A 57,671-nucleotide genomic window follows, 5' to 3' on the forward strand; every position below is an offset into this window, starting at 1 on the left:
AAGCGACCAAGGGGGCGGCCAAGGAAAAACACCTGATCTGCTGCACCTCTATAGTACGGCAGATTGGGAAACTTATAGTTAAGAGTGATAATATTTAGAATAGCACTGTATACATTTTGGATAAATTTGTGATGAAGTTCCGTGATTTCGCTTTTTGAAGAAATTCTTATTTTTATGGAGGACCCCGATTGCACAATCCATTACTTACAATAGGTATACTGGGAAGCTGCTCTGTATCAAATATAGAGTACAATCTTAATACCTATATAGGGCAAAGCTTTCAGGATTTTGAGCTTATATTCTGCTTTGACAAAAAACAATGCATACCAATTTCAAGCATCATTGATTCGCTGAATGCCCATAATTTCCAAATCGAAGGACGAGTCAAAATCCTTGAAGACAAAGATAATAGCGGATTAATCGCTAATGCATTAAAAATCATAGAGGAGGCAGACGGAGAATATATTTTTTTCATTTCGCTGAAAGATGCATTTTATGATATAGCCGTGACAGAGAGAATCGGTGCTGCGCTCGTCAATCATCCAGCTGAACTCTTGGCTTTCAGAACCCTGATAAACAGCTCCGGAGAATGGATGATTTATCCTACGGATAAAAAGAAAATGGATTGTATCAGCATATGTTATCCTAAAAATATTTTATTGCATTGGATACCCAAGCAATTGCTGAGGGAAGACAATTTCTATCTGTTTCAGCAAATGCTCCTTTCTGACATGGCTATAGCAGGATATACTATAAACTATATAGATGAAAATACAGTTACACATGTAACCGAACAGAAATATGAAGATTTAGAGGATTATTATAACGATGAGGTGAACCAGCGCCAACAGTTTTCCTGCTTTTTAATGTCTGCATTTACACCTGACATAAATGACCTTTCTAAAAGCCATATAAAAAAGATTCTTGATATAATAAAAAGTTTTGAGCTGACAAGTAAAACTTTAGTGGATGAAATCTATCAGGTAAGTCGTCTCGCAAATGAATCGTTATGGAAACTGCCAGACAGCATCCGGCAATATCTGGCAGTTCTTCAGCATCTGTATATTGGTATGGAGTCAAACCAAACAAACAGAATAAAATTAGTTCTGTTAAAGCAGAAGCTGGTTTGCATGCTTGCGCGAAAAAAACAGAAGCTGCTATTCCTGACACATGAATATTCAGTATGGCCATCATTGAAATCTGTATATGATGAAGCCAGGAAAAGCAATCTGTACGAGGTACAGCTGGTTTATGTCCCTTTTTTTCACGAATATAGCCAGCAGGATCATGAACGCGAAATAATGGCATACCGACAGGATGGATATCCAATCATTCCCTGTCAGGAATACGATATTTCCTCTGAATACCCGGATGTCGTATTTTATGTGAAGCCTTATGATTCTATTCCAGAAAAATTCCAGGTAAAAGAACTCAGAAAGATTATCAATACTATTGTCTATATTCCCTATGGAATGGAAATCGGAAATGCAAAGGAATGTCTCCGCTATCAATGTTATGGGAATATGCATTATTACGCAAACTATGTCTTGGCATATTCGCCCATTTACCTGGAAAAAATGCGGCATTACACCTATACGAGAGGACATAACTATTTGGATATCGGGCATCCAAGAATTGATCTGAAGCAGGATAAATCATTAGCAAAAAACCCCTATGTTACCTCCATCTGGAAAAAGGCGAGTGGCAGAAAAGTCGTCCTCTGGAATACCCATTTTACAATAACCAAAGGTGATAATTGGGGGAGTTTTCTAGAGTATGGCGAGGCAATATTAGATTATTTTACAAAACATTCCGAACTATTTTTGCTGTGGCGTCCACACCCATTGTTTTATCAAGCACTGGCAGAAAGCAGATTAGAATCTTTGGAAAAAACCAAGAAATGGCTGTACGACCTGTCCAATCAGGAAAATATTCTATTGGATGACAGCGTTTCCTACCTTGAGGCATTCCAGGCATCTGATGCTATGATTAGCGACTGGAGTTCCTTTGTACCTGAATATGCGATATACCAAAAGCCGCTTCTTGTTACACCAAAGAATAAAGACAGTTCGTCTATATTCAGTGAAGCTGAAAATGTCTTTTGTCTTTCGTGCTGTATAGACGATATTTATGATTTTTTGGATGCAGTGCAAGAGGGAGAAAGTGATAGGGATTATATACCAGATTACAGCAAAATACTCTTTATGCCACCGCGCAAAACAGTCGCTAAGCAATTGCTGAATATGCTCAGGCACATTTAGAAAGGATAGGCATTTTATGAGAATCAAAAACAGGAAAGTGACAATTGATTATGAGGCAACAAAGGCTTTCTTTAAAAGGCGCGCCGAAAAGTTTACAGAAGAAAATCCATATTCTGTCACAATGTATCAAGATAAAAATAAAGAGCTGGTAGCTGCAAGAAACGCAAAAGAAATAGAGAAGTTGTATCCGTATTTAAATATCAACCGCCAAAGCAAAGTATTGGATATTGCCTGCGGTATAGGCCGATGGGCGGACGCATTGCCGGAAGATATAGCAGAATATTGCGGAATCGACTTTAGCCCGGAATTGATTGAGATTGCGACCCAGAGAAATACAAAAGAAAATTTCCACTACTATATAGGGGGGGGCAGAACAGGTAACAGAGGTACTCAATCTTCATCATAAAGGTAAATACAACACTATTCTACTGGTTGGTATACTTGTCTACCTGAATGATAAAAAAGCAATGTCCTCATTGCAGCAAGTAGCTGAAGCAGGCGATACAAATGCCATACTGTGTATACGAGAGCCAATCGCCATCCAGGATAGATTGACATTAAAAGATTTCTACTCCAGTGAATTAGACGATAATTACAATGCCGTATACAGAACAAGGGATGAACTTATGGAGCTTTTCAAAGATACATTATTTTATGGAGGCTTTACAATCAAAGCAGAAAATTATCTCTTTGAGGAAAGTGCCCTGAATAACAGAAAGGAAACCGCTCAGTATTATTTTATTCTGGAGAGGAAATAGATGAGCAGATATATTTTTTTGTTTGATTTGGACTCCACGGTCACAAAAGAGGAAATCCTTCCTACAATAGCTGAATCATTGGGATTGTTTGAACAGATGCGTTCCCTGACGGAAAGTGCGATGCAAGGGGAAGTGCCCTTTAAAAAGAGCTTTCTGCAAAGAGTGGATATCCTTAAAAGCATCCCAGTAAGCGAGGTACGCCAATTGGTAGGAAACGTCAAATTGAATGAGCTTCTGTCAGAGTTCATCATTAGGAACCGCGAGAGATGCTATATTGTAACAGGTAACCTGGATGTCTGGATTGCGGATTTGATTGATAGGCTGGATATGGGACAAAATACATTTTGTTCTAAAGCCCTGGTAAAGGATGATTACATACTCGATGTATCAAGTGTCCTGAACAAAAGCGCAGTGGTCAGTCAAATGGTGCTGCCTTTCGTGGCTGTCGGTGATGGAAATAATGATGCAGAGATGATAGAATCGGCAGAAATAGGAATAGGCTATGGTGGAGTAAGGGAAGTTGCACCAGCAGTATTGAATTGTGCCAGTCATGCGATTTATGAAGAGGGAAAACTGGTAGAATTCTTAGAGAGATTGTTATAGGGGGGCATATGTCAATATCCAGAACAGTAATCATCAGTTGCGCCGGCATGGGAAACAGACTGGGCCTGGGCGCCACCAAGGCTTTGGTGGAAATAGAGGGAAAACCTTTGATAGTACGCCATTTAGAAATGCTCAAGGATGAAAAAGATATCCGAATCGTTGTGGGATACCAATCACAGAAAGTAATCCACCTGGTACGGCAATATAGAAATGATGTCACGTTCGTGTTTAACCATGATTACCGAACTACAGGGACAGGTGCCAGCGTTGCCCTTGCATCCAGATATGCCAATGAGTTTATTCTATCTTTAGATGGAGATATCTTGGTTCATCCAGATGACATGAATACAGTGCTGGCGCATCCGAATGAATTCATAGGCGGTTCCATTGTGGAAACAGACGATCCATGGATGCTTCAGACCTATGAAGAGAAAGGGAAAGAATTTGTATGTGCGTTTTCGAAAAATGATGGAAAGTGGGAATGGAACGGAATCACTCAAATGAAAAGTGTTAAAGTGCAACATGGCAATGGCCATGTCTTCCAGTTGATTGAGCCTTATCTCCCGATTCCTTTTTTGAAGTTACGAACAAAAGAAATCGATACCATTAATGATTATGAGCGTGCAACCGCATGGGTAAGAAGTGGTTTCCGGCAGTGAAATGCCGCATTACTATGTGGACGGTGGCAGCATGAAACTTACATCCACATCGGAAACGAGAACATCCCAGCCAATGTGGCGGTCTGCGAAAGCTTGTTTGCATGGGAGCGGAAAACATTACGGCTCCTTGCTGTCCCATTAGGAGGACTGTTTATTTTTAGCGCAAACTATCTCCTGGTAAAAATCTTTGGTCATTTTTGATAAGGGCCTTTTTTGCAAATCATTCCCATCCAAATAATTACCCAGATAAAACCGCTCTACTTCTTCTGGCGTGATGCCCATAGAGGCGCCTATATCACAGATTAGTTTCTGGGCATCCGAATTGGTATAAACCCTTGCTTTCTTAATGATTTCACTGGCATAATCCTTGTGCTGCTGATATGCTTCTTTAATTTTCAGCTTGGTAAGGTTCTGCTGTTCAGCCGAATCATCGGTTTCTATCTCGATTTCTATCATTTCTTCCAGTGCGGCCAGGCTGTTGTTTTCGCCATATTTATTCTGAGAGCCATTGTAAGTCCATGTAATCCGCAAATCCTTAAAAGCTCCATCCTTATACGGTGAAGCCAGCGCCTCTGTATCATCCAGTTTTATCTTATTGCAGGCCGGGCAGCACGGAACCAGGTTGTAAAAGCACAATGCCAATATCGGATATTCCGATTTTGGGAAAAAATGATCCAGCTGCGCCGTTGCCCTTTTCCCCCGGTTATAGGTATATGAAATATTGCAATAGGGACAGACTTTTAGCCCTGTTTTCTCCGTAATCCAGCAATTGATTCCTTTTCGGGACCAGTCATCATAAAACTCACTGAATTCCGTGAAATCCTTATATATACAATCATAAGCTACAGGTGTTGACACTATTCCCGCAATTCTTTTATGTGTAGGATATAATAAATTTCTCCGTTTCCGCAAATCATGATAACTCTTAATTGGCATGATTCTGCACCCGGTATTTTCTATACATATGTTCATTTTCTCCAAATCTAAGCCTATTAGTTCATACAAGTATTTCCTGATTTCCGCTATTTCATCATAGGGCATAACCAACCATTCGCACAGGCACCATTTGTCAGGATATTGGGAACTGAATCGCTTTGCTTTGTTCAGGATTGCTCCAGCCGCAGGCCGCCCTTGTTGTACCATTTTATTTAAAAGTTTTTCCAATTTACAGGAATAATCTATTGCTTTATGCTCGGGAATGCAACTCAGAGCTTTGTCGATATATTCTTCCTCCGCAGTGCTGTCCAATCGGTATTTAATAGGTATCATCGCTCTTCCTCCATCAAGTATTGCCTCAGGAATTCCCGGACAGATTCCTTTCCTTCGCTCTTCTTCAATTCGTTTAACTGACTCCGTATCTCCATTTTTCGATTCGTTTCATCCTCTTCCAGGAAGTGGTGAAACTGTTCATTTGCCTTGTAACGCCAGATATCCTCCCCGATATTATCAATCAACATCTGCAGGAGATTCCTCTCCTTTCCGCTGCTCTTCTCCATACTGTTTTTCAGTATATTCTCCTCTGCTTCCGGATATTGCTTTTGCAGAAAGCGTTTGAACAGTATCTCGGCTCTGTCCTCGCCCAGCGTTCCCTTTTGCTTTTCTTCTTCCAGCTCAGATATCGCTTCCATCAGATGGATGACCCCATTCCTCGCCACCTCACCAATGCTCCCTTTTTCCATAAAAAACGAATCATAATACAGGTTTGCTATATTGGCGGCGAAAGTCTGAGCATGCTCCGGCTCGGCGATAGTTTCTTTCCGCATGAAAATCACATTTTCCCGGGGAATATCAGACAGCAATACCGGGGAATGCGTCGTCAGAATAATCTGGAATTCTTTTTGCGGGTAGCTGGCTCGCAAAAAACTGGTCAGTGAATTGATTATTTTCTGCTGCCATTGAGGATGAAAAGAACTATCCAGTTCATCAAAAATAAGGATAACTTTTTCTTTTTCCCATTTGCGCATAGCTTCATGCAGTCTTGCAAAAAGACTGAACATGCTGCTCTCACCAGAGCTCATTCCCCAGGAGCTTTTCAGAAAATCCAGTTCATAAGATATCCTCATATAACTGTCATAGAAATCCATGAATGCATCTCTATTCCAGTTCCCATTCCAGCCACTTAGGTTCATATATTCTTCAGGAAATCTGTCCAGAATATCATCTATATCCCTGATGTCCTTCATATGTGCGATTGGATTAATGATTGAAAATGGCGGCTGGTCACTTAAAGCCTGCATCATATAATCCGGAATTCTAAAATGTACGAGGAAATCACCATTCTTGGAAGCCTTTAGCATCTGTTCTGTTTTATGATAAAAGTATAAATAATCCTCAAAGGTCTCTTCTGCAGACTCTTTTGAAAAGATTTTTTCAAGCACATCCCAGATATTGCTCTCATCAATTTCTATGGGAACCACTTTCTTTATGGCGTCATCAACCCGATCATAATCATGGAGTTCCTCATGGTCCTGTTTGCGCATTGCCAGCAAATTATAAATATAATCTGTGAAAATGTCCCATTGTAATATCTGAATCGCTTCCAGAGGTTTTATATTTAGAATCGTTTTCTTCTGGTAGGCTTCTTCCATTTCCTTTAACAGACCTATTACATACGCTTTGGTGTTTATTTCACCATGATGTCCCATGCCCATATATTCATACGCCTGTAAAGAGGCATCGAGAACTCTGTCAAAAATATCAATGTCCAGGAACTCTATTTTCACGGAAAGGCTTGTAGGGGCGGGAAAAGGCAGTAGCCGCACCGATTGCAAGTTTCCATAAAAGTCCATCTGTTTCTTGGTATCGCTGTGGAAATAATCCAATACACTGCTGCTTTCTCTGAGCAGATGAGATGTAGAAATATTCAGCTGAACAGAGAATCTTTCTTGTAAGGAATATCCCAGCTCCTCTATATAGTCAGGCTTACCCTCACCATCATCAAATTCCTCAAGATAGTATTTTGCATCCAAAAAATCTGAATAATAGATTAGATTAAAATCATCAGGAAACCATTCATTAATCGTAACATCTGTCTCGATATTCCGTTTTTCATCTTTTGTAAAAGGAAAGAGGTTCAGGCTTCCGCTATCCTCCCACACAAGAAACCCTGTTATTCCCGCTTTTCTCCTATCCTTATCAAACAGAATTGTTCTGATTGCATCCAATAATGTGCTCTTACCCGCTCCATTGTCTCCTACAATAGCCGTAACCGATATCCTGTTCCCATAAAGCATGCAATCGATATGCCCTTTTTCTGATATTGACAGCGTATTCTTTTCTCTGTCATATTTCACATCATAACCTGCATTTAAAAGATATCCCTGCTCTTTTATATATCCGTAGTTCTCTATCCATAAGTAAATCAGTTTCATTCCGACCTTATCCTTCCAGGGGCAAACGGAAGATTGACCAGCCAGTCCTCACGGTATCTCAGCAGCCCCAGTAGGACACCATGGCAGAAATTCTCCTTCTGGCCATTGCGTGCCCCCGTGTCCCGGATGCTGATAGTTCTGCGAAGGTATGTCCCGAATCTCTCTTCCACACAGCATACTGCGCGCCGTGTTGTAAATTCTCCAGAAGCTCTGTTATCAATCCTGTCTTATCCACATAGTAGAAGCCTTCCGTCCGAAGTTTCTCGAAATTCTCGATTCCGATAGGAAGTTTCAGCTTTTTCTCCATCACTTTGCCATTTCCTTTCCGGGTGTATGCCGACAGATATACAATATCATAATTATTGTCCGACCTCAATGCGATTCAATCTCAAGAAACCGGAACTTTGCGATGTACGATGCAATCTCCCCCACCGCATACAACGGAAGATTGACCAGCCAGTCCTCTTTCCTATAATCCGCCATGGAAGTCCGCACAGAAATCTCAGGCTCAAATTTCTCCCGGTAAGTCCTAAGGCTCTTCGCTTTCAGATTGACCTCCGCCTTGACTTCCACCGGCACAATCTGCTCACCGGTATCGACAATAAAATCCACTTCGCAGGAGCCCCGGTCATTGGTGTAATAATAAACGCCCAGGTCATCTATAGTCTTGAGCTGCTGGCACACATACTGCTCGGTCAATGCCCCCTTGAATTCGGTAAATAAGTCGTTTCCATCCAGCAGCGTAATCTGGCGCAGCCCGGTCATACAGCCGAGAAGCCCCACATCGACGATGAACAGTTTAAAAGCTTTCAGGTCCTCATATGCTTTCAGCGGAATCCCCGCCGCATTCACGCGGCTGACCTTGTGGACGAGCCCGCAGTCGCAAAGCCACATAATTGCTGTTTCATATTCCTTTGCCCGTCCGCCCTCGCGCACAAGGCCGTAGATGAACTTTTTGTTCTCTTTTGCGAGCTGTGAGGGAATGCTGTTCCATATCATGCGGATTTTGGGCACGATTTCGATAGGGGCATGCTTGGAAAAATCCTGTTCATAAGCCGCCAATATGCGCTTTTGGATATCCCTCACTTCATTGAAATCTTTTTCCTCCACAAAGCTCTGCACCGCCTCCGGCATGCCGCCGACAAAGTAGTATTGCTTGAGCGCATCGATATAGGTCTGTTTGAAAGAGATAATCATCGGATAGTCCTGCATCCGGAGAAGCTCCGCAAAGCGCTCTCCGCCAACCGCCATCAGGAACTCCTGAAAAGACAACGGATAAAGGCTCAGGAAATCCACCTTGCCCACAGGGAACGACGTCCCTCCGTGCAAGGCTATCCCCAGCAATGACCCGGCGCAGACGATGTGATACTGCGGCGCGTCCTCATAGAAATATTTGAGGGAAGAAAGCGCCCTCGGCACTTCCTGCACCTCGTCAAATATAAGCAGCGTATTATCGGGATTGATTTTTCTCCCGGCATACAGCTCAAGCCCCATAATCAGGCGATTGGTGTTCAAATCGGAAGCGAAGAGTTCCGCCATTCTGGAATTGGAGTCGAAGTTGATATATATGGTATCTGTGTAAGCTTTTCTGCCGAATTCTTTCATCAGCCAGGTCTTTCCGACCTGTCTTGCGCCCTCGATAATCAGCGGCTTGCGGCGTTTGCTTTCTTTCCAGCTGTTGAGTTTTTCTATGGCAATCCGGTACATTGGCACACCTCCATAAAATAGTACAGACATAGCATAGCATATGGGAACGAAATTTACAACGAAAATTTGTTATCTGGCAACATTTTTACGCGGTATATTCGCCATTGTTCCCCGCAATCCTGTATCCTTTTCCGGGTGAACCCGGAGGCGTTTTGTAAAGGGCTTTTTCAAGCTATCCCCATGCAGTTTCGTAAAGCCCTCACGGCCCCAAAACCAGACACCCCTTTCCGGCAGTAAACATGCCACATACACCAGTTTCTCCCTCTTCGTCATCATATAAGAAGATACCATCCCCAAAATTATACCATGTATCGCTGAATTCAATGCGTTTTATATCATCATGGTCGTGGTTATACTGGTCCACCTTTTCGATGACTTCCGTATACGGCAGATCCGTCAGCACCGCGGCACACATACATATCCTGAGGGATTCCATTTTTTTCTCAAGTTCCTGCAGATACGGTTCCGGCTCCATATCCGATGGAGGCAGATAACAGGCAAGCCTGACACTATGTGGATATACCTCATTGTCCTTGGATAGTTCCACCCGGACATCGACATCCGCATATCGCAGCAGGCAATAGTCCTGCTCCTTAACAGACACTTCCGGCACGCCCAAATCCAGCCCCTGCTTTTCCGTTTCTTCCGCAATGCGCCCAATCAGCTCCTGAACGGATGCATTGGAAGTAGCGCTGTCAAAAGCGAAGCCCTTTTTGCCCCTCATGACAACCTTAATCGCGCTGTCCGAATCTGGGTTTTCCCATACGATACCTTTGGAATCTACCACTCTCCATATAGACAATTCATATATTGACGAATCGCTTTCCAGTAGTACGGATGAAGTCGACCAATCCAAAATATCATTTTTATTGTAGTCAGACGATGCGGAAACCCAATCATCAAGGCTAAAGTGACTTGAAAAATAGATGGTGTCATTTCCATCAATGGACTTTCCCGTAATTTTATACATGACATCAATGATGCTGTTTGTTTCCGAAGTATTTGTCCAGTCTACCTGAAGTTTTAAGGATCGATAAGAAGGCGAATTCTCTATGTCCTCATAGAAACAAGCCGAATGCAATCTGGCCGGAAACTCTCCTTCTCCCTTATGGCCGTCCACCTCTACCAGAATCGGCTGTTCCCGCTCACCGGCTTCCCATCTTGAACCGTCTGTAAAGCAGACTTCCGAGACAGCTATCGACAATGCTTTTGCATCCTGTTGAGGCATCTCATATGTGTACATGAAAAAAAGATGGTCATTATTCCACAACCCCGGCCTGATACCGTCAGGCTCAAAAATCTGGCACTCAAAAGGCTGATTATCCAAATTGCTGCGAACAGATAAAATCACTGTATCAACCACTTTGTCCCGGGAGACGTTCTTCCACTTGATAAAAAAACCTATTTTTTCGCCATCGCCATGCACACTAAATACATTTAATTCGACGATTTCCACCGGAGACGCAGTCTGTCCGCATCCCCCCAGCATGAGCAGAGCCATTACCGCCAGGAGCAATCCTATCCCATTTCTTTTCACTGTTTTCATCCCGCTTTCCAATCTTACTCATTACCAGGGAATGTATCCTGAATGCTTTCGGCCTGATAATAGTATTCCGCAGTAAGCCTCTCTATCCCTATCCTGTCCTCCGGCAAAAGTTCCGCCAACGCTGTCGTCAGCGCACCAGACATGCCGATGGCTCCATCCGCAAAAACAGGCACCTTCACCTCTACAGTATAAACCGGTGTCTGCTGTGCCCCTCCATTTATATAAAAAACATCCTGGCACTCAACTATGCAGGATTTTGTAGGTGCAATGACCGTCTCAAATATCAGCGCATCCTCCACGATGGACATCGCATCCTGGCCTGCAAAGGAGAGAGAGGAGGGGACATCATCTACATTAAGAACCGCAAAGAGCGATATATTATATCCTGAATCTCCTCTGCCGCCATAATCTATATCGAATTTTCCATCCGCGCAGCCCAGATAGCCTGACCAGGAGAACATTTCCGTATCGCCGGACATTCCCTTCAATCCAATATGAAGACTGGAGCTGCCGGTTTGGGTGCAGACATTCTGGAATTCGGCTCTGTCGATTACATACTCGGCCAAGGGCAGCACATCTGCCGATTTGAGCTCCGAGCAGTCTGCCATATAGGTACATTCCGCTATCCTCTCCAGTGCCCCGGCATCCGGATTCTCAATATCCGGATTCATGCCCGATACCCAGCTTTCCATGACGATATCAAGATTTTCCGCATCGTTCCATCCATCATTGAAAACGTAAAACTTAAGCATATCGCCAGTTACTACTGCATCCAGAATCAGCACAGGCTCTTCTATGGGCACTACGCTGAGGATATTACAGTACACCTCTTCCACAACGGAGGATTTCTTCCCCTCATTGCGCAATTCGCTTACAATGGAAAATGCTTTTTTAACATTGATACTGGTTTGCTTTACAAACGGCCTGTCTTCATAATATGTGTAATAACCAGCCTCTGTATATTGCCGCAACTTTGAAAAAAATACCTTTCCCACCCTGTCATTTGAAAAACGGGTAAATACTACAGCGACTGTGATAAGAAATATAACAATAACAGCAGCTGCTATACATATGGCTTTCTTGACAAAAAGTTCTCTTCCTCCAGGATTCCGCCCAATGATTTCCAGCCTATTGCTTATTTCGTTTTCAACATAGTCATTTACTTTTTCCAGCGTTTCTGTATCCAGTTTCCTGATATCCCTCATCAGGGCTTTGAAGTCCCATATATCACTTTCCGGGTCGAACTGAAGCTGGTTTTTCGTGTCAAAAGACTTTTTATAAGCAGGTTTATCCCCTAAAAGCTGGATAATCAGCCGATTGCACTTGGCATACATTCCGCATTTTATCACTCCATCGATAGTGCCCTGTATCTTATCGTGCGTCTTCTTTGCGGTCACCTGTATCAGGATTCCTTTTTCCTCATCGACCAAATCGTATGCAGGCGCGTTTTTGTGCTGATGATTTTCATTCACCAGACTGTAGCCAAATGCACGATTCAGCAAGCCGCATATGAAATCTTCGGCTATTATGTGGACATCCGTCAGGTTGGAATCACCACATAACTCTATATAGGCTTTCAGCTGAGATAATCTGGAGGTTATGTTTTTAATGTATTTCTCTCTCTGCAGCATGCTGTTTCTCCGAGGGCGGTTTCATCTTCAACGATACTTTATCTCCCAATATCCCTTCCTAGGTGAACCGTGGCGCTGTAGGATACCTAGTTCTTTTAACTTTTTAATGTTGTTTTCCACTTTCCGGGAGGAAATGCCGATTTCTTTCGCCAAAAGGGTAGCCGACATGCCAGGATTTCCTTCCAGGCAATGAAGGATATTTCTTTGATTTTTTGTCAGAAGATTTCCTGCCAGAAGATAAAAATCAGGTTCTCCGACCTTATCTCCGACCTTATCTCCGACCTTATCTCCGACCTTATCTCCGACCTTGGCACTGGGCAGATTTTCAGCATCTAAAGAGTATGTATCATCCAATGGGACAATAATCTTAAAGATGTCGCCTTCTATGATGCTCGGATTTTTCCCTGAATACCGTCTGCTATACTTATACAGATTTCTGGTACCTGAACCTAGTTCATCTGCATTGCCTATCTGATTAAAAAAGGCAGCTATTAATGGATTTTTAGGGGCAGGGGACAGGTTCTCCGGCGTGATTTCCCCAATCCTCGAAGCCCGGCAGGCATTCTCAGCATACATCTGATTTTCTTCTATAATAAATTTCGCGATATATGGGCTGGTGAATTCACGATGAATCAGCATATTTGTGAGCATTTCACGTGTGATTTTGTCTCTCAGGCTGATATTCACGCCGTCCTCCAAGTAGAATTTATCCCATAAATGTTTCTTGGCAAATGCCATCAGGGCCTCATAGCTTTCAATGAGATTCGTCTTTATTATCTCTCTGTCATCATAACGATCTCTATTGACTTTGCGCAGAAGAGCATCTGTTTTGTAAGCAGGGCATATGGCTTGGATTACATCGTCCTTTCCTAACAACATTACAGCTGCCAGATTGAAGCCTTTCTCTCCGGTTGAGAAGTCTTCGCTCAGGAGACCAGCGCTTTTCAGTAGCTCCTCATCAGTCATATCTTTCCAGGGATGATCCTGCCGTTTATTGAGTGCGCGTCTTCTGCAAAGCGGAAGAAGATCCAGGCGAAGATGCTCCATCCCCACATAAGGATAGATTTTTTTCTCCGTAAAAATATTCTGCTTGCGGATATACATGGCAGCAATCTGTCCAGTGGAAGTAATCCGCACATCTGCATCGTCCACACGATCGTATATTGCTTTTTTATAACGGTGCACTTCTGAGCTGGGAGGTACATGGATATATATTATACATTTTCCATTATACACAATCTTCTCCGGAACAAGGTATACGGTAGGATTTATGATGTCAGGGTTATTTGCCATTTTTACGAAATTTCTGATGTTATCTGTCACCGCCTGTTCCGGAACACCCTCTACTGTACCATCATCAAGTACACCTAAGAAAATGTCGCCACCAAATCGATTGAGGAACGAACAGACAGACTCGTAGGTATCCGATTCTATGCCGTTGCCACAGCGTTTGAATTCCACTGCTATATTTTCTCCCAGTTCTAGCAGAGTTTCCAGACGTTCATCAGTCATAGCGTTACCTCCATAATATCATTTCGTTGTATCGATTCCTGTATTCCATAGTTTTTTACTCTATCAAAAAGAATACAAGTACATAGTACCATAATTTTCATTTTTCCTCAATACATATATGGGGATTCCTGGCTGTGGGATTGTATCTGGAGTGTCAACCGCGGATAATCGCGGGTTATCGGTACTTGGGCCCCAGGGCGAAGCGACTGCCTTGGCAAGGCATGATAATGGCGGATTATCAGAGGGTGAGCTTCAAAGGGTCATCTAAAATCAAAGCATGTGCCTTTCCGCGCAGTCGGCAGGGCATAAGGAATAGCGGGACAGTATGATACAGAGGTTTAAAGATATTTACGCATACAGAGACATGATCGGCAGTCTGGTAAGGCGGGAGCTGAGAGGCCGTTACAAAGGATCCGTACTGGGCTTCCTGTGGACCTATATCAATCCCCTGTGCCAGGTTGTTATTTATTCGGTGGTCTTTTCGGCCATTTTCAGGGTCAACATAGAAAAATTCTATCTTTACCTGATTATCGGCATGATGCCATGGACCTTTTTTAACACCTCGGTACAGGGAGGCTCTACCTGTATCCGGGCCCAGGCGGATATGGTGAAGAAAATATACTTTCCCAGGGAAGTCATCCCGGTCTCCTATGTGACCAGCGCATTTGTAAACATGCTGTTCAGCTTTATCATTGTGTTCCTGGCAGTGCTGGTGTCCGGATTTGGTTTTTACTGGAAGGGGATGCTGTTCCTTCCTGTCATAATGCTGTTTGAATATCTGCTGGCGCTGGGCATCGCGTTTGCGGTATCCGCGGTGACGGTCTATTTCCGGGACCTGGAACAGATCATCAGTGTGGTAATGATGGCGTGGATTTATATTACGCCCATTATGTATGCCATCGACTACGTGCCGGAGCAATACCGGATTCTGATCGTAATGAATCCCATGACTCCCATCGTGGAGGTCTATCATCAGATACTGTACTACCGGATGATGCCCACCCCCAATTACCTGATACTGGCAGGCGGGACCAGCTGTGTTGTCTTTGTGGCGGGTGCGCTGCTGTTCGCAGTACTGGAAAGAAACTTTGCGGAAGAAATGTAATGGCCTGACGGCAATTCAGGATGCCTTGTAGACGGAGGAGAGAACTGGTTTGGCAGAAAATCTGGATACAGCAAATCGGAAAAAGAAGGATGAACCGGCGAAAAGCCAGGATCTTATAGATGGGAACAGAAACAGAGGGGCCATAGGGGAGCCGCCTGTTGTGATAGAGGTGTCTGATGTCAGGAAAAGCTTTAAATCTTATCAGGACAAGGCAGCTTCATTAAAAGAACGTTTTATAACCCCCTCCCGGTCAAAGCATGAGGATGTAACGGTGCTTAAGGGGATCAGCTTTCAGGTACATAAAGGGGAGGCTGTAGGACTGATTGGGAAAAATGGCTGCGGGAAGAGCACCACGCTGAAGCTTCTGACCAAAATACTGCACCCCAACGAGGGACAGATCCGGATAAACGGCCGTGTATCCAGCCTGATTGAGCTGGGGGCAGGCTTTCATCCGGATATGACGGGACGGGAAAATATTTATACCAATGCATCCATCTTCGGAATTACCAGGAAAGAGGCGGACAGGCGTCTGGAAGATATCATCCGCTTTTCCGAGCTGGAGGAGTTTATTGACAATCCTGTAAGGACCTATTCCTCCGGCATGTATATGCGGCTGGCGTTTGCAGTGGCAATCAACGTGGATGCGGAGGTGCTATTGATTGATGAAATCCTGGCAGTAGGGGATGCCGCTTTTCAGAAGAAATGCTTTGAAAAGCTCAAGAGCATCAAGGAAAACGGGACCACAATCGTAATCGTCTCCCACTCTATGGATCAGATGTATAAAATATGCGACCGGCTGATCTGGATTGAGGACGGAGCGATTCGAGACCAGGGGACGCCAAGGTTTATCGGGGAGGAATACCTGGCGGCCATGGAGGGCCGCAGACTGGACCGGATAGAATACGAAAACCGCCTGAAAAAGGAAGAGCTGGAGAGGCAGATACAGGCGGAACAGGAAAGGCTGCAAAAGGAGCAGGAAGAACGGCTGCAGCGAGAAGCTGCAAGGAAGCAGAAAGAAGAGGAAGAAAGCAGACGCAGAGAAGAAACAAGGAAGCAGAAGGAAGAGGATGGGCGGAGACGCAGGGAAGAGCTGGCGGAGATGGAGCGGAGACGCCAGGAGATGGAAAAGAACGAAACTGCCAAAAGCCTTACCAGGTTCTGCCGGCCCGGTGCAAGACGGCAGGGAACATGGGAAGTTAAGTATGACAGCGTAAAGATGCTGAACAGTGAAGGGCTGGAAACCACCTGCTTTCAAGTGGGGGAAACCATTGAAATACAAATGGAATATTCCGGCAGGGAAAATGTGGACGTCAATTTCATCATCGGTTTTACCCGTTTGGATGGAGTGTTCTGTTATGGCTCCACCATCCGCCTGGACTGCAAAAGGATGTGGAAATCCCGGAAGCAGGGCATGGTCATTTTCAAGGTTAAAAATATCTTAATAAAAGGGAAATATGTCCTGGATGTACGGATAAGGGCTGAAGATGAAAGCTTTATAGACAATATTTACAGTCTGATTGAGTTTGAATCATGCGATGACAATGTAACGGATGCAGGCGTAGCCGTTATGGAGCATGAATGGTTTGTGGATGGGGTCAAAGTTCCGGTTAATGTCGAGGAAAGGCAGCTATGATTATCAAGGAGCAGGAAAACAAAATCATATATTCTGACGGGGAAGAGACCGAAAAAAAAATGCTGCAGATTGCCCGCAGCTATCCGGAGGATAAGGCGGAAGACTTCATCGCTTCTGACAGCTCATATACAGTTAATAACACCTTTTCGGCTGTCAGAAGAAATATATTGAATTGGTATTCTTTCAAAGAACATGCGGACATCCTGGAAGTAGGCGCCGGGATGGGGGCGGCAACCGGGCTGCTGTGCGATGTGGCGGACAGTGTGGTCGCCATTGAGATGAGCCGTGCCAGGGCGGAAGTCATCCGGGCAAGATATCCGGACAGAGACAACCTTACCGTGTTAAGTGAAAACATTAATTCCTGGGACACAGAGAAACGCTTTGACTATGCGGTATTTATCGGGGTGTTGGAGTATGCGGCGGTATTTTCGGATGCTGCAGATCCATATGAGGAATTTTTAAATAATGTGAAAAAATTTCTGAAGCCGGACGGAAAAATCCTGTTTGCCATCGAAAACCGTTTTGGGCTCAAATATTGGTTGGGCGGATCGGAAGATCATCTGCAGGAGCCCTTTGCCGGAATCAGGGGATACGGAAACGGCAAAAGCCCCAGAACCTTTTCCCGGAAGGAATTGGAAGAAATACTTATAAGTGCCGGACTGCCTCATTTCAGGTTTTACAGCGTATTGCCGGATTACAAGTTTCCGGAGCTAATTTTTTCGGATGAATACGAGCCCAACAGCATGAACCTGAAAAAGGTTTCTTTTACGTACTCCAAAAACAGCACCTTATTGGCGGACGAGAAAACACTATATAAGGACATTGTGGAAAACGGTGTGTTTCCCTTTTTTGCCAATTCCTTTCTTGTGGAAGCATCCGCACAGGAACTGGAAAACAGGCATGCGGTAATGGTTTCCGCAAAGGGAGAGACCCGCAAAGAATACCGGGTCAGCACCGTAATGGACAGCTGCGGCAGGATATACAAAATCCCTATGCACCGGGAGGCTGCGGCCCATATCCAAAGCATTGTCCGAAATACGGAGGAATTATCAGAGAAGGGCATCCGGATTCTCCCTGTCCGCTATGAAGACGGCCGTCTGGTGGGCGACTATTTTGACGCCCCCAGTGCGCAGGACATCTTTTCAGCGGCCCTGAAAGGAAATGACCGGGAAACGGTCCGGCTGCTGCTGGAGAGGCTGCGGGAGAGCCTGAAGAAGAGCAGCGGGCTGGCAGAATACAGCCTGGACAATATCCTGGTGGAGCAGGATATGGCAGAGCCGGGAGCTGATTACGGCCCGATTCTGCAGAAGGCTTTCATAGACATGACGTTTTATAATGCCTTCTGGGTGGAGAAGGAGCTGGTATTTTATGACCAGGAATGGTGCCTGGAACGGGTTCCGCTGAAGTTCTGCCTGTATTATTCCTTAAAATCCGCTTATGGTAGAGCGGATGTACGCACAGACATAAGCTTCGGGGAATTGATGGAGTACCTGGAAATCGCCCCTGCGGAAATCAGCGCTTATGAGAAGCTGGAAGAATTCGTATGGTCAAGAGTCCTGTACCGCCAGACAGATTTTTACGGAGCGGACGGATACTGCAACAGATACAATGAGGAGATGACGCTGAAGGCCGGGGTACGGCGGCTGGAGAACACTGTAAACAGCCTGAAGGAAAGAGCTGCAAAACTGGCAAAGGAAAACAATGAGCTGAAAGAAATCAATGTTTTGGAGCTGGAGAAAAATGCGAAACTGGCAAAAGAAAATAATGCATTAAAGGAAATCAATACTCTTGAGTTAGAGACAAATGCCAGATTAAAACATGAAGCGGAGGAAATTGAAGCAGAAAATATTAAGCTAAAGGACGCTCAAAAACAGTGTCAAGCGGTTTTGAATGAAGCAAATCAACTGGCGGAAGAGCAGCGTCAGAAGATTGAGAACCTGCAGCAGACCATCCTGAACAAGGAGGGGCATATCGAGCTCCTGCTGGAAACCGAGCGGGAGTATGAGCGGGAAAAGCGTTCCCGCACCTACCGGATGGCGATGGTGTTCCGCAGGATTAGCACTTTCTTTTTACCGGCGGACAGCAGGCGGCGTTTTTTTGCAAAGCTCATGGCAAAGGGGCTCCGCCATCCCATACGGATGGTAAGGATGGCCAATCCCCGCCGGATTAAGAACTGCTTCACCATACTCAGGACCGAAGGGGCGGGCAGTGCATCCAGCCACCTGCGGCTGGTGGAGGAATTTGAGCGCTCCGGCTCTGTGGACGGAGCCCTGGAGAAACTGGACATTGAAAAAGTGGCGGAGAATCCGGAGAAATCCTATACTTTGGAGGATTATGCTCCTCTCCTGTTTGTCTTGTCCGAAGAGCCGCTTGTCTCCATAATCATTCCTGCCTACAACCAGTTTGACTATACCTACCACTGCCTGGAATCCATACAAAAACACAGCGGGGATGTAGCATATGAAATCCTTCTGGCGGACGACGGTTCCACGGACCTTACCCGGGACATCGAAACACTTGTCACCGGGATCCGCGTCATCCGTAATGAAGGGAATCTCCGGTTTCTGAAAAACTGTAACCATGCAGCGGAACAGGCAAAGGGAAAGTATCTCCTGTTTTTGAACAATGACACCCAGGTGCAGGCGGACTGGCTGCGGCCTCTGGTGGACCGGATGGAATCCGGCGCCTCTGTTGGCATGGCCGGTTCCAAGCTGGTATACCCTGACGGACACCTCCAGGAGGCGGGAGGAATCTTCTGGAAGGACGCCTCTGCATGGAACTATGGCCATATGCAGAATCCGGAAGACCCGGAATACAACTATGTGAAGGATGCGGACTATATTTCCGGTGCATCCATCCTAATCCGAGGGAGCCTGTGGGAGGAAATCGGAGGATTCGATGAGCGCTTTGCACCGGCTTACTATGAGGATGCGGATTTTGCGTTTGAAGTAAGAAGACACGGATACAAGGTGGTTTATCAGCCCAAATCCGTAGTCGTGCATTTCGAGGGAATTTCCAATGGAACGGATGTCACCTCCGGCCAGAAAAAGTACCAGGTAGAGAACCAGAAGAAATTTTATGAGAAATGGAAAAGCGAGCTGGAGGCAACCCATTTTGACAACGGCTCCAATGTGTTTCTGGCAAGGGATCGAAGCCGAAGCCAGAAGCATGTCCTGGTAATAGATCACTATGTTCCTCAATACGACAAGGATGCGGGGAGCAAAACAACATTTATGTATCTGAAAATGCTGGTGCAAAAAGGATTTAGGATTACGTTTCTGGGAGACAACTTTTATCAGCATGAGCCCTACACTACGGAACTACAGCAAATGGGCATCCTGGTGCTGTATGGCCCGAAATATGCGGAACACTGGAAAGAATGGCTGGAAGAAAATATAAACTATTTTGATGTTTTTTACCTGAACCGCCCTCATATTTCAATTAAGTATATAGATTTCATCAAAGAAAGAGCCAGGGGAAAAATCATATATTATGGGCATGATTTACACTTTCTGCGTTTAAGGAGAGAGTATGAAGTCCAAAAAGATCCGGAGCTGCTGAAAGAAGCAGAAAAATGGCGTGAGCAGGAACTTTATATCATGAGCAAAACAGATATGAACTACTATCCCTCCAGTGTTGAAATTGGGGAAATACACAAAATGAATCCTGCAATTCCGGCAAAGGCCATTAATGCTTATATATACGAGCAATTTCCTGCTTTGCATTATAAAGCGGAAAACCGAAACGGGTTTCTTTTTGTAGGCGGTTTTGGGCATGGGCCCAATCTGGATGCCGTGCTGTGGTTTGTAAATAGCATCTATCCGGAAGTTTATAAAAAGACAGGCGCCCCTTTTTATATTGTAGGTTCTAATGCGCCGGAATCAATTACAAAACTGGCAGGCAATGGCGTAGTCGTGAAGGGATTTGTGACAGAGGAAGAACTGGGCTCATTGTATGCTTCCTGCAGAATGGCAGTTATTCCGCTGCGTTATGGCGCAGGTGTCAAGGGCAAGGTGGTAGAAGCTCTTTACTATGGTATGCCGATTGTGACTACTTCTGTGGGAGCAGAAGGAATAGACAAAATTGAGAATGTAGCGATTGTGAAGGATACAGAAGCGGATCTGATTGATGCAATCCTTTCTGTCTACACAGACAGCAGCGAATTGGAAAACAGATCCCGGCAGAGCCGCCAGTTTATAGAAGAACAATTTAACTTGGAAGCAGCCTGGGCAATTGTGGGCCGGGATTTTCAGGGAGAATAAGCTATGATCATTACGCAAACTCCGTTTAGAATGTCATTTTTCGGAGGAGGAACGGACTTTCCTGATTTCTATAAGGAACATGGAGGAGCGGTTATCTCTTCTACCTTTGATAAATACTGCTATGTTAATGTAAGGCATTTGCCTCGTTTCTTTGATTACAGCACAGAACTCTCCTACTCCAAAACGGAGAGAGTCAACAGAACGGAAGATATTCAGCATCCCGCTATCAGAGAAGCCATGAGAATGCTGGACATGCATGAAATCCGGCTTACCTATGAGGCAGATCTGCCCGCCAGGTCAGGCTTGGGAACCAGCAGCTCTTTTGCCGTCGGAATGCTGAACGCTTTTTATGCCCTAAAGGGAAAATATGCGGACAAACGGAGACTGGCAGATGACGCCATTTACCTGGAACGGATGCTGTGTAAGGAACATGGCGGCGTACAGGATCAAATAGCCGCTTCTTTCGGCGGTTTTAACAGAATTGATTTTGGAGAAAACGGATACACCGTTAACCCGGTTATCATTTCGCCGGACAGAAAAAAGAGACTAAATGATAACCTGTTACTGTTTTTTACCGGGTTTTCTCGTTTTTCATCAGATATTCAGTCGGAGACACAAAAATGTCTCCGGAATAGACAGACTCAGCTGTCGGAAATGTATGGTCTGGTAGAGGAAGCGGAGAAAATATTGACTTCTAAAAGCAGCTTAAAGGAATTTGGCCGTTTATTAGACTATACCTGGAAACTAAAAAGAAGAATTACCTCCAAGGTATCCACAGATTCCATTGACTGTGTTTATGAAAAGGCAATCCAAGCCGGCGCTGGGGGCGGTAAACTGTTAGGTGCCGGAGGCGGGGGATTTTTGCTCTTTTATGTGGAACCGGAATACCAGAAAGCAGTTCGGGAAGCTTTACAATCCCTTTTGTTTGTTCCCTTTTGCTTTGAAAACGGTGGAACCAGGGTCATTCATTATACTCCTGAGAATTACGAACCCCGGCATAACCCGGAAGCAGGGGACAATTGAGACAATGTCTGGCGAAACGAATCGTACAGCATAAAGAATTAGGGTGGTATGAACATGAAAGTAGTGATAATGGCCGGCGGAAAAGGTACCAGGATTGCCCGGGTAAATTCCGAAGTTCCCAAGCCTATGATACCGATAGAAGGAAAACCGATTCTGGAACATCAGATAAACACCCTGAAAAGACAGGGATATACGGAACTTATATTGATCATCGGGCACATGGGGAATGTCATTCGTGATCATTTTGGTGATGGTTCCAAATATGGAGTACATATTCAGTATATCACGGAGGAAAGCCCCCTGGGCACAGCAGGCGCCCTCTTCTTTTTAAAAGAGCAGCTGAAGGAAGATTTCCTCTTAATAAACGGAGATATCCTGTTCGATGTGGATATCCGGCGCTTTCGGGATTATCACCGAAAACAGAATTCCATAGCGACTATATTGACCCATCCCAATGACCATCCGTATGACAGCGGTATTATTGTGGCGAATCAAGATGGAAAGGTAATTGACTGGCTTCATAAGGAAGATTCCAGATTATGGTATAAAAACAGGGTAAATGCAGGCCTGCATATGCTGTCTCCTGAAGTGTTTTCCCTTTTCCCGGATCTGCAAAAGCGGGATTTGGACAGAGATGTTTTAAAGCCCTTAATTGGCAGAGGGCAGTTGAGCATATATGATTCTCCCGAATATGTCAAGGACATGGGGACACCGGAACGTTACTGCTCCGTCACAAAAGATTTCAGGGAAGGCAAAGTTGCAGCAAAAAATCTGGGAAAGAAACAAAAGGCAATATTTCTTGACAGAGACGGCACTATCAATGAATATGTTGGTTTTTTGAAAGATATCGAAGATTTCCGTCTGATAGACGGCACCGCGGATGCAATCCGCATGATTAATGGAAGTGATTTTCTTGCCATTGTGGTGACAAACCAGCCGGTGATTGCCAGAGGCGAGGTGACTTTGGAGGAATTGCAGGAAATTCATAATAAAATGGAGACGCTTCTGGGGCAGAAAGGGGCTTATCTGGATGCTGTTTATTATTGCCCGCACCACCCGGATAAGGGATTCGAAGGGGAACGTGCGGAATATAAGCTGGAATGCGGCTGCAGGAAGCCTAAGCCGGGGATGCTGCTGGCAGCGGCGGAGGAATACAACATTGACCTGAGCCGATCCTGGATAATCGGGGATGGGGAAGCCGATGTAAGAGCCGGACAGGCCGCCGGGTGCCATGCGGCAATGATCGGGAACAGAAATATACAGAATGATGATGTAGCGTATTTTGAGAATTTGAGGAAAGCGGTAGAAGTTATTTTGAAGGGAAATAGCATTTAAGATGAAAGAAGCCAAAGGTTGCCCAATGAAATACTTTGATGAGTTAATAGAACGGCATCCTGTACTGAAAAGCTGCAGTGATGACATTCTGAAAGGCTATGCCATGCTGGAGCAGTGTTATGCCGAAGGCGGGAAACTGCTAGTGGCAGGGAATGGAGGCAGCGCCGCAGATGCAGAGCATATCGTGGGGGAACTGATGAAGGGATTCTGCCTTCCCAGAAAAATCCCTTCGGCTATGGCTGAAGCACTGAGGGAAATTGATTCTACATACGGTAATGAATTGGCCCAGAAACTGCAGGGAGCCTTGCCAGCAATCGCCCTTGCTAATCACAATGCCCTGAATACGGCATACCTGAATGATGTGGACGGATTGCTCTGTTATGCACAGCAGGTAATGGGATATGGAAAAGCAGGGGGATGTCTTTTTGGGGATAACGACTTCCGGGAACTCCCAAAATGTATTGTATGCGGCAATCACTGCGAAGGCAAAGGAGCTGAAGGTGATTGGCATGACAGGTGAAAGCGGCAGATTGTTGGTAAAATATGCGGATGTATGTGTAAGGGTGAATGAGGAGGAGACCTATAAGGTACAGGAATTGCATTTGCCTATTTATCATTGTTTGTGCTTGATGTTGGAAGAAATGTTTTTTAGTTAATTTTTATGGTTGGAACCTTAACAATAAGGAAAGCTGCACCACCAACAAATCAAATTCCTAAAAGCACTTTTGATTACAGGAGAGCGAGACTATGGAACAGTTTAAAAACGATAAAATAAGAATAGGATGGTTAGATGTCTATAGAGGAGTATTAATTATTCTTATGGTAATCGGCCATAGTACAGGTTTGTATAACAAGTATATCTACCAGTTTCATATAGCTGCTTTTTTTTTCCTGTCAGGATATATATCCCATCCCGAGAAAAAAAGTTTTTTCTGTACACTTTTTGAAAAAGTTTTTACTATTTTACTACCGGCTGTAGGAACAGTATTATTTGGTTTTCTTTTGCTATGGATATTGCATTTAGGCGGATTTGATGCACTTTTTTCTGCTTGGGAATTTCCTGGCTGGACACAGGCTCTGAAAGCATTTTTTTTACATGGCATTAATTATGTAGATGTACTAGGTGCCAACTGGTTCCTATTCACTTTATTTGGTGTATGTGTGCTGAATAGGCTTATATACTTTTTAGTTCGCAAATATTCTATTGGCAGTTTGATTTTTTCCGTTGTGTTATATATGGCTGGTTATGCCATCATCAAAGCGGGATATACACCACACATAGGCATGTTTCCTCTTGAATTGATATTTATTGGCAATCTGTTTTATACGCTGGGGCATTGCTTTCAGATAACTAATATTATTGACCAAATTGTTCAATCCAAAATAGTATGGAGTTTCCTGATGCTTGGCTTTTCGACAATATGCATGTATCTTATCGGCTATTATCTGCATATCACCATAGACTGGCCATCACGCTCTTTTTCACGCCCTATATTGGATGGGCTGGCTGCCATGAACGGTATATTTCTTTTTTTAGCAGTCTCGTTGTTGATAAATCATTTTCTAAAAAGAATTGGAAAACTGCTTTGTTTTATAGGAAAAAATACAATGGGAATTCTGCTTTTTCATTTTACATTTTTTAAGATTATGTATCTCCCCTTTTATTGGATGGGCATAATCAGCAGAGATGACCTTTCCTGCATCACCCCAGGAAGAATGTCTACTCAGGTTCTGGCAGAAAAATATTGGATTTTTATAACAAGTGGATCCATTTTACTGAGCTTAGCCCTGTGGAAATTGATGCTGAATAGAAGTGTTTTAAGATTTCTATTAGGCCAGAGTAAACAGGCATATGCAAATATCTGGAGTATTCTTATGAATACAAAGTTTGCTGTCAGGTTGAGACACATTAAGAATTTATATCTAAATAGAATAGAGAAGACCTGGGGGAGCATTTCAAAATCGTATAGGCAGAACCGTCTCTTGTATTTATCTATAATTTTAATGCTCCTTTTGGCGGCGATTCCGTTATGTAAGCAAGGAATTATGTGTAATGACGAGTTGCAGGCCAGACTTTGGAGCATGAAGGGTTTTTTTGATTTTGTCAAACATTATGTAATGGCATATCTCAACCAAGGTCGCGGATTATCTGTTTTTATTAATCCGGTAGGTATGTATATTGGCTTTATCGGAAATCCACCCTGGTCATTTAAGATAATACAGATTATGTCTATATTGTTGTGCTCGGGAATGTTTTCGGTATTTTTGTATATGCTATTTGGCAATAAAAATTTTGCCATAGTGTGTGGTTTATCTACTTTTGTATATTTACCGATTACTTTTGAACATACATGCCCTAATACATTTAACACATTAGTTAGTATTCCATTTATATTACTACTAGCTTCATTAATTCTATATTTGCAGTATATAAAGGAAACTACTGGACATAAGAAACTTGTAATAGCTATGGTACTTCTGTTTCTAACGCTTGCAAGTTATGAACCATTTATAACACTAATTCCTTTATACTATGGAATTGCACTCGGAAAAATTGGATTTAGAGATAAAAGAAAAATCATCAAAAAATGCCTGCCGCCAACAATTATCGTTCTAGTATTTGGTGTGTGCTATATCATTTCAGGTATACTATTCAGGTCATCCTATTCCGGAAATCAGATAGGCTTTACGTTTGATGGCTCCCTGAAAATTATATCACAATTGGTACAGTCCAGTTTCCCGGGATATTATATTTTCTCGAATAAATATAAGTATCTTTTTGCGATATACAATGACTTAACTTTAGAGAATTATGTCCGGATATTTTTAGTAGTCTCTATTTTCGGTAGTATTATTTATTATATGATTTGCAATGAAAAGCATCGGCATTTTGTGGCCATAAAATTCTGGAGTATACTTGGAATAAGTGCTTTATGTATCCTCTTACCAACATTGCCTAATGCAATAGCTAAGGGATATCAGGGAAATGTAGATGCAAATAATAATATAGCACTTCCGGCAACTTTTCTAACTTATTTTGCTGCTATATTCTTATGCTGTTTTTTGATATGGCAGTTAACCTGTAAAGTAAAAAAGAACGGAATAATTCTGCTTGTGGTTATTGCGGCTTCATGTTATCTAGTTCCCATTCAGAGTATGAATGACGTATTCGCCCAACAACAGCAGACGAACTTTCAGCGATTAGTCACCATAGAATCACTGTTTTCCACAGATTTGTTTGCTGGCTTTAAAGGACAGGTTTTTTGTAGTACAGATTTTTTTAATACTCAAAACGCATTAGCCATACATGATTCCTATTGGAATGATTTTGCTTTGACAAAAGACCTGAATATAGACATTCGAAATAGGCAGGGAACAGTAGCGGATAAACGGATTTATCTTGATGATGACAAATTTTTCATTTGGTGTGGCGATAAAGTATGTGTAGCCAGCAGAGAACCTATAAGCGGTTATGGAATTTGCAAATATACGGAAGATATATATTTAGTAGCAGATTATCAGGATTCCATTACAGATAACCTTTTTCATGAATATTATTATGCCTTGTCGGATGCAGGCGAGCTGAGACCAAGCACCCAAAATGCTTTTGAAGAGGAATTTGTAGGAAATACATTGCAGGATTGCCGTAAAATATTTGGATATTACGAAGATGGCTGGGTGGGAAAAAGCAGTCTCTTCCAAATCAAAACAGGTACAACTGGTAGAATTACAATAGATATTTATTGTCCTTTAGAAGATTTGAATGGCAAAGAAGTCTCGATATATATAGACCAGACCCTAATTGACACGGTAAACCTGCAAGAAGCTTTCCAATCAATTAGTATTAACGCCATTCCAAATCAAGTTGTGCAAATAATGCTGGAAACTAATTTTATTATTGAAGACACAGGAACTGATACAAGAGAATTGTCAATGATTATCCAATCAATGTCAGGCCATTAAGCCGTAGGAGGTAAATATATGTCAAAACATATTGGAGCGCAAATGTTAGAGTTTCCTCAGAGTGGCGATGAACGTGGGCATTTGGTTATTGTAGAAGGAATGGATGATATACCTTTCAATATTGCCCGTATATTCTACATATATGGTTCTGGGAGTGATGTTGTGCGTGGGAAGCATGCAAACAGGAAATCAGAATTTGTACTTATTAATGTGGCAGGCTCCTGCAAGGTGAAGGTCAAAGACGGAAAAGGAAATGAGGCTGTCTTCGTCCTGAACAGGCCGCATACGGGAATTTATCTTCCTCCCTTGCTATGGAAGGATATGTATGATTTCAGTGCAGATTCCGTGTTGCTCTGTCTAGCCAGTGAACATTATGATGCAGCGGAGTACATCAGGGACTACGATGAGTATGTACGAATGGTGAATGAGGAAACAACATGAAAATATCACTTGTAATTCCGGTATATTATAATGAGGACAATTTAGAACCTCTATACCAGGATATCTACAAAAAGTTATTTATACATGCAGAATATGACTGGGAACTGATAATGGTCAATGACGGATCTTTGGATCAGAGCTATACGGTCATGAAAGAATTGGCAAAGCAGGATAAAAGGATAAAAATATATAGCCTTTCCAGAAACTTTGGTTCCCATGCCGCCATCCTATGCGGCCTGTCTCAATGTACTGGTGACTGTGCTGTAGTGAAGGCAGCTGATTTACAAGAACCTACAGAATTGGTTCTAGAAATGGTTGACTCGTGGCGCAGTGGCAATAATGTTGTCCTCGCAGTACGCCAAGAACGCCAAGAGAGCAAGGGACAGACTCTTTTTGCTAATCTGTATTATTGGCTCATTCGCAATGCAGCCCTGCCACAGATGCCAAAAGGAGGCTTTGATGTCTATTTGCTAGATAAGAAAGTTATTCAAGTATTGATGCGGCTTGACGAAAAGAATAGTGCTTTGACAGGACAGATTTTATGGAGCGGTTTCCATACTGGACAAGTATATTATACTCGCCTTCAGAGAGAGATTGGAAAAAGTCGTTGGACCTTTAGGAAAAAAATACGGTTGGTGGCAGATACTTTATTCAGTTTTTCTACGCTGCCCATCGCGATTGTTTCCGGGATAGGCACTTTCTCCTGTATCGGAGCGGTAATATGGGCCGTAGTAGTGCTGGCATACAAACTGGCGGGTGCCATTGATGTAAGTGGATGGACAACACTATTTATGTTCAATCTATTCAGTTTCGGCATAATTATGCTCACATTAGGCATCCTAGGGGGATATCTGTGGCGAACATTTGATGCCTCTCGAAACCGCCCACCTTACATTATTGAAGAAAGCATGAAGGGGTCAGAAGATGATTCATCTACGTGAACTTAATCTGAACGACGCGGAGGGAATGCTGGAATGGATGCATGACCCTGATATCCAACTGGGATTTCAGACAGACATGATGACTAAAACTCTTGATGATGCAAGAGCATTTATAAAGAACACTCAATATTCTTTAATAGATGGTATTAGTATACATTTTGCTATTGCTAACGAACAGGATGAGTATTTAGGGACTATCAGTTTGAAGGACATCAACCTACGTGATAAGCGAGCTGAATATGCAATCAGTCTCCGTAGGCAGGCTCAAGGCAGAGGAATTGCAGTTGAGGCAACCAGGCAGCTTTTAACATTATCTTTTCAGAAGTTAGGAATGGAAAAGGTTTATTTGAATGTATTGTCCGAAAATAAAAGGGCAATTCGTTTATATGAAAAGTGTGGGTTTATTTATGAAGGTACATTCCGAAAACATTTATATTTAAAAGGAGAATTTAAGGCCTTGAAATGGTACAGCATATTGAAAGAAGAATATTCTCTATAGAAATCAAAAGATGAGTATGGAAGGAAATATAATAAATGAGAAAGAATGAAAAAATTGCATGGATTAACTGTGCCAAGTTTATTGCAATATTAGCCGTATTACTAGACCATGCGGGGGGTAATGGAATTTAATCAAAACATTATACAGTTTTCTTATTTTTCAGTAACCCTATTTATTACTTTGTTTGGGATGACAGCCTATCTATTACAAAGTATAGATATGGATGGTTTAAGATATTTATTAAAATGTCCAAAATTATTGTTATGGCATATTGTCTTGCAGTTTTTGTCTATCAAGTATATGCTTATTATTTTTTTGATTGGATCATATGGGAAATATTTAGTTCATTTTAATATTTCCGGCCCGCATTATTTTGTTTTTCTCTATTTGCAATTGGCAATTATCAGTAAAGCATTATGGCATCTTGTAGGTTTTTGCCACGGGAAATACGAAATGCTCCAGGAGGTATTATTATTTGTTCCTATAGTATTTGTCGCATACCTTACGACAAATTATTCTAATATTTTTAATATTTTTGGAGGTGGGGGAAAGCTCTTAGGGGGGACATATCTAATCGTATTTTATTTGGGAATGCTGCTGGCTAAACATTACGATGCCTGGGGAAGATACAACATTATAAAAAGCATTATAATATCCGTTGTCTTAGCTTGCGCATGGTGGTGTTTTGAATGTAGGGATTATTTCCACATTGACAGCTTGATACCATTTGGTGCAGGATTTAACCCTCCGAGTATCACATCCATCACAATGTCCATTATCATGATATTTGCCTCATATGGCATTTTTACAACGCTCGAGCAATGCAGATATACAAGATTTATTACAGCTTTTATATCATGGCTTGGTAAATACACTTTATATATTTTTTTGTACCATAGGCTGTTTTTAGATTATATACTCACAAAATTTGAATTTCAAAGTATACAGATTAAACGTCTGATATATTTTGGAGCCATGATAGGCGGTTCAATATTTATAGCACAAATGATAAAGTTAGCTAAAGGATTCTGTTGCATAGTGGTTGACTATAATGATCCTCTATCTGCAGCAAGAAAATCCGAATCTACATAAAGAGGAGAGGATGCCATGAAAATAATGCCAAATAGATTGGATAAAGGATTTTACCTCTATCAAGAGGAATTTGAACAAAAGGCTCTGGAAGTACTGCGTTCTGGCTGGTATGTGCTGGGTCAAGAAGTATCTTCATTCGAGGAAGAATTTGCCGCATATACCAGTAGCAAATATTGTGTGGGACTAGCCAGCGGCTTGGATGCCCTCTGGATTGCTTTCCGCATTTTGGGAATTGGAGCTGGGGACGAAGTAATCGTACAGGGCAATACTTATATTGCCAGTGTCATGGGAATTACTATTAATGGAGCTACACCTGTTTTTGTGGAACCAGATGAATATTACAACATTGATGCATCTAAAATTGAGGAGAAAATAACAGAAAAGACAAAAGCAATCTTAGTGGTTCATCTATATGGGCAAGCTTCTGATATGGCCTCCATCATGGATATTGCGCACAGATACAATCTCCGGGTAATAGAAGACTGTGCTCAGTCCCACGGTGCCAAATTCAATGGTCGGAGGACCGGCACTTTTGGGGATATCGGTTGTTTCTCGTTTTATCCATCCAAGAACTTGGGGGCATTTGGTGATGCAGGTGCCATTGTCACGAATAATTCTCAAATTGCAGAAAGTGTTCGTGTATTTCGCAACTATGGTAGCGAAAAAAGATACTATAATCGTGTAGTGGGAACAAATTCCCGATTAGATGAGCTGCAAGCCGGGTTATTGCGCGTCAGGTTGTCCCATATGAAAGAATTGGAAACAGAAAAAAGCAGACTATGCAACCGTTATCTAGCAGAGTTGAGCCACCCTGATATCTTATTGCCACGCATTCAAGAAAGCGCTACCCATATCTGGCATCAATTTGTAGTTCGTACAGAATGCCGCCAAGAATTAATTGACTATTTAAACAAAAAAGAAATTGGTACAATCATCCACTACCCCATTCCTCCCCACCTGTCGGAGGCCTATCAGTATCTTGGCATCAGGGAGGGAAGTCTGCCAATTACAGAATATTATGCAAAAACTGTCCTGTCGTTACCTTTATATAATGGAATGAGCAGGCAAGAGCAAGATTATGTAATTGAGGCAATTAATAGTTTTTAATGATATCAGATATATAACAGGAATTGTAATTGGACACCAATTTTAAGAAAAAGTAGTTCACATCGGTACGACACTTAAAATAATGCATTGCATCGATTAAGGTACTTTTTGTAATGACACTATGGTAATAGTTGTATAGCTTTCTATTGAAGGAATGCAAGCTGCTTACCACATTAAGTTGAATGTATTCTTGCTATTTCCATGTTTCGCGCCAGACAATTTAGTGTTATCCAATAATTGTATAGAATTACTAGATCTGCCTGATTTGTGGATGTCATATTATATTGAAATACATTTTACCCAAACAATTAATGCTTTTATAACCAAAAAGGAGATAAAATGAATCAAAGAAAGGTACAACATAAAAATGTAATAATTTGCATAGGCTTTGGTTTACTTTTAGGTTATCAGATATACCAGCTGTTTGTCACCGGACCATATCGATGGTCAGTAACGACAAGCGAAGAAGCAAGGAAGATGTTTATTGAACTGCTTTCTTTTTGTGTTCTAATTTCAACTGTCAATTTTGTCATCAAAGGGAAACTCAAGATTTATTTGGGAATTATTCTTTTAGCGTTAGCGGCTTATTTTCACCAGACGATTATTCCGCTCTGTATTTCTGTAGGTTACTTTATCCTCATTATTATGGTAGGGGCTGGAATCATGTTTCTGTTATTCAAAAAAGCTCAAGTTCGAAAGACTGTATTCTGGTTGGGAAGCCTACTACTGGGGCTAAACTTTGTTTGTATCACTGTAGGCATTCTGTCTATCTGCAATAAATATTCTGTAAAAAATGTTTTGCTATGTCTTGTCGTGGTGGGTATTTTAGGATTGGCCTCCAACAGGAAGAAGATATGCAATTTACACTATATAGAAGATAACAGCAAAAAATTTAATTTATTCTTATCATGTATAGAAATCAGCATACTTATTCAAATAGGCAGAGTGGGGTTGCAGGGAGACCATGATGCGCTATGGTATGGGATACGTTCACCATATGTTCTGGCTAATTCAAGCAAAGGGATTTATGAAGATTTGCACCTTGTAGGTTTTGTCTATTTGTATCCGAAAGGATTTGAAACGATATTGCTACCATTTTCGAAGTTTGGTTCGTGGAATTATCAATTCCTGTTCAACCAAATACTCGTAATAGTTATTGTTATGGTTAGTTGGAAGTTTGTTGCAGAGTTGGCAAATAAGGATTTTGCTTGTGTCTTAGGGGCCGTGATAGCAACACTTCCGTGTTTAACTAATATGGGGATGACAGTGAAGCCTGATGTCATAACCGTTTTGTTCCAAATTTCGGCTATGTTTTTTGTATATTTATTTTCAAAAGAAAACAATGTAGGTTATTTATCTTTGGCGTTGACATGTTTGATTTCATCCTATTGTTTCAAGATAACATCCCTATTGTTTACGTCAGTAATATGTATAGCAATGATTCCATTTATGGTGTCAAAGAAAATAAAATCAGGTATGTATATATATATATGCAGAGGTATATCATATGGCTTTCTTACCTTAGGTATTATCTGGGGCAGAACATTTGCTTTGACAGGTTCTCCACTGATTGCATTTGTAGGGTCAATACTGACAAAATTAGGAATAGAACCCAGGTATCCTTATTCAATAGTAGGGGGGATTAACCATCAATCAGAACAAACCGTGTTTGGAATAGGAAAAAGTTTATTAAACACTTTATATGGATACTATTTGAATCCGGTGGCTGAAGGCTTCGACCATATATCAATTGCATGGGGCACAAGTATACCAGGAGTGTTGTTAATTTTGGCAGGAATTATTTTTGTGTCCAAGAAGACAATAAAGAATTACCGCAGATGGCTTTGGCTGATTGGATGCTTATGTATATCCATGCTGTTTGGAATGGCGTTTATTACGCAGGCAGATGGAAATTACTTTTTGTTATTTTATATACTTTTCATTATATTGGCAGGAAGTTTTGTCCTTAAAAATACGGTAGGTTTATCGGGCTTATTATATATGGCAACTGTTTTTAATATCGTGTTTATGTCCGTCTCAAGCTGGAGTTGGTCAAATGGCTTTACACCTATTAAATTGGTTAACAAAGGATATGTAAATCAACAAAACGAATATGATGAACGTTTGATGACATCGGATGGAGAGAATATATATGGAATTTTGAACGGCTCACAGAACAACAGAATAGTTGCTGTGACATCGGATTATTCTAAGCTTGTAGGAATTAAATGTATTGTGGAATCATGGTATGACATATCAGTCAGTAATTCAACTTTGGTCAGCGATGCAATTAGCTTTTACCAGTATTGCAATAGATGTGGCATAGATTATATATATGTAGATTATCAACTTTCTTCTTTCAATGCATATGCTGAAGAACTGCTGATTGATTTAATTAAAGCAGGGAGAATAGAACAAATTATATATGGAGAAAACTCAGCAGTATTTGTAGTCAACAGTGAAAACAACATTTACGAACATGCACAAAAACTTGCAGATGAATATCTTGAAAAAAGAATGATAGTCCGAAGCAAAGGGTGGTATGAAGACGGATGGGCTGGACCAGAAGTTGAAATTTTTGTATTTTCTGAAACTGGAAATGTGGTTTTGAATATTGGGATACCTTATGAAATAAACGAATCATTAAATGCAGATGTATATGTGAACGATTTGCAAGTATCGACAGTGAACATTGATGAGAATTCAACACAATATCTTATAGAGGTGCCAAAAGGGGAATATACAAAAATAAGTATAAGAAACCACTTTTATAAAGAAGTGCCGACAGATTCAAGGCAACTATGCTACATATTGAATGTGTCAAAAACTGAATACTTACCGTAGCTTTTGTAAATATACTATAACATTATTTTGAAAAATCATCGGTATATCTGTTTAAAGTTACTCTCGATATTAATTATCTTAACTCAAGAGTTATTCATACAGATGTGCCTATTACAAAGAATCCATGCAGTCGCTAAAGAATCAGAATTTAAGTGGGAGGTATAAGACGTGAAAGTAGTTCTTTTGGCCGGCGGATTTGGTACTAGAATCAGCGAAGAAAGTCACTTAAAACCCAAACCAATGATAGAAATAGGAGGTAAACCTATACTATGGCATATTATGAAAGAATATTCTTTCTACGGATTTAATGAATTCATCATCTGCTGTGGTTATAAACAACACGTAGTGAAAGAATGGTTTGCGGATTATTATCTTCATAATAGTGATGTCACCTTTGATTTCACCCGAGAAAATCAGATGGAAATTCACAACAATGTATCAGAACCCTGGAAAGTAACTCTTGTGGACACTGGTTTGAATACAATGACGGGGGGGCGTATTAAACGAGTCCAACCCTATATAGGGAATGAATCATTTATGTTAACCTATGGCGATGGTGTCTCAGACATCAATATCTCAGAACTGCTGCGCTTTCATCAGGAGCATGGAAAAATAATTACCCTGACAGCCATAAATGTAGAGCAACGTTTTGGAGTGTTGGATATAGATGAAAGCGATAAAATAGTATCTTTCAGAGAAAAGAGTATCAATGATGGAGGACGGATTAATGCAGGATATATGGTATGTCAACCCGAGATTTTTGATTACATAGAAGATGATGCCACAGTATTTGAAAAGGAACCATTGGAAACGGCAGCTAAACAAGGGGAACTAATGGCATACAAGCATGACGGCTACTGGCAATGTATGGATACCAAACGCGAAAAAGATAAACTTGATGAATTATGGAATTCTGGAAAAGCACCTTGGAAAACTTGGGATTAAGATTAGGAGGAATTGAAATGTTTCAAAATAAAACCGAACAACAGGCTAGAGAAGAGATTCTGGCAATGGTAAAGGAATATGCAGATACCTATCATAAACGCAATACAGAATTTCAGGAAGGGCATCGAATACCTTATGCCTCCCGAGTTTATGACAGTGCGGAGATGGTCAACCTGGTTGACAGCGCTCTGGAATTCTGGCTTACTTCTGGAAGATATACAAATGAATTCGAACAGAAACTGGCTAAGTATCTGGGTATAAAATACTGCTCTCTGGTCAATTCCGGTTCCTCTGCAAACCTAAACGCCTTTATGGCGCTCACCTCACCTCTTCTGGGGGATCGGAGCATACGGCGGGGAGATGAAGTCATTACTGTTGCAGCCGGTTTTCCTACCACGGTTACTCCCATGATTCAGTATGGCGCAATTCCCGTTTTCGTGGATGTTACCATTCCTCAGTACAATATCGATGTAAACAGGCTGGAAGGAGCTCTTTCAGATAAGACAAAAGCCGTCATGATTGCACATACCTTAGGCAACCCTTTTGACTTGGATGCTGTGAAAGCATTCTGTAACCGTCATAACCTGTGGTTGGTGGAAGACAACTGCGATGCCTTGGGATCCAAATATTCCATTAACGGAGAAACGAAATTCACAGGTACCATTGGTGATATCGGAACCTCCAGCTTCTACCCTCCCCATCACATGACCATGGGAGAAGGCGGTGCTGTCTATACCAATAATTCCCTGCTCCATAAAGCTATCCGATCTTTCAGAGACTGGGGACGTGACTGTATATGTCCTTCCGGCAGGGACAATCTCTGTGGACATAGGTTTGACAGACAGTATGGGGAACTGCCTATGGGATACGATCACAAATATGTATACTCCCATTTTGGCTATAACCTGAAAGCCACGGACATGCAGGCTGCCATAGGATGCGCACAGCTGGAGAAGTTCCCTTGCTTCGTGGAGAGTAGGAAACATAACTTTGCAAGGCTGAAAGCTGCACTGGCCGGAACAGAGGACAAGCTGATTCTTCCTGAGGCTTGCGAAAATTCGGATCCCAGCTGGTTCGGGTTCCTGATTACCTGCCGGAAGGGGGTAGACAGGAACAGGATAGTCCAATATATAGAGGCCAAAGGGATACAGACGCGGATGCTGTTCGCGGGCAACCTCATCAAGCACCCCTGCTTTGACGAGATGCGCAGGACTGGGCAGGGCTACCGGGTCTATGGTGGGCTGGACAATACGGACAGAATCATGCAGGACTCTTTCTGGGTAGGTGTATACCCTGGGATGACGGACGGGATGATTGATTACATGGGTGCGGCAATCAGAAAAGCCGCGTACCTTCGATAAAGGACCATTGAAAAAATTCATGGAGGAACAAACGAGGTCAAAAGAAAGGTCTCTGAAAGGACGGTGGCTAGGTGAGGAAAATAAAGGTCGGAATAATCGGCACTGGGAATATCGGGACCGATCTCCTTTTGAAGCTGAAACGGTCGGATATTCTCGAGTGTGGGATGTTTACAGGGCGCAGTGTAGACTCCAAGGGAATCGCGATAGCAAAGGAACTGGGCGTGCCGACGTCCACAAAGTCTATACAAGCGATACAGGAAGATCCTGATTGCTGCGACATCGTCTTCGATGCGACATCCGCTAACGCACATAAAAGGAACGCTCTTATTTTGAAGGAGTTGGGAAAACTCTCCATAGACCTCACTCCATCCAGGATTGGCAGGATGTGCGTCCCGGTGTTGAACATGGAGGAATGCCTTGGAGAAACGGAAGTCAACCTGATTACCTGCGGTGGGCAGGCGACAACCCCGATAGCATACGCTATCAGCCGGATCCATCCAGAGACGAAATATGTTGAAATCGTGGCGACGATTGCGTCCAAGTCTGCTGGGAAAGGGACACGGGACAATATTGATGAGTTTACTCAAACAACGCGGGACGCGCTCACTGAATTCACAGGAATTAAAAATACAAAGGCCATTATAATCCTAAATCCGGCAGAGCCCCCAATCACGATGCACAATACTATCTATGCGTTAATTGATAATCCGGACATGGATGCCATTACGGCAGCAGTTATTGATATGGAGAACGCCATCCGAAAGTATGTCCCAGGGTACAGGATTGTCATGCCACCCACTTTTGAGAACGGAAGGGTCACGACCACATTGCAGGTCATAGGCCTGGGTGACTATCTGCCGAGATACTCGGGGAACCTGGACATCATAACATGTGCGGCCGTGGAAGTAGCTGAAAGCTATGCGAAGAAAAAGCTGGGAGGGGCATTATATGAGTAGGCTGATGATTTTTGATTCGACGCTCAGGGATGGGAACCATGCGGTGAAGCACCAACTGTCAGCATCAAATATAAAGAAGTATTGCCAGGCGATGGATGGAAGCGGCGTCAAGACTATCATTGTCGGCCATGGAAATGGCCTGGGGGCCTCATCGCTACAGGTCGGCCTGGCCGCGCTGGATGAGAGGACAATGCTACAGACAGCGAAAGCGAATCTGGAAAAGACCAGGCTAGGGGTATACATGATTCCCGGGTTTGGAACCATAGAGGACAACCTGAAGCCGGCGATTGCAGATGGGGCAGAGGTCTTTGAAATCGGCTGCCATTGTACTGAAGCCGATACAACGAGGGAGCACATTGAGTTTTTGAGGAACCAGGGGAAGGAGACATATGGTGTTCTTATGATGACGCACATGGCCTCTCCGGAACGGTTGTTGGAAGAATGCCAGAAGATGCAATCGTATGGGGCGCTAGGCGTTATATTGATGGACTCGGCGGGGGCTTTTACCATGGAGAGGGTGCGCTGGGTAATCTCCAGATTATATAATGGGCTTGACATCCATATCGGGTTCCATCCACATAATAATATGGGTATTGCCGTAGCGAATGCCTGCATAGCGATTGAAGAGGGAGCGGATATCATAGATGGGACATTAAGAGGGTTCGGGGCAGGGGCGGGCAACTGCCAGTTGGAGGATTTAGTTGCGCTACTTGAAAAGAGCGGGAAAAGGACAGGGATAAATTTCTACCGGATGCTCGATGCCAGCGAAAAGGTGATGCCAGAACTCATGAACAAGGACATGGGGCAGGATCCTATCAGCATCGTCAGTGGGCAGGCAGGCGTCTTTTCAGCATTCAGGACGCATGTCATAAATGCAGCCAGGGCCTTTGAGGTGGATCCAAGGGACATTCTGGTTGAAGTCGGCAAGCGCAAAGCTGTGGGCGGACAGGAGGACATGGTCGTAGAAATCGCAAAACAATTGAGTTGCAGCACGAATAACGATAGCCTGAGCTATCAGCTTAGTTCTTTATTGTAGAGGAAAGGGGCAAGGATGAACATTTCAGAATTTATATTTGATTATTATGCGAAAAAAGGAATCGATACAGCATTCATGGTGACTGGCGGACAGGCGATGTGGCTGAACGATGCAATCGGGAAGAACGGCAATTATGATATTATCTGCACTCATCATGAGCAGAGTGCCGCCATGTCGGCAGATGCCTATGGGCGCATAAAAGGGAAACCAGCTGTGACGCTCGTAACGGCGGGACCTGGTGCAGTGAATGCAATGAATGGTGTGGTCGGTGGATACACGGATTCATCGCCGATGATTGTGATTTCCGGCCAGGCGGCCTTATCATTCGTGCAGTACCAGGAGGAGACAGGAATCCGCCAGTATGGGGTGCAGGGGATTTTCATCAAGCCGCTTGTTCAGAATGTCGTCAAATACTTCATAACGATAGATGATCCCCAAAAAACAGAATATTATCTAGAAAGGGCATACCATGAAGCCACTACCGGAAGGCCGGGGCCGGTGTGGGTAGACGTGCCGCTTGATATCCAGAATACCCAGGTAGATCCCCGATACATGGAAAAATATGTCCCTGAAGACAGCATGGAGAGCAGGGGCAGCATAAAGCAGGCCATATCCAAGGCATATGAGCTGCTGGAGCATGCAAAAAGGCCAGTGTTCATTGTTGGGCAGGGAGTAGCGCTGGCAGGTGCGCGTGAAGTTTTTTATAATTATATAAGTAAGGCCAGGATTCCTGTTATCACGGCCAGGCTGGGAATCGACCTCATCGAGTCCGACAACGATTTATATGTCGGAAGGCCAGGGAACTATGGCGAACGGTCGGCGAATTTCGCGATACAGAATGCGGATGTAATCATTTCCGTTGGCTGTAGGCTGGCCTCGTCGTTGGTGGGACATAACCCGAAGCAGTTCGGAAAGAATGCGTATATCTATGTAGTTGACATAGACCAGAAAGAGCTGGACAAGCCGGGGCCGAACATCCGGTACAAGCTGAATGCTGATGCCAAAGACTTTTTCACTAAGATGGATGCAACCCTAGGAGAACATGTCCTGCCGGACTATTCCGAGTGGATTGCCATATGCAATGGCTGGAAGGAAAGGTACCCTGTCGTCCTACCTGAATATAGGGATGAGAAACCGATAAATTCTTATTATTTTATTGACAGGCTCTCGCAGCTGTCGGGTGAGGATGCGGCCATCATGTGTGATACGGGATCCTGTTTCCATGTCGCATGCCAGACATGGAAACTGAAGAAAGGACAGAACTACCTTACGACCGGAGGGCTGTCTTCGATGGGCTACTGGGTCGCGGGAATCGGGGCATGCCTCGCAAACGGCAGGAAAGATACCCTTGTAATTACGGGCGATGGTAGCCTACAGATGAACCTGCAGGAGTTCGCCACTATCAAGCACAATAACCTTCCGATTAAGACTTTTATATTGAACAATAACGGTTACTTGCTCATCAGGCATACGCAACATAATTTCATGGAGGATAGGTTCGTGGGCGAGAGCCCAGCTACCGGGGTCTGGTGTCCTGATGCCATGAAGATTGCGGATGCATATGGGATAAAGGGGGTACGGATAGAGTCTGTCGATGAGGTCGATTCAAAAATCAAGGAAGTATTAGACTACGATGGCCCAGTCATCTGTGAGGTGATGACCCCGGAATGGCAGTTGCTCATACCCAGGGTCACGTCAGATAAGCTCCCAGACGGAACGCTGAGGTCAAGGAACTATGAGGATATGTTCCCGTATCTGCCTGAGGAAGAGGTAAGGGCAAACATGATAGCCGAGAAGGGGCAGAGATGATATGCGGATGGCTATAAAAGTAAATATAGACAAATTTTAAGAATAAGGTAGATTGCATGAACAATATCATCAGAAGGGATTTGGAAGATATATATACCCAGGATATCAGCTGGGATGATCTTAATGGAAAAACTGTTTTGATAACGGGGGCTTATGGGATGCTAGCCTCTTATGTTACATATATGCTTTATTACTTACATGAAGAAAAAAACATTTCTGTTTCGATTATCGTGGTGGTGAAAAGCAAGGTTAAGTTCTTGGATAGATGCAACATATTTTCAAGGGCAGACTATCTTACGGTTATCGAAAATGACTTAAGTAATCCCCTAAAAATAGAAGGTCCCTTAGACTATATCATCCATGCGGCATCGCTGGCAAGCCCCCGGTACTATGAGACATGCCCAATAGACGTGATCTTGCCTAATATAATCGGGAATTATCATCTGCTTAATTTAGCAGCAGAAAAAGGGATTAGCGGATATCTGCTTTTCAGTACAGGGGATATCTATGGATCGGTAAAGGATGTAACGGACATTACTGAGGATAGCTACGGCACGGTAGATACGCTCGATGCACATAATTGCTACAGTGAGAGCAAACGTATGGCAGAGACTATGTGCATGGCCTTTTTAAGACAGAGAAAGGTGCCAGTGAAAATTGCGAGGATTTGGCATACATATGCTCCAACGATGGATATCGACAACGATCCAAGAGTGTTCGCCTCATTTGCTGGTAATATACTTAGGGGCGAAGATATCGTGATGAAAAGTGATGGTTCGGGAAAGCGATGCTTTTGTTATATTTCTGATGCCGTGGCAGGGTATTTTACCATTCTGCTGAAAGGGGCTGTAGGCGAGGCGTACAATGTTTGCAACGAATCCCAGTTCGTTAGCATGGCAGATTTAGCAATTAGGCTTGCCCGCTTATATCCTGAAAGGAATATAAAAGTAATAAGGAAGAAAAGGAATAAGGATGAGCAGTATAGCGAAAATATCTTGATGCTGGGGCAAGAAGCAGTGCCGTCGTCTGATAAATTGAAAGGACTTGGCTGGAAACCGACAGTTGATATCGAAACCGGATTCAACAGAGTAATCAAATATAAGGAAAGCGAGCAATAATGCCATGAAAAAGGTAAGCATGCTGATACCGACATATAATGAAATAGAAAATGTCGGACCGCTGAGCGAAGCTATTATTGAAGAATTTGAAAAACTTCCACAATATGATTATGACATCGTGTTTATTGATAACGATTCTCGTGACGGCACACGCGAAAGGTTAAGGGAATTGTGCGCTTCAAACAAAAAAATTAAAGCGATTTTAAACGCAAAGAATTTTGGACAGAACAATTCCCCATATTATGGCATCACACAGACGGATGGGGACTGCACCATCTTGATGTGTGCAGACTTTCAGGATCCCATCGAAATGATCCCCCAACTGATACAGGAATGGGAAAACGGCTATAAAATCGTAAGCGCGATCAAAACAAGCAGTAAAGAGAATAAATGTGTACGGTTCCTCCGAACCTGTTATTATAAGATGATAAAAAGGTTTTCGGATGTTGAACAGATAGAACATTTCACTGGATTTGGACTATATGACAAATCCTTTGTAGAAATCATGAGAAAGCTAGAAGACCCTACCCCGTTCTTGAGAGGAGTCGTTGCAGAACTAGGATTCAAACGGAAGGAAATACCATATGAACAACAGCTAAGGCGTAACGGAAAATCAAAGAATAATTTCTTTTCATTGTATGATATCGCAATGCTGAGCTTTACATCCTATACGAAGATAGGGCTGAGGCTAGCGACATTTCTTGGGGTAGGTATTGCTTTTTTCAGCTTTATGGTAGCCATCGTATATCTAGTCTATAAACTATTATATTGGGATACCTTTAGCGCAGGTATGGCACCGATGGTAATTGGTATATTTTTTCTAGGGGCAGTACAACTGATTTTTTTAGGCTTGATAGGTGAATATATCCTTAGTATAAACAAGCGTATCATGAACCGGCCGCTTGTGATTGAAGCGGAAAGAATCAACTTTGAGGATAAAAAGTAGATGATGCTATACTATACCAAAAAGGCAGGAAATGAACGATGTTGGATATGAAGTTTTACAATAAGAAAAAAATATTAATTACCGGCCACACCGGCTTTAAAGGTTCCTGGATGTGCCAGATTCTCCTGATGGCCGGTGCCCAAGTAACAGGATATGCGTTGGATCCGCCCGCCAATCCCAGTCTGTTTAATCTATGCCATATGACACAGAAGATTCATTCTGTTATAGGTGATGTCCGCGATCTGGCCCATCTGAAAGCTGTTTTCGCAGATGCCCAACCAGAAATTGTCATCCACATGGCTGCCCAGCCCATTGTAAGGGAGTCTTACAAAGATCCGGTATATACCTATGAAACCAATGTTATGGGAACCGTGAACATTCTGGAATGTGTTCGCTGCACTCCGTCCGTAAAGTCTTTCCTTAATGTTACAACAGATAAGGTATACCTGAACCGGGAATGGGAATGGGGTTATCGGGAAAATGAAGAATTAAATGGATACGACCCTTATTCCAATTCCAAATCCTGTTCTGAGCTGGTGACCGGAAGCTACAAAAATTCTTTCTTCTCCGGCAGTGGTGTTGCCATCTCAACGGCCAGGGCCGGAAACGTAATTGGAGGCGGAGACTTTGCCGCTGACAGAATTATCCCCGACTGCATCCGCGCCGCAAAAAAGAAGCAGGACATTATAGTAAGAAATCCGGCTTCAACGCGCCCTTATGAGCATGTTCTGGAGCCGATAGCAGCATATCTGATGATTGCGAAGGCTCAGTATGAAGATGCCGGCTATGCTGGAAGCTACAATGTAGGACCGGATGAGACGGACTGCTGGACCACAGGGGATTTGGTGACTTTATTCTGTAAAAAATGGAACGAGATGTCCGGTGATTCCATCAAGTGGGTCAATCAATATGATGGCGGTCCACATGAGGCAAATTTCCTGAAATTGGATTGCTCTAAGCTGAAGCGCACACTGGGATGGCATCCCAGATGGAATGTGGAGACTGCAATGGAAAAAATCATTGAATGGTCTTTGGTTTACTTTGATAATGGAGACATTCCGGAATGTATGAGCAGGCAGATTAGGGAATTTTTCGCCCCCAATTATGTCAACATTTAATACAGACAACGGAGCCCGAACATATGATGAATGTTTTAACAAAAATGATAATACGTAATACCGGTAAGCTTTTAAAAAAAGACATCAACGACCGCACCCTGGAGAATATCACCCAGTTTATCCTGTTCGGCATAGTGGGCGTATCCAATACCGTCATCAGTTATCTAATCAATATTTTTGTTCTGTTTCTGCTACGCTCCTATAGCCTACCCTGGGACTACATTGCCGGCAATATAGTAGCCTTTCTGCTCAGTGTGCTCTGGTCTTTCTACTGGAATAACCGTTTGGTTTTCGTACAGAAGGAAGGACAGAGCCGCAGCCTGTGGAAGGCTCTGCTGAAGGCTTATGCTGCCTATGGATTTACCGGCATTCTTCTAAACAATATCCTGTCCTGGTTATGGATAACGGTATTCCATATTTCCAAGTATGTTGCGCCGCTGATTAATCTGATTATCAGTGTCCCTTTAAATTTTGTAATCAATAAGGTATGGACTTTTAAGGAAGAGAAAAAATAAGTTTATAATACAGTCCAAGAGACCCATTCCCCACTGCTGTATTTCGCAAGGAGCTTACGCATCACGCCCTCCGAAAAAAGCCCCTCATCCACATCCCGTTCATTATCCCAGAGGTTCCAGCCCAGTTCAGCCAGCAGCTCCGCCTCCGTCACTGCGAAAGGGACATCCGTCAAGCTGGTCTTGTTTGGGCTTGGCTGCAACAGCAAGGCACAGCAGGATGCCGAAAAGGATATGGCTGTTATCCCTGCGCTTGTCCGGCATGGCCTGGGCGAGGGAATCTGTAATCCCCCGTCTTTTCATCGTAAGGATGATGTCATCTATCAGGTTGGGAAATGACATTTCCGCTGCATCTATTTTTCCTGTGCGTATCGCTTCGTAAACCTTTTCCTTATCTTTCTGGCAAATCTGTATCATAAGCCACCTCTGCTTTGGTATCATAGGGAATCCCCCATTTATTATAGCAGATTTTTCAAGACATAGCCAAAAGGCTTATTGAAGTTTGAGCGAAAATAATGTTGCTAACCAGAACAGAATTATGTTAAACTATACAAGCAGAGCCAAAAACTGGTCAAAGAATATGGAGAGCAAATCATATGATTCGTAGTTTTTCATGTAAAAATTTTCGGAATGTCTTTTGCGAAGATTTGGAATTTGCAAAGATAAATATACTGATTGGTGCGAACAATGCAGGAAAGAGCAATTTTATCAGGGCATTGTCTTTTGCGGCTAATATGGTGAGCAATCCGAAAGCGGAGACAACAGGATTTTTGTCAGAATTGAAGCGAAACGGATGGAATACTGCTGTAGACAGGCATGCCCATGACTCATCGTTTCGATTTGTCTGGAATCTTGAGCTGCTGAAAGGGCGTTCGGTTGTTTACACGCTCTGTGCGAATGTTGGCAAAAAAAGAGAGGAAAACTATATTGCGGAGGAATCCTTAGACAGCTCTGAGGCGCGGGAGGGCGCTCTTGTGCCATATAATTTTTTCCGGTGCCATTCTCCTAAATCGGGAATCGGAGCCTTTTCAACGGCAGGAATGACAGGGGCAAAGAATAAACGGTTGTATACAGATGTCAACAAATATGAATCGGTGCTGCTGCAGATGGACAATCTTTTCTTTGAGAAGAAAGAGTTGTTCAGTACGCCGTTTGTGCGCGATGAGATACGCAATGTGCTTGAAGCCATGCGCATATACTTCCGCAGCTTTTTCTCCTATTCCTGCACGGCATTTAATATTGCGGCCATCCGTGAAATGCAGGATGAACAGGCTGACGGCAGTTATCTGAAAAAGGACGGCTCAAACTTTGTCAATGCCTTTGTGAATACGATGAATATGGATCCGGGATTCAGGGATAAGTATTTATCTGTGCTGAAAAAGCTTGTAAATTCCTGTGAAGACATCCGTGTGCCCGAGGCCGGGGGGAAAATATGGATGGAACTGAAAATGAACGGATATTATTTCCCTTTATCGGAGCTTAGCGACGGTACGATTCATCTGCTACTGCTATTGCTGATGCTGAATCTTCCAGAGCATAATGGCATTTCGATGCTCGCCATAGACGAACCGGAAATGAATCTCCATCCGGCATGGCAGAAATTGCTGGCAAAGGAGATATTGCGTTGCCAAAGCTTTAAACAGTGCTTTATCAGCACGCATTCGCCAGATTTTTTGGATGAGTTTACAGATGGATTCCTTTTGGGCGAGGTAGGGATATTTGTCTTTGACCCGCTTAGCAGAATTCCGCTGCGCAAGCTGGATATAGAAGAAATGAGGCCAGAGCTAGGGGAATGGACGCTTGGCGATTTGTACCGCATAGGAGATCCGATGATTGGAGGGTGGCCTCAGTGAGTGAAAAGAAGCGGGTAGCCTGTTTTTTTACCGCAGGCTATACAGAATTGAACGCTATGAAGTCGTTTATGCGGAAAATAAATGACGGAGTTGAATACATCCAGCTGTGTCCCATTGGACCAAGAAAAAGTAAAGGAGCTATCAAAGATAGGCATAAACATCAAATTTTAAAAGAGCAAAACGGAATGACTGGAGAAAAACTAATTGACTTTGCGGCTGAATTTATAGGGAAAAAGCGATTTGAAGAGGAAGGCTATGAAGCTATTCTGATAGAGGACGACAAGGATGGACGATTCCTTTCGGTGCAGGAAGACGGCACAGGCATTATCGATGAGGATAGCTGGAAATGCTTTAAAAATAGGGTCATAGAGCGTTTGAATAAAATACGCCCCGATATCCCTGTCATCTTTTTTTATGCGGCACCGGAAATAGAGGCATGGTTTTTGGCAGATTGGAGTAACGGATTTGGCAATGTATATAAAGATGTCTACACAGTGCGTCAAAATGAATACTTTAGTATAAAATTCCGCAAGTATGTGAATGACAGTATTTTGACAGATACATATAGAAATTGTATTGAGAGATATGGTTATTTTGAAGAAAAATATAGGAAACTCAGTGCAGAAATTCAACGAGCTCTTCAGGAAATCGATTTCCTGGAAGATTACATGCCAGAAAAAGAACATCCGACAATCTCCTATTCTAAAGACAAGCAGGGAGGGATCATGTTGGAGTGCGTGAATCCCAAAACAATTCTGCAGAATTGTTCTTTCTTTTTTAAAGATGGCTATCAAAGTCTGCAGACGCTTTAGTTTATGATAATAGCATCCATAGTGCGGCAGACGTCTACGCTTTCCTGCAGGATGGCTTCAAGGGCGTAAACGGTAGATAACACGTACCTAGAATTCCGCAAAAAAATATGAGAGAATACCTCTAAAAGCAAACAGAGTATTCTCTCATAATTATTTCATTTTGATTGCTCCGCAGCTTATTCACATATGAAGATAAGCTGCGGAGCAGTCGATCCGTGGATTCTGTATCGGAAAGAAGAACTGGGTTATGATCGATACAGTTGCCGGTGCGAAGTCCAGCGCGATCATCTACAGCATTGCAGAGACCGCAAAGGCAAACGGCCTGAATCCATACGATTACTTTGAACACCTTCTTACCGAGATACCGAAGCATTTGGACGATACTGACCGCAGCTTTCTGGATGACCTGCTCCCCTGGTCACCGAACCTCCCTGCGAAGTGCCGGAAGCTCGGTAAGGATGAGGTGAAATAAGACTGGAGCAAATCTGTTTCTATCATACAGGTTTGCTCCAATTTTGTATAGGTACCTACTATCTACCGTTTACTTTACCAAAGCAGAAGGTTATCCACATTCGCTTTTTCTCCCGTTTTCTGCTATAGTAGCCCCATGGAGGGACAGTAGATGAAACATGAGAGTCCTGAAGCAAGGCGCATCCGGGAACAGGACCGGTACATCCGAATCCAGGAGGAACAGCTGGATGTGTGCAAGGAACAGCTCAAGGCCCAGGAGCTCCTGATCGAGGAGCAGGCCCAGGCACTGGCGCTGTTTGCAGAAGCATTCCGCGGAGAAGGGAAGTAAAGGCAGGGAGGGGCAGGCCGCATGAACGACAGGGAATACTTTCTGACAACTTCATTATCCTATCAGCTGCAGGCCGCCCGCCGGGAGCTTGCCAGTTTCCGGTCAGAGGAGGCCTACCAGAAGCTGCGCGCGGATTACGAAGGGATTATCCGGGAGAAGGACATCGCCATCAAGAAGCTGCAGAAGGAGCGGGACGGATTCTCTTTCTCCCGCAAGAAGATCACGAAGCAGTGGATGGACGTGCTGGAGGATGTCCGGAAAGAGTATGAAAAGGAAATAGAAAGGCTGAAAAAGGCTATCGCGGAGCTCCTGGACATAGTGGCGAGCCTGAAGAACCGGAACTGCGAACTGGACGAAAAAAGGAAGAAGGCGCTTTCCGATTATTATGAGGCTGCGGTGAAGCTGGAGGAGGCACAGGGCCTCATCGTGAAGCTCACGGCGCAGGTGAACCATGATTATGAGAACTCCTCCATGCCCTCCTCCAAATGCATCGGCCGCAAGAAGATCGTGAACAACAGGGAAAAGACCGGCAGGAGACCGGGCGCCCAGGCAGGGCATCCCCACCATCCGCGCAAGCCGATGGAACCGGACCGTGTCGTGGAGATAGCGGCGGAAGAAAAGTTCAAGGACAGCTCAAGATATGTCCCCACCGGTAACATCATCTCCAGGCAGGCGATAGGGATCTCGATCGTCCCGGTGGTCACTGAATACCGCACAGCGGAATTCTATGACAAAAAGAAGGGAAGGAACGTGCATTCCGCATTCCCATGCGGGGTGATGGATGACGTGAATCATGACGCCTCCATGAAAGCAGTCCTTTTCCTCCTCAACAGCAGGTGCAACGTGTCCAAGGAACAAAAAGAGTTCCTGGAGAAGACGGCGCAGTCCGTCCGTGACGGACGGGGCGCTCTCGCCTTCCGTCGGGATGATAAGCGGGCTGTGCCGCGGGTTCTCAGCGAAGGGCAGGCAGGAACAGGACAGGCTGTTCGTGGCGCTCCTTGACGCGCCGGTGATGCATGTGGACGGCACAGCGGCAAGGGTCAACGGGACCAACAACAATGTGGTCGTATGCAGCAATGGCGCGGCGACCATGTATTTCGCAAGGGAGCACAAAGGGCATGCCGGAATCAAGGATACGCCAGTGGAGGCTTTTGGCGGGATCCTGATCCATGACCATGAAGCATGCTTCTACAGCTATGGCTCCGACCATCAGGAGTGCATGGTGCATATAGGACGCTATCTGAAGGACAGCATAGAGAATGAAAAGAGCCTCACCTGGAACGGGCAGATGCTGAAGCTGATACAGGAGATGATACACGAGAACAACATGGCCCCGGCGGAGGGGATAGCAGAGGAGAAGATCGCCGGATTCGAGGCACGGTACGATTCCATCGTGCAGACAGCAGCGAAGGAATATGAGGACTCCCCTCCGTCGGACTATTACAGGGACGGGTACAACCTGTACCTACGGATGGTGGAATATAAGCATAACCACCTCCTGTTCCTGTCCAATCCCCTTGTGGATCCCGATAACAACCTCTGTGAACGGAAGGCCCGGATACTGAAGGGGAAGATAAACCAGGCAATCTCGCTGAGGAGCTTCCGGCATCTGGAATATTTCTGCGAATGCCTGAGTGTGATCGACCATCTCGCAACGGATGACAAGAACAACCTTTATCAGTCCATAAAGGAGATCTTCAAAAGGCCAAGGCCGGCCAAGCCAAAACCAGAAAATATAGAACCTTCTAATACAGCACTGCCTGCGTGAAAGGTAGGAGAAGGGGCTCATAAGAGCCCCCTGTTATCGTGTCTTATTTCCTCGCCCCGTGAAAAGTAACCTTTCATCCGAAAAATATTCATTAAAATACGATTTCAGCCTGTCCAGGACAGAATTTTTCATGTATAATAAGCGGTAGATACAAACTCATCTCTTTTCGTATGGTTTTTGTTTGACGCTCTAATTATACAATAAAGAACATGGGTTTGTATCTTTATTTTTGAAATTGTAAACTGGTGATATTAAGGAAATCCCAACTACAAAAATAACTTCAGTAAGGCATAAATATATTGAGAGAAGAGGATAATTATGGTATTATTCATTTAAACAAAAAAGCAATGCCATATCAGATAGGTGATAGCAGGAATGGAGAAAAAAGTAAAACTGCCCATAGGGATTGAGAATTTTGAAAAAATCCGGACAGAGGGCTTCTATTATGTGGACAAGACAGGGTTGATAAAGGAACTGTTGGATAACTGGGGCGAAGTGAATCTCTTCACTCGTCCCAGGCGTTTTGGCAAGTCCTTGAATATGAACATGTTGCAGTATTTTTTTGAATATGGCTGCAAGGTGGAGCTTTTTGAGGGACTGGAGATTGGCAGGGAGAGGGTATACTGTGAACAATACATGGGGAAATTCCCCGTAATCTCGATTACCCTGAAAGGTGTGGAGGCAAGGGACTATGAAAGGGCGAAGAACATGTTGCGCTCCATTATTGGGGACGAAGCCATGCATTTCCAGTTTCTTTTGGAGAGTGCAATATTATCAGCCGAAGAGAAAGAGCGTTATCGGAAATTGATTTCTATCGATTCAGACAGCCAGAGGCAGTTTTCCATGCCAGACGACGCGCTTATGGATGCCTTGCGAACCTTATGCAGGCTGCTATACAGACACTATGGACAGAAAGTTATCCTCCTGATTGACGAGTATGATGTGCCCCTGGACAAGGCCCAGCAGTACGGTTACTATGACGAGATGGTCAGCCTGATTCGAGGGCTGTTCGGGCAAGCCCTGAAGACCAATGACAGCTTGCATTTTGCCGTATTGACAGGATGCTTGCGCATCGCAAGAGAGAGCATCTTCACAGGTTTGAACAACCTGAAGGTATTTTCCGTGACAGATGCCCGCTTTGCTGACCGGTTCGGCTTCACAGATGAGGACATAAGGCAACTGTTGAAATACTATAATCTTGAAGCCAGATTAGATATAATAAGGAAATGGTATGACGGATACCGTTTTGGAAATACAGGCATCTACTGCCCATGGGATGTCATAAACTATGTGGATCTGCTGCTGGCAGAACCAGAGGCCCTCCCTCGCGCCTATTGGATCAATACCAGCGGCAACGATATAGTCAGACGGTTCATTCGGATGGCTACCTCCAGTACGAAAAGGGAGTTGGAGATTATGCTTGCCGGGGAGTCAGTCACTCATCGCATCCATCAGGAGCTGACTTATCGTGAGATTTACACAAATATAGAAAACCTTTGGAGTGTGCTCTTCACTACCGGTTACCTGACTCAGCGTGGAGCGGAAGGCGCCGACATATACCGACTGGTCATTCCCAACCTGGAAATCAGGCAGATTTTCGAGGAACAGGTCATGGAATGGTTCCAAGAGGATGCCAGAAAGGATTCTCCTAAACTGGATGCCTTTTGTAATGCTTTCCCAAAAGCGGATGCCGCCGGAATAGAGGCACAACTTGGCGCCTATCTGCGCAGGACCATCAGCATACGGGATACCGCCGTGAAGAAGAGCCGGAAAGAGAACTTTTATCATGGCATATTGCTGGGGCTGTTAAGTCACCGGGAAGACTGGGCCGTGATATCCAATGCGGAATCCGGAGACGGATACAGCGACATTCTGGTGGAGTTGGAAGAGGATAGCATCGGCATTGTGATAGAGGTCAAATATGCGGAAGAGGGAAAGCTGGAGGAGGAATGTGCGAAGGCCCTCGCACAGATAGAGCAGACGGGCTATGATACAAGGCTTCGGGAGGATGGGATGAACACTATTATCAGGTATGGAATTGCATGTCATAAGAAAAAATGTAAGGTAAAAGTGCAAAAAATATCCTGAAACCACAGAAAAGGACTGCGGTGATAAATCCGCCTATAGTGGTGTCCTTGGGCAGACAGTAGCCGCCGTATCCAAAGGAGGGGGTGTTGTAATGGTTGCCAATCCTGGAATCCAGACAAATGCCCTCTATAATCTGCTTTGTGTCCAATCCTTTTACTTCTGCGTACGTGTCCAATTCATTGAAAAAGCTACCCTAAGTGCCAGATTATGTTTTGTATCATACCATAATTATTTTGCCGCTTTAATGCTTTCATATAAATCAAGGTGCTATTTTAAGCTTTTTTGCTCTCAAAATTCTCTCTCAACTCATTTTTTTAAGATTTCTGAGCACCGCTAAAATGGCGATTTTCGCTTAATCAGTTGACGTTAAATAATACAGATTATACGGAATGGTTGAATACTCTTTGTGAGGAAAAATACCACACAGGAATATTCAAGTTCTTGGGGCAATAACCCAGATCACCCGCTCCTCGTCCTTGCCCTAGCCAGAACGTCCTGAGCTTTAGAAGACGTATAGGACAGAATGGCAACACAGCGATTCTCCCAGGCAATACTTTCCTCAAATGTCCCATTCGGCGAATCATCCATACAGAAATCTGGGTCATAGCCAATTCCAATGATATCGATGCAGTTCTCCGGTACACCCGCTTTCACCAGTATATGCTTTACTTTCTGAGCCCTTTCAGCAGACAGGGATATCGATCCGTCATTCCAGCTGGAGGTAGCCCCCACCAGAAGGACCCTGTCATCCGGGTAGGACTGGAAATGGGATATATACACTTCCAGGGATGATTCCAGTTCTTCCTCAGAGAGAAGAGGCTCAGCTGAATTGGGATAAAAGAATATCTGCTTTTCTGTAAGTTCAGGGGGCAAAGGCGATTCTGCTGTGTGGCTATCGGCATCTACAGTGTCCTCGGAATCCTTGGCATCATCATCAAGATTCCATTGCACAGGGGTGACATACTGTGTGCTTTCTATGGATCCATGGGAGCTGGTTTGTAGAAACATGCCATATTTTTCATCTGAGCTTGCTTTGTCTGATGAAAGTGCACCTGCCCTGATCAGCAATTCGCCCCAGATGCACTGTAGGTTCTGCACTGCCAGTTTGCTGAGCTGCTCCTGTGGCTCGCTGACCTGCCCCAAGCCATACCAGGTTACATGTACGCCATTCAAATTCGGTAATTCCGCCTGGCGCTCCAGATTGTCCAGCATATCGGACAACATTGCGCATGAGTCAGTTCCCCCTTCTGACAGCTGGCTGGAATTTAACAGCTCAAGGTATTCTCGGGCAAGGAAGTTTACACAACCGCTTGTGCTTAGGCCTGTGTCCAGAATGATGATTTCTTTTCTTACAGCTGTTCCCGTAGAAATTTCCAGTGTATTTAATGCCTTTTCCGCAGCGTGAAAGGCCTCCAGCAGATCCGTTTCCGGGTCGTCAGCGGTACATGCATCTAATGCTTCCAGAAATTTGTCAGTCTGCGGCTGGAGGAAATCCCTTTTCCATGGAGTCTCATTTTTCGTATAAACATTTTTGGAATTGGTTATATAGTCTATATCGTAGCACCCCAAAATGCCGGTTTCGCTTTCATCAGCTAAAAGGGCTGGGTGGCCGTCTGCCACAATGATGCATGCATTTCCGAATGAGGAATAGGCTTCCTCAATGTCGGCACTTAATGAAACATCAAAATGCGCACTGTTTGCATGACTGCCAACCAGAAGAACCAGGGCGATGGGCGTAACCTCTTCCGATTCCTGCTGTCCGCAGCCGGCCGTGCCGGACAGGGTAAATCCAAGTATAAGCATAAGGACTGTAAGTTTGACAGATTTCATGGCAGTTCCTCCATAAGTTTATTTTTTCTTCGTTGTATATATACTTGAGGTCTGTATGACGGTAAATGTCTTTAACGCTGTCCGCAGGGCGTATATTTCTTTTTGAACATTCTCATAACAGGCCGTTTCCTCTTTCGCCAGACTGTCCTCCAATGTTTTCTCGTCCTTAAATTCCTCCAGACAGGCCATGACCTGTGATTTGCGGAGCTGGAGCTTGGCTATTTTTTTAGAACGCTGTAGTAATTCGAAATGTAATGGATTCAATGTGAGACATCCGATGGTTATGCTCACCAGGCTTGTGATGATCGGTGAAACACACATAAATATCGTTATTGCCAGGCCGGTCTCTTCGCCGGTTTTGGAATCGACATAAGCAACATTCATTGTCAGAATGCGGAAGACAGCATTGGCAATGATGCCCAGGCCACAGGCTGTAAGCGAAAAAGCCAGCGCCCAGTTGTGGATAAGCCTGCCCAGATGATAACATTTCAGGCAGAGCGCATAGCCAAGATATAGCGATGCGAGGTCGAACGCGATAGCAAGGGAGGCCGTGATTGCAAAGCGGTTCGCGTTGCTTTCAACGACTGTCAGGTCAATGATTTGCTTGAAGCCGATGATATCGATTAGGGCCAATAATACCAATGCGGGAAATGACGTGAACTTACTTGTATACCAGGTATGTGCCTTGCGGATATTATCGAATAAATGCTCCTCTACAGACACATTGAATGTGCCATCTGCCTTTAAGTTTAACAGTTTACTCATTTTCGTCCTCCTCGTGCCGGTTTTCGCACAGCACCATCGCGTTTTTGAGCGGATCCGATTTGTCCACCAACTGCTTGAGTGTATTGTACTCTAAAGTGGTCTCAACGATTTCCTCGTCCAGCCTCCTCAAAAGATTCTCCAGCCTGACTTTTTCAAAGGCTCTCCTATGAAAGTACTGCTTGATGATGTATGCATTGTCGTTGTGCGCTGTCTCTAACTGGCGCAAAAGCTTTGCGGTATATTTTTCGATTGTGCTGCCGAAATATTCGGTGCAGGCGCTGGCTGAAAGTCCTTGCCGTTCGAACTGCTGCATTTTTTTCTCGATGCTTTCCTCGAAGCGGCCGGCGCTTTCTATGACTGCTCTGAGATTCATCTGAGTGATGTTGGCCGCACTGCATGAAATGTTCCGGACAGACTTGTTGGAATTATGAGTTCGCTTCATAGTATGTTCACCTCGCTAATGAATCAAATGGTCGATTGCGATAATGGGTGGTATTTGGAGGCGGTCTCCGCATCCGTGGAGCACCCCATTCCAGTAAGCGGCGATTTTAGCCCTCAATACACTGCTTAACTGTTCGCTACGCAGACTTTCCAACTCCTCCTCTGCATTTATGTAGGATGACAGTTCCTGCTTCCTGGTTTCAAGAATAGCGATAGTCTGTTCTGCGCTGTTTTTTTCATAATCCGTGGGCAGGGGATTTTGTCTGGTCAACGCCGCAGCAGACTGCTGAATCTGTAGCTGCAAGACGCTTATACCGGTTCTGGCAGACGTGGTGGAATCGCATAGGCGCGCTTTTTCGGTCTGAAGCGCCAGCCTATAGGCTTGTATTTCCTGATAGATATAGGGAGATGAATATACCCCATGCTCATCTGCGCGGACAACATTTTTCCTGGCATCATGTCTGCCGCGATGATACAGGTAAAGCCTGGTCCAGAACTTCAGCCGTCCTTTCCTGCACTGCCTCAGATATGCATTTTCAGAAGTTTTTCTCATACCAATCAACGCTCCTTTCGGCTCAGCGGCTTTCTTCCGGGCCGCCCGCCTCTTATGACGTATATCGGCTAAGGACAGTATGTGCATCTATATGTGCAATAGCATGTTCGCGTTTTTTTCGATATTTATGCAACCTGCACATAAGTTCCATAATCTGCACATTTTGCTTGCCATTCGACATGAAATGCTGTACTATAATCCTATAGTCAACTGGCAGCATGAACTTGTACATAAGAACATGAGGGGAATTTGAGATGGACGAAATTAAGAAAGCGGAGGAAGAGATTACTAAAACTATCCGAAAGAATATAAGACTGCTTATGCAGCGGCATGGTTTGGTGCTTTCTCGTTTTTGCGAGTTTCTGGAAAACAGCGGAGAAAAATCGTTTCACAGGTCTACCTTTACAAGATTTATGAATGGGAAGGTAGGCAGAGTAAATATTGCTTTTTTGGTTTCCTGCTGCTATGTATTTAAGCTCTCTCTGGACAACTTGGTAAGCGAAAAGTTCAATCCGGATGAAAATGTTGAGAAATTCCGGGAGACCTACAGAGAGGCATTAAATGATGCTGCTGTTGCCCGGGAGCCTGAGCCAGATTGGCAGGGAAGTGAAATATTTATAGAAAATCCTGCATCTCCGCTGCTGGAAAAGTATATGCAGACATACCATTGCTACTATCATTCAACAGTGTCTTCCGAGAATGCCTCAGATAATATACTGGAATCTCTGATATCCGGGACGCTTGACATTAAGCCGGATGGCAGGCGGTGCAAGGCGATATTGAAAATTGATACAAAAAAGCTGGATTCGGATGGGAAACCGGATTACAAAACATACAGCGGGCATGTGGTCTTATGTCCTTCTGTACAATCGGTGAACTGTATCCTGACACTTCCGGAGGGGGAATTTTGCTTTATCATTTTTCGCTACTCGCATTTAAATCAGGCGAAGCAGGAATGCCGGCTTGCGGAAGTTCTGTCTATATCTTCTAAGTTAGATAAAAGATGCCCGGTGATTCACCGTATGCTGTTAAGCAATGAGGAAATCAGAAAGGAAGACATGGAAATAATCGCGCCGCATTTATGGCTGAACAGTACAGAAATCCTGCTCAATGACAAGGGAATGTCCAAGTTGGCGGGACTGTCAGAAGAATATGGCCGGATAGTGGATGAGGCAATCGAAAACAAGCCAGAACATATGTTCCGGCTTGACGAAAATACTGTAGAAAAAATTGCGGAAAAATATTTAGAGCCGGAAGAGCTGCCGATGTTCATCACCAGCCTTCGGTCATGTTCCCTCACCAAAAGATACAATAAAGTGAATAGGATAGCCGATCAGAGAATGCATGACGTACTATTCCGGCGAGGATATTTCCAGGGAACATCCCCATCCTCCTGAGCCCATCCTGTTCAGGGGCTGTGATTATACTGGCAAGGGAGCGCTTTGCATAATGCGATACCATGCAACTATCCGTCATTTCTGACAGGAATGGAAGACAGGTGTATCCTTTGACAAATGTTATACAGTTTAATCTCTTTTGAACAAATCACGCGTATACACCTTATAGGATACGCCGTCCAGACAGGCATCATAGCGATTTGCGACAATGCAGTCTGATTCCTGAAAGAACCGCTCTAAATCATTTACGACCGGACTTCCGAAAAAAGTGCTTCCATTTTCAAGCGAGGGCTCGTAGATGATGATGTTAGCCCCCTTTCCCTTGATGCGTTTCATGACGCCCTGTATAGAGCTCTGGCGGAAATTGTCGCTGTTGCTCTTCATGGCCAGGCGATAGACGCCGACCGTTATAGTTTTTTCATAGGATTTATCGTAGTCCAATTTGTCCGAATAAGAGTAGTAACCGGCCTTTTTCAGCACCTGATCCGCTATGAATTCTTTTCTGGTGCGGTTGGACTCTACAATGGCCTGAATCAGGTTTTCTGGAACATCACGGAAGTTGGCCAGCAATTGCTTGGTGTCCTTGGGCAGACAATAACCGCCATAGCCAAAGGAAGGATTATTGTAATGGTTACCAATCCTTGGATCCAGACAGATGCCCTCTATAATCTGTTTCGTATCCAGTCCTTTTACCTCTGCATAAGTATCCAGCTCATTGAAAAAGCTCACTCGAAGCGCAAGATAGGTGTTGGCGAACAGCTTTACGGCTTCTGCTTCTGTAGAACCGATTAAAAGAACAGGGACATTTTCTCTTAATGCTGATTCAGAGAGCAATGAGGCAAAGGTCTCAGCTCGTTTCCTTGCGACATCGTTTGAGGTGTCATATCCTACGATGATTCTGGAGGGATACAGATTATCGTACAATGCTTTTGTTTCCCTCAGGAATTCGGGGCTGAACAGGATACGGTCTGTTTGCATTTGCTTGTTCAGCTGTGAAGTATATCCTACCGGAATAGTAGACTTTATTACGATTGTTGCTCGTTTATTGGCTTCAAGAGCAGCCGTTACCACACTTTCCACTGCGGAGGTATCAAAATAACTGCTTTTGCTATCGTAATTTGTGGGCGCTGCCACGATGATGATATCTGCGTTGCGGTACGCTTCTGATGCCTGTGCGGTAGCCGTCAGATTTAGCTTTTTTTCTTTTAGGTATTCTTCTAATTTTTTATCTTTGATGGGAGAGCATTTTTCGTTAATTAATTTTACTTTTT

At 43.8% G+C, this 57,671-nt stretch carries 45 protein-coding genes and 4 pseudogenes (1 of these 49 running past the window's edge); 35 read left to right on the forward strand and 14 right to left on the reverse strand.

Going from position 1 to position 57,671, the window contains the following annotated elements; translation table 11 throughout:
- The first annotated feature begins 188 nt into the window (after nt 1–188).
- The 5 genes from NFS35_RS03065 (at nt 189) to NFS35_RS03085 (ending at nt 4,281) form a co-directional block, all read left to right on the forward strand.
- Nucleotides 189–2,261 (forward strand): CDP-glycerol glycerophosphotransferase family protein, encoded by a 2,073-nt coding sequence (locus NFS35_RS03065; RefSeq protein ID WP_251205682.1) that lies wholly within the window; start codon nt 189–191, stop codon nt 2,259–2,261.
- Nucleotides 2,262–2,277: 16 nt separating this feature from the next.
- Nucleotides 2,278–2,667: a class I SAM-dependent methyltransferase gene (locus NFS35_RS03070; RefSeq protein ID WP_251205683.1), complete on the forward strand. Its 390-nt coding sequence runs from the start codon at nt 2,278–2,280 to the stop codon at nt 2,665–2,667.
- Between the two features lie 61 nt (nt 2,668–2,728).
- A complete protein-coding gene (locus NFS35_RS03075) occupies nt 2,729–3,019 on the forward strand; it encodes a hypothetical protein (RefSeq protein WP_251205684.1) in 291 nt (96 codons plus the stop codon).
- The gene (locus NFS35_RS03080; protein WP_251205685.1) at nt 3,020–3,622 is read left to right on the forward strand and encodes an HAD-IB family phosphatase; all 603 of its coding nucleotides are present in this window, start codon (nt 3,020–3,022) and stop codon (nt 3,620–3,622) included. It begins immediately after the preceding gene.
- A gap of 8 nt (nt 3,623–3,630) precedes the next feature.
- A complete protein-coding gene (locus tag NFS35_RS03085; RefSeq protein WP_251205686.1) occupies nt 3,631–4,281 on the forward strand; it encodes an NTP transferase domain-containing protein in 651 nt (216 codons plus the stop codon).
- 138 nt (nt 4,282–4,419) lie between these two features.
- On the opposite strand, the gene NFS35_RS03090 is transcribed toward NFS35_RS03085, so the two are convergent.
- From NFS35_RS03090 to NFS35_RS03120, 7 genes and pseudogenes are all read right to left on the reverse strand, one after another.
- Nucleotides 4,420–5,550 carry an HNH endonuclease gene (locus NFS35_RS03090; RefSeq protein WP_251205687.1) on the reverse strand — a complete coding sequence of 377 codons (1,131 nt, stop codon included), beginning with the start codon at nt 5,548–5,550 and terminating at the stop codon, nt 4,420–4,422.
- Nucleotides 5,547–7,652, reverse strand: a complete 2,106-nt coding sequence (locus NFS35_RS03095) for an AAA family ATPase (RefSeq protein WP_251205688.1) — start codon at nt 7,650–7,652, stop codon at nt 5,547–5,549. The genes NFS35_RS03090 and NFS35_RS03095 overlap by 4 nt, the downstream gene beginning before the upstream one ends.
- Before the next feature lie 196 nt (nt 7,653–7,848).
- Nucleotides 7,849–7,959: pseudogene (locus tag NFS35_RS29585) on the reverse strand (AAA family ATPase); the annotation flags it as partial.
- A 65-nt stretch (nt 7,960–8,024) separates the two neighbouring features.
- Complete coding sequence (locus NFS35_RS03105; RefSeq protein ID WP_251205689.1) at nt 8,025–9,359, reverse strand: ATP-binding protein; 1,335 nt, start codon at nt 9,357–9,359, stop codon at nt 8,025–8,027.
- Between the two features lie 199 nt (nt 9,360–9,558).
- Nucleotides 9,559–10,905 (reverse strand): hypothetical protein, encoded by a 1,347-nt coding sequence (locus tag NFS35_RS03110; protein ID WP_251205690.1) that lies wholly within the window; start codon nt 10,903–10,905, stop codon nt 9,559–9,561.
- A gap of 14 nt (nt 10,906–10,919) precedes the next feature.
- The gene (locus tag NFS35_RS03115; RefSeq protein WP_251205691.1) at nt 10,920–12,536 is read right to left on the reverse strand and encodes an SMEK domain-containing protein; all 1,617 of its coding nucleotides are present in this window, start codon (nt 12,534–12,536) and stop codon (nt 10,920–10,922) included.
- A gap of 27 nt (nt 12,537–12,563) precedes the next feature.
- Complete coding sequence (locus tag NFS35_RS03120; RefSeq protein ID WP_251205692.1) at nt 12,564–14,048, reverse strand: RNA-binding domain-containing protein; 1,485 nt, start codon at nt 14,046–14,048, stop codon at nt 12,564–12,566.
- A 325-nt stretch (nt 14,049–14,373) separates the two neighbouring features.
- Here NFS35_RS03120 and NFS35_RS03125 point away from each other — a divergent pair, with 325 nt between their 5' ends.
- From NFS35_RS03125 to NFS35_RS03230, 22 genes and pseudogenes are all read left to right on the forward strand, one after another.
- The gene (locus tag NFS35_RS03125; protein ID WP_330639981.1) at nt 14,374–15,153 is read left to right on the forward strand and encodes an ABC transporter permease; all 780 of its coding nucleotides are present in this window, start codon (nt 14,374–14,376) and stop codon (nt 15,151–15,153) included.
- A 49-nt stretch (nt 15,154–15,202) separates the two neighbouring features.
- The gene (locus NFS35_RS03130; protein ID WP_330639982.1) at nt 15,203–16,786 is read left to right on the forward strand and encodes an ATP-binding cassette domain-containing protein; all 1,584 of its coding nucleotides are present in this window, start codon (nt 15,203–15,205) and stop codon (nt 16,784–16,786) included.
- Complete coding sequence (locus tag NFS35_RS03135; protein ID WP_251205693.1) at nt 16,783–21,048, forward strand: glycosyltransferase; 4,266 nt, start codon at nt 16,783–16,785, stop codon at nt 21,046–21,048. The genes NFS35_RS03130 and NFS35_RS03135 overlap by 4 nt, the downstream gene beginning before the upstream one ends.
- 3 nt (nt 21,049–21,051) lie before the next feature.
- Nucleotides 21,052–22,071 (forward strand): GHMP family kinase ATP-binding protein, encoded by a 1,020-nt coding sequence (locus NFS35_RS03140; RefSeq protein WP_251205694.1) that lies wholly within the window; start codon nt 21,052–21,054, stop codon nt 22,069–22,071.
- A gap of 54 nt (nt 22,072–22,125) precedes the next feature.
- Nucleotides 22,126–23,406: an HAD-IIIA family hydrolase gene (locus NFS35_RS03145; RefSeq protein ID WP_251205695.1), complete on the forward strand. Its 1,281-nt coding sequence runs from the start codon at nt 22,126–22,128 to the stop codon at nt 23,404–23,406.
- A gap of 25 nt (nt 23,407–23,431) precedes the next feature.
- Nucleotides 23,432–24,062 (forward strand): annotated as a pseudogene (locus tag NFS35_RS03150) (D-sedoheptulose-7-phosphate isomerase).
- A 91-nt stretch (nt 24,063–24,153) separates the two neighbouring features.
- Nucleotides 24,154–27,369, forward strand: coding sequence for an acyltransferase family protein (locus NFS35_RS03155; RefSeq protein ID WP_251205696.1), 3,216 nt, complete (start codon nt 24,154–24,156; stop codon nt 27,367–27,369).
- 18 nt (nt 27,370–27,387) lie between these two features.
- Complete coding sequence (locus tag NFS35_RS03160) at nt 27,388–27,810, forward strand: sugar 3,4-ketoisomerase (protein ID WP_251205697.1); 423 nt, start codon at nt 27,388–27,390, stop codon at nt 27,808–27,810.
- Nucleotides 27,807–28,751 (forward strand): glycosyltransferase family 2 protein, encoded by a 945-nt coding sequence (locus NFS35_RS03165; RefSeq protein ID WP_251205698.1) that lies wholly within the window; start codon nt 27,807–27,809, stop codon nt 28,749–28,751. The genes NFS35_RS03160 and NFS35_RS03165 overlap by 4 nt, the downstream gene beginning before the upstream one ends.
- Nucleotides 28,752–28,776: 25 nt before the next feature.
- Nucleotides 28,777–29,250, forward strand: a complete 474-nt coding sequence (locus tag NFS35_RS03170; RefSeq protein ID WP_251205699.1) for a GNAT family N-acetyltransferase — start codon at nt 28,777–28,779, stop codon at nt 29,248–29,250.
- A 120-nt stretch (nt 29,251–29,370) separates the two neighbouring features.
- Nucleotides 29,371–30,342 (forward strand): hypothetical protein, encoded by a 972-nt coding sequence (locus NFS35_RS03175; RefSeq protein ID WP_251205700.1) that lies wholly within the window; start codon nt 29,371–29,373, stop codon nt 30,340–30,342.
- A 15-nt stretch (nt 30,343–30,357) separates the two neighbouring features.
- Nucleotides 30,358–31,449 carry a DegT/DnrJ/EryC1/StrS family aminotransferase gene (locus tag NFS35_RS03180; protein WP_251205701.1) on the forward strand — a complete coding sequence of 364 codons (1,092 nt, stop codon included), beginning with the start codon at nt 30,358–30,360 and terminating at the stop codon, nt 31,447–31,449.
- 339 nt (nt 31,450–31,788) lie between these two features.
- On the forward strand, nt 31,789–34,293 hold the full coding sequence (locus NFS35_RS03185; protein ID WP_251205702.1) for a hypothetical protein: 2,505 nt from the start codon (nt 31,789–31,791) through the stop codon (nt 34,291–34,293).
- A gap of 168 nt (nt 34,294–34,461) precedes the next feature.
- Complete coding sequence (gene rfbF / locus NFS35_RS03190) at nt 34,462–35,238, forward strand: glucose-1-phosphate cytidylyltransferase (protein ID WP_251205703.1); 777 nt, start codon at nt 34,462–34,464, stop codon at nt 35,236–35,238.
- A 17-nt stretch (nt 35,239–35,255) separates the two neighbouring features.
- Complete coding sequence (gene rfbH, locus NFS35_RS03195; RefSeq protein ID WP_251205704.1) at nt 35,256–36,599, forward strand: lipopolysaccharide biosynthesis protein RfbH; 1,344 nt, start codon at nt 35,256–35,258, stop codon at nt 36,597–36,599.
- A gap of 71 nt (nt 36,600–36,670) precedes the next feature.
- On the forward strand, nt 36,671–37,555 hold the full coding sequence (locus tag NFS35_RS03200; RefSeq protein ID WP_251205705.1) for an acetaldehyde dehydrogenase (acetylating): 885 nt from the start codon (nt 36,671–36,673) through the stop codon (nt 37,553–37,555).
- Nucleotides 37,548–38,591 carry a 4-hydroxy-2-oxovalerate aldolase gene (gene dmpG / locus NFS35_RS03205; protein ID WP_251205706.1) on the forward strand — a complete coding sequence of 348 codons (1,044 nt, stop codon included), beginning with the start codon at nt 37,548–37,550 and terminating at the stop codon, nt 38,589–38,591. The genes NFS35_RS03200 and dmpG overlap by 8 nt, the downstream gene beginning before the upstream one ends.
- A 15-nt stretch (nt 38,592–38,606) precedes the next feature.
- Nucleotides 38,607–40,400 carry a thiamine pyrophosphate-binding protein gene (locus NFS35_RS03210; protein WP_251205707.1) on the forward strand — a complete coding sequence of 598 codons (1,794 nt, stop codon included), beginning with the start codon at nt 38,607–38,609 and terminating at the stop codon, nt 40,398–40,400.
- 56 nt (nt 40,401–40,456) lie between these two features.
- Nucleotides 40,457–41,518, forward strand: coding sequence for an NAD-dependent epimerase/dehydratase family protein (locus NFS35_RS03215; protein WP_251205708.1), 1,062 nt, complete (start codon nt 40,457–40,459; stop codon nt 41,516–41,518).
- A gap of 4 nt (nt 41,519–41,522) precedes the next feature.
- Entirely contained in the window at nt 41,523–42,464 is a 942-nt protein-coding gene (locus NFS35_RS03220) for a glycosyltransferase family 2 protein (protein WP_251205709.1), read from the forward strand.
- A gap of 38 nt (nt 42,465–42,502) precedes the next feature.
- Nucleotides 42,503–43,582, forward strand: coding sequence for a CDP-glucose 4,6-dehydratase (gene rfbG / locus NFS35_RS03225; protein ID WP_251205710.1), 1,080 nt, complete (start codon nt 42,503–42,505; stop codon nt 43,580–43,582).
- A gap of 23 nt (nt 43,583–43,605) precedes the next feature.
- A complete protein-coding gene (locus NFS35_RS03230) occupies nt 43,606–44,097 on the forward strand; it encodes a GtrA family protein (RefSeq protein WP_251205711.1) in 492 nt (163 codons plus the stop codon).
- 126 nt (nt 44,098–44,223) lie between these two features.
- Here the strand turns inward: NFS35_RS03230 and NFS35_RS03235 are convergent, their stop codons facing one another.
- Nucleotides 44,224–44,535, reverse strand: a complete 312-nt coding sequence (locus NFS35_RS03235) for a hypothetical protein (RefSeq protein ID WP_251205712.1) — start codon at nt 44,533–44,535, stop codon at nt 44,224–44,226.
- Between the two features lie 155 nt (nt 44,536–44,690).
- Here NFS35_RS03235 and NFS35_RS03240 point away from each other — a divergent pair, with 155 nt between their 5' ends.
- From NFS35_RS03240 to NFS35_RS03270, 7 genes and pseudogenes are all read left to right on the forward strand, one after another.
- Nucleotides 44,691–45,947, forward strand: coding sequence for an AAA family ATPase (locus NFS35_RS03240; RefSeq protein WP_251205713.1), 1,257 nt, complete (start codon nt 44,691–44,693; stop codon nt 45,945–45,947).
- On the forward strand, nt 45,944–46,759 hold the full coding sequence (locus NFS35_RS03245) for a hypothetical protein (RefSeq protein WP_251205714.1): 816 nt from the start codon (nt 45,944–45,946) through the stop codon (nt 46,757–46,759). The genes NFS35_RS03240 and NFS35_RS03245 overlap by 4 nt, the downstream gene beginning before the upstream one ends.
- A 196-nt stretch (nt 46,760–46,955) precedes the next feature.
- Nucleotides 46,956–47,231 (forward strand): annotated as a pseudogene (locus tag NFS35_RS03250) (transposase domain-containing protein); the annotation flags it as partial.
- A 150-nt stretch (nt 47,232–47,381) separates the two neighbouring features.
- Nucleotides 47,382–47,558 carry a hypothetical protein gene (locus tag NFS35_RS03255; RefSeq protein WP_251205715.1) on the forward strand — a complete coding sequence of 59 codons (177 nt, stop codon included), beginning with the start codon at nt 47,382–47,384 and terminating at the stop codon, nt 47,556–47,558.
- Nucleotides 47,559–47,579: 21 nt separating this feature from the next.
- Nucleotides 47,580–48,560 carry a hypothetical protein gene (locus NFS35_RS03260; protein WP_251205716.1) on the forward strand — a complete coding sequence of 327 codons (981 nt, stop codon included), beginning with the start codon at nt 47,580–47,582 and terminating at the stop codon, nt 48,558–48,560.
- Nucleotides 48,547–49,326 (forward strand): IS66 family transposase, encoded by a 780-nt coding sequence (locus NFS35_RS03265; protein ID WP_330639985.1) that lies wholly within the window; start codon nt 48,547–48,549, stop codon nt 49,324–49,326. Before NFS35_RS03260 ends, NFS35_RS03265 begins: the two co-directional genes overlap by 14 nt.
- 375 nt (nt 49,327–49,701) lie before the next feature.
- A complete protein-coding gene (locus NFS35_RS03270) occupies nt 49,702–51,414 on the forward strand; it encodes an AAA family ATPase (RefSeq protein ID WP_251205717.1) in 1,713 nt (570 codons plus the stop codon).
- Between the two features lie 40 nt (nt 51,415–51,454).
- Here NFS35_RS03270 and NFS35_RS03275 read toward each other — a convergent pair.
- The 5 genes and pseudogenes from NFS35_RS03275 to NFS35_RS03295 form a co-directional block, all read right to left on the reverse strand.
- A pseudogene (locus tag NFS35_RS03275) lies at nt 51,455–51,604 on the reverse strand (UDP-glucose 6-dehydrogenase); the annotation flags it as partial.
- Nucleotides 51,605–51,873: 269 nt separating this feature from the next.
- Nucleotides 51,874–53,244, reverse strand: coding sequence for an OmpA family protein (locus tag NFS35_RS03280; protein ID WP_251205718.1), 1,371 nt, complete (start codon nt 53,242–53,244; stop codon nt 51,874–51,876).
- Nucleotides 53,245–53,262: 18 nt separating this feature from the next.
- Nucleotides 53,263–54,009, reverse strand: a complete 747-nt coding sequence (locus NFS35_RS03285) for a hypothetical protein (RefSeq protein ID WP_251205719.1) — start codon at nt 54,007–54,009, stop codon at nt 53,263–53,265.
- On the reverse strand, nt 54,002–54,451 hold the full coding sequence (locus tag NFS35_RS03290; RefSeq protein WP_251205720.1) for a hypothetical protein: 450 nt from the start codon (nt 54,449–54,451) through the stop codon (nt 54,002–54,004). The genes NFS35_RS03285 and NFS35_RS03290 overlap by 8 nt, the downstream gene beginning before the upstream one ends.
- A 15-nt stretch (nt 54,452–54,466) precedes the next feature.
- Complete coding sequence (locus NFS35_RS03295) at nt 54,467–55,003, reverse strand: hypothetical protein (protein WP_251205721.1); 537 nt, start codon at nt 55,001–55,003, stop codon at nt 54,467–54,469.
- Nucleotides 55,004–55,257: 254 nt separating this feature from the next.
- On the opposite strand from NFS35_RS03295, the gene NFS35_RS03300 reads away from it, so the two are divergent.
- Nucleotides 55,258–56,400, forward strand: a complete 1,143-nt coding sequence (locus NFS35_RS03300; RefSeq protein ID WP_251205722.1) for a hypothetical protein — start codon at nt 55,258–55,260, stop codon at nt 56,398–56,400.
- A 129-nt stretch (nt 56,401–56,529) separates the two neighbouring features.
- Here NFS35_RS03300 and NFS35_RS03305 read toward each other — a convergent pair whose 3' ends face one another.
- Nucleotides 56,530–57,671: the 3' portion of a nucleotide sugar dehydrogenase gene (locus tag NFS35_RS03305; protein ID WP_251205723.1), read on the reverse strand. Its footprint extends 97 nt past the window's final position; only the last 1,142 of its 1,239 coding nucleotides appear in the window; its start codon lies off the right edge, out of view — the gene reads right to left on this strand; its stop codon occupies nt 56,530–56,532.

This window comes from Acetatifactor aquisgranensis, assembly GCF_943193215.1.
Taxonomy (GTDB): domain Bacteria; phylum Bacillota; class Clostridia; order Lachnospirales; family Lachnospiraceae; genus Acetatifactor; species Acetatifactor aquisgranensis.

What these genes read in the sequence shown, in the direction of transcription:
- NFS35_RS03110 (WP_251205690.1), bottom strand. Translation starts at nt 10,905, where the DNA reads ATGAAAACAGTGAAAAGAAATGGGATAGGATTGCTCCTGGCGGTAATG.
- NFS35_RS03175 (WP_251205700.1), top strand. Translation starts at nt 29,371, where the DNA reads ATGGAATTTAATCAAAACATTATACAGTTTTCTTATTTTTCAGTAACC.
- NFS35_RS03080 (WP_251205685.1), top strand. Translation starts at nt 3,020, where the DNA reads ATGAGCAGATATATTTTTTTGTTTGATTTGGACTCCACGGTCACAAAA.
- rfbH (WP_251205704.1), top strand. Translation starts at nt 35,256, where the DNA reads ATGTTTCAAAATAAAACCGAACAACAGGCTAGAGAAGAGATTCTGGCA.
- NFS35_RS03295 (WP_251205721.1), bottom strand. Translation starts at nt 55,003, where the DNA reads ATGAGAAAAACTTCTGAAAATGCATATCTGAGGCAGTGCAGGAAAGGA.
- NFS35_RS03145 (WP_251205695.1), top strand. Translation starts at nt 22,126, where the DNA reads ATGAAAGTAGTGATAATGGCCGGCGGAAAAGGTACCAGGATTGCCCGG.
- NFS35_RS03160 (WP_251205697.1), top strand. Translation starts at nt 27,388, where the DNA reads ATGTCAAAACATATTGGAGCGCAAATGTTAGAGTTTCCTCAGAGTGGC.
- dmpG (WP_251205706.1), top strand. Translation starts at nt 37,548, where the DNA reads ATGAGTAGGCTGATGATTTTTGATTCGACGCTCAGGGATGGGAACCAT.
- NFS35_RS03270 (WP_251205717.1), top strand. Translation starts at nt 49,702, where the DNA reads ATGGAGAAAAAAGTAAAACTGCCCATAGGGATTGAGAATTTTGAAAAA.
- NFS35_RS03165 (WP_251205698.1), top strand. Translation starts at nt 27,807, where the DNA reads ATGAAAATATCACTTGTAATTCCGGTATATTATAATGAGGACAATTTA.
- NFS35_RS03290 (WP_251205720.1), bottom strand. Translation starts at nt 54,451, where the DNA reads ATGAAGCGAACTCATAATTCCAACAAGTCTGTCCGGAACATTTCATGC.
- NFS35_RS03125 (WP_330639981.1), top strand. Translation starts at nt 14,374, where the DNA reads ATGATACAGAGGTTTAAAGATATTTACGCATACAGAGACATGATCGGC.
- NFS35_RS03280 (WP_251205718.1), bottom strand. Translation starts at nt 53,244, where the DNA reads ATGAAATCTGTCAAACTTACAGTCCTTATGCTTATACTTGGATTTACC.
- NFS35_RS03185 (WP_251205702.1), top strand. Translation starts at nt 31,789, where the DNA reads ATGAATCAAAGAAAGGTACAACATAAAAATGTAATAATTTGCATAGGC.
- NFS35_RS03220 (WP_251205709.1), top strand. Translation starts at nt 41,523, where the DNA reads ATGAAAAAGGTAAGCATGCTGATACCGACATATAATGAAATAGAAAAT.
- NFS35_RS03255 (WP_251205715.1), top strand. Translation starts at nt 47,382, where the DNA reads ATGAAACATGAGAGTCCTGAAGCAAGGCGCATCCGGGAACAGGACCGG.
- NFS35_RS03115 (WP_251205691.1), bottom strand. Translation starts at nt 12,536, where the DNA reads ATGCTGCAGAGAGAGAAATACATTAAAAACATAACCTCCAGATTATCT.
- NFS35_RS03215 (WP_251205708.1), top strand. Translation starts at nt 40,457, where the DNA reads ATGAACAATATCATCAGAAGGGATTTGGAAGATATATATACCCAGGAT.
- NFS35_RS03105 (WP_251205689.1), bottom strand. Translation starts at nt 9,359, where the DNA reads ATGTACCGGATTGCCATAGAAAAACTCAACAGCTGGAAAGAAAGCAAA.
- NFS35_RS03260 (WP_251205716.1), top strand. Translation starts at nt 47,580, where the DNA reads ATGAACGACAGGGAATACTTTCTGACAACTTCATTATCCTATCAGCTG.
- NFS35_RS03235 (WP_251205712.1), bottom strand. Translation starts at nt 44,535, where the DNA reads ATGATACCAAAGCAGAGGTGGCTTATGATACAGATTTGCCAGAAAGAT.
- NFS35_RS03180 (WP_251205701.1), top strand. Translation starts at nt 30,358, where the DNA reads ATGAAAATAATGCCAAATAGATTGGATAAAGGATTTTACCTCTATCAA.
- NFS35_RS03140 (WP_251205694.1), top strand. Translation starts at nt 21,052, where the DNA reads ATGATCATTACGCAAACTCCGTTTAGAATGTCATTTTTCGGAGGAGGA.
- NFS35_RS03075 (WP_251205684.1), top strand. Translation starts at nt 2,729, where the DNA reads ATGTCCTCATTGCAGCAAGTAGCTGAAGCAGGCGATACAAATGCCATA.
- NFS35_RS03135 (WP_251205693.1), top strand. Translation starts at nt 16,783, where the DNA reads ATGATTATCAAGGAGCAGGAAAACAAAATCATATATTCTGACGGGGAA.
- NFS35_RS03300 (WP_251205722.1), top strand. Translation starts at nt 55,258, where the DNA reads ATGGACGAAATTAAGAAAGCGGAGGAAGAGATTACTAAAACTATCCGA.
- NFS35_RS03240 (WP_251205713.1), top strand. Translation starts at nt 44,691, where the DNA reads ATGATTCGTAGTTTTTCATGTAAAAATTTTCGGAATGTCTTTTGCGAA.
- NFS35_RS03120 (WP_251205692.1), bottom strand. Translation starts at nt 14,048, where the DNA reads ATGACTGATGAACGTCTGGAAACTCTGCTAGAACTGGGAGAAAATATA.
- NFS35_RS03090 (WP_251205687.1), bottom strand. Translation starts at nt 5,550, where the DNA reads ATGATACCTATTAAATACCGATTGGACAGCACTGCGGAGGAAGAATAT.
- NFS35_RS03285 (WP_251205719.1), bottom strand. Translation starts at nt 54,009, where the DNA reads ATGAGTAAACTGTTAAACTTAAAGGCAGATGGCACATTCAATGTGTCT.
- NFS35_RS03170 (WP_251205699.1), top strand. Translation starts at nt 28,777, where the DNA reads ATGCTGGAATGGATGCATGACCCTGATATCCAACTGGGATTTCAGACA.
- NFS35_RS03095 (WP_251205688.1), bottom strand. Translation starts at nt 7,652, where the DNA reads ATGAAACTGATTTACTTATGGATAGAGAACTACGGATATATAAAAGAG.
- NFS35_RS03085 (WP_251205686.1), top strand. Translation starts at nt 3,631, where the DNA reads ATGTCAATATCCAGAACAGTAATCATCAGTTGCGCCGGCATGGGAAAC.
- NFS35_RS03155 (WP_251205696.1), top strand. Translation starts at nt 24,154, where the DNA reads ATGGAACAGTTTAAAAACGATAAAATAAGAATAGGATGGTTAGATGTC.
- NFS35_RS03070 (WP_251205683.1), top strand. Translation starts at nt 2,278, where the DNA reads ATGAGAATCAAAAACAGGAAAGTGACAATTGATTATGAGGCAACAAAG.
- rfbG (WP_251205710.1), top strand. Translation starts at nt 42,503, where the DNA reads ATGTTGGATATGAAGTTTTACAATAAGAAAAAAATATTAATTACCGGC.
- NFS35_RS03210 (WP_251205707.1), top strand. Translation starts at nt 38,607, where the DNA reads ATGAACATTTCAGAATTTATATTTGATTATTATGCGAAAAAAGGAATC.
- NFS35_RS03230 (WP_251205711.1), top strand. Translation starts at nt 43,606, where the DNA reads ATGATGAATGTTTTAACAAAAATGATAATACGTAATACCGGTAAGCTT.